The 57,061-nt window shown below is 34.2% G+C and carries 69 protein-coding genes and 1 pseudogene (1 of these 70 cut by a window edge); 60 read left to right on the top strand and 10 right to left on the bottom strand.

Annotated elements, in window-relative coordinates:
- The 3 genes in view from N4A45_10520 to N4A45_10510 are tightly spaced (at most 42 nt apart) and all read right to left on the bottom strand, a layout consistent with a single transcriptional unit that may run on beyond the window.
- Positions 1–139: the 5' end (the start) of a hypothetical protein gene (locus tag N4A45_10520; protein MCT4665656.1), read on the bottom strand. It extends 299 nt beyond the left edge of the window; 139 of the gene's 438 nt are visible here — the first part of the coding sequence; the start codon lies at positions 137–139; its stop codon lies beyond the left edge, outside the window.
- Positions 140–147: 8 nt separating this feature from the next.
- The gene (locus N4A45_10515) at positions 148–1,188 is read right to left on the bottom strand and encodes a type I restriction enzyme HsdR N-terminal domain-containing protein (GenBank protein ID MCT4665655.1); all 1,041 of its coding nucleotides are present in this window, start codon (positions 1,186–1,188) and stop codon (positions 148–150) included.
- A gap of 42 nt (positions 1,189–1,230) precedes the next feature.
- Positions 1,231–1,908, bottom strand: coding sequence for a helix-turn-helix domain-containing protein (locus tag N4A45_10510; protein MCT4665654.1), 678 nt, complete (start codon positions 1,906–1,908; stop codon positions 1,231–1,233).
- A 111-nt stretch (positions 1,909–2,019) separates the two neighbouring features.
- Here N4A45_10510 and N4A45_10505 point away from each other — a divergent pair, with 111 nt between their 5' ends.
- The 50 genes from N4A45_10505 (at position 2,020) to N4A45_10260 (ending at position 34,162) form a co-directional block, all read left to right on the top strand.
- A complete protein-coding gene (locus tag N4A45_10505; protein MCT4665653.1) occupies positions 2,020–2,349 on the top strand; it encodes a hypothetical protein in 330 nt (109 codons plus the stop codon).
- Positions 2,350–2,417: 68 nt separating this feature from the next.
- Positions 2,418–2,636, top strand: a complete 219-nt coding sequence (locus tag N4A45_10500) for a hypothetical protein (protein MCT4665652.1) — start codon at positions 2,418–2,420, stop codon at positions 2,634–2,636.
- Positions 2,637–2,650: 14 nt separating this feature from the next.
- Positions 2,651–3,343 (top strand): hypothetical protein, encoded by a 693-nt coding sequence (locus N4A45_10495; GenBank protein MCT4665651.1) that lies wholly within the window; start codon positions 2,651–2,653, stop codon positions 3,341–3,343.
- Positions 3,333–3,611: a hypothetical protein gene (locus N4A45_10490; protein ID MCT4665650.1), complete on the top strand. Its 279-nt coding sequence runs from the start codon at positions 3,333–3,335 to the stop codon at positions 3,609–3,611. The genes N4A45_10495 and N4A45_10490 overlap by 11 nt, the downstream gene beginning before the upstream one ends.
- On the top strand, positions 3,605–3,967 hold the full coding sequence (locus tag N4A45_10485; GenBank protein MCT4665649.1) for a LuxR family transcriptional regulator: 363 nt from the start codon (positions 3,605–3,607) through the stop codon (positions 3,965–3,967). The genes N4A45_10490 and N4A45_10485 overlap by 7 nt, the downstream gene beginning before the upstream one ends.
- Positions 3,960–4,094, top strand: a complete 135-nt coding sequence (locus tag N4A45_10480; protein ID MCT4665648.1) for a hypothetical protein — start codon at positions 3,960–3,962, stop codon at positions 4,092–4,094. Before N4A45_10485 ends, N4A45_10480 begins: the two co-directional genes overlap by 8 nt.
- A gap of 1 nt (position 4,095) precedes the next feature.
- Complete coding sequence (locus N4A45_10475; protein MCT4665647.1) at positions 4,096–4,440, top strand: hypothetical protein; 345 nt, start codon at positions 4,096–4,098, stop codon at positions 4,438–4,440.
- Between the two features lie 14 nt (positions 4,441–4,454).
- Positions 4,455–5,474, top strand: coding sequence for a hypothetical protein (locus N4A45_10470; protein MCT4665646.1), 1,020 nt, complete (start codon positions 4,455–4,457; stop codon positions 5,472–5,474).
- Positions 5,475–5,483: 9 nt separating this feature from the next.
- Entirely contained in the window at positions 5,484–6,353 is an 870-nt protein-coding gene (locus tag N4A45_10465) for a recombinase RecT (GenBank protein MCT4665645.1), read from the top strand.
- Entirely contained in the window at positions 6,353–7,297 is a 945-nt protein-coding gene (locus N4A45_10460) for a hypothetical protein (protein MCT4665644.1), read from the top strand. The genes N4A45_10465 and N4A45_10460 overlap by 1 nt, the downstream gene beginning before the upstream one ends.
- Before the next feature lie 39 nt (positions 7,298–7,336).
- Positions 7,337–7,645 (top strand): DUF3127 domain-containing protein, encoded by a 309-nt coding sequence (locus N4A45_10455; protein ID MCT4665643.1) that lies wholly within the window; start codon positions 7,337–7,339, stop codon positions 7,643–7,645.
- Positions 7,620–7,904, top strand: coding sequence for a hypothetical protein (locus N4A45_10450; protein MCT4665642.1), 285 nt, complete (start codon positions 7,620–7,622; stop codon positions 7,902–7,904). The genes N4A45_10455 and N4A45_10450 overlap by 26 nt, the downstream gene beginning before the upstream one ends.
- Positions 7,905–7,907: 3 nt before the next feature.
- On the top strand, positions 7,908–8,684 hold the full coding sequence (locus N4A45_10445) for a hypothetical protein (protein MCT4665641.1): 777 nt from the start codon (positions 7,908–7,910) through the stop codon (positions 8,682–8,684).
- Complete coding sequence (locus N4A45_10440) at positions 8,614–9,372, top strand: hypothetical protein (protein ID MCT4665640.1); 759 nt, start codon at positions 8,614–8,616, stop codon at positions 9,370–9,372. Before N4A45_10445 ends, N4A45_10440 begins: the two co-directional genes overlap by 71 nt.
- A gap of 14 nt (positions 9,373–9,386) precedes the next feature.
- Positions 9,387–10,202 (top strand): hypothetical protein, encoded by an 816-nt coding sequence (locus tag N4A45_10435; protein ID MCT4665639.1) that lies wholly within the window; start codon positions 9,387–9,389, stop codon positions 10,200–10,202.
- 12 nt (positions 10,203–10,214) lie between these two features.
- Entirely contained in the window at positions 10,215–10,829 is a 615-nt protein-coding gene (locus tag N4A45_10430; protein MCT4665638.1) for a hypothetical protein, read from the top strand.
- Positions 10,826–11,038 carry a hypothetical protein gene (locus tag N4A45_10425; protein MCT4665637.1) on the top strand — a complete coding sequence of 71 codons (213 nt, stop codon included), beginning with the start codon at positions 10,826–10,828 and terminating at the stop codon, positions 11,036–11,038. The genes N4A45_10430 and N4A45_10425 overlap by 4 nt, the downstream gene beginning before the upstream one ends.
- Before the next feature lie 9 nt (positions 11,039–11,047).
- Positions 11,048–11,641, top strand: a complete 594-nt coding sequence (locus N4A45_10420) for a hypothetical protein (GenBank protein MCT4665636.1) — start codon at positions 11,048–11,050, stop codon at positions 11,639–11,641.
- Positions 11,642–11,677: 36 nt separating this feature from the next.
- Positions 11,678–12,226, top strand: coding sequence for a hypothetical protein (locus N4A45_10415; protein MCT4665635.1), 549 nt, complete (start codon positions 11,678–11,680; stop codon positions 12,224–12,226).
- 11 nt (positions 12,227–12,237) lie between these two features.
- Positions 12,238–12,633 (top strand): hypothetical protein, encoded by a 396-nt coding sequence (locus tag N4A45_10410; GenBank protein ID MCT4665634.1) that lies wholly within the window; start codon positions 12,238–12,240, stop codon positions 12,631–12,633.
- 219 nt (positions 12,634–12,852) lie between these two features.
- Positions 12,853–13,161, top strand: a complete 309-nt coding sequence (locus N4A45_10405; GenBank protein ID MCT4665633.1) for a hypothetical protein — start codon at positions 12,853–12,855, stop codon at positions 13,159–13,161.
- Between the two features lie 64 nt (positions 13,162–13,225).
- On the top strand, positions 13,226–13,540 hold the full coding sequence (locus N4A45_10400; GenBank protein ID MCT4665632.1) for a hypothetical protein: 315 nt from the start codon (positions 13,226–13,228) through the stop codon (positions 13,538–13,540).
- Positions 13,541–13,580: 40 nt separating this feature from the next.
- A complete protein-coding gene (locus tag N4A45_10395; protein MCT4665631.1) occupies positions 13,581–14,126 on the top strand; it encodes a hypothetical protein in 546 nt (181 codons plus the stop codon).
- Positions 14,127–14,490: 364 nt separating this feature from the next.
- The gene (locus N4A45_10390; protein MCT4665630.1) at positions 14,491–15,108 is read left to right on the top strand and encodes a recombination protein NinG; all 618 of its coding nucleotides are present in this window, start codon (positions 14,491–14,493) and stop codon (positions 15,106–15,108) included.
- Between the two features lie 31 nt (positions 15,109–15,139).
- Positions 15,140–15,421, top strand: a complete 282-nt coding sequence (locus tag N4A45_10385; protein ID MCT4665629.1) for a hypothetical protein — start codon at positions 15,140–15,142, stop codon at positions 15,419–15,421.
- Complete coding sequence (locus tag N4A45_10380) at positions 15,418–15,849, top strand: hypothetical protein (protein MCT4665628.1); 432 nt, start codon at positions 15,418–15,420, stop codon at positions 15,847–15,849. The genes N4A45_10385 and N4A45_10380 overlap by 4 nt, the downstream gene beginning before the upstream one ends.
- Before the next feature lie 35 nt (positions 15,850–15,884).
- Positions 15,885–16,151 carry a hypothetical protein gene (locus N4A45_10375; protein ID MCT4665627.1) on the top strand — a complete coding sequence of 89 codons (267 nt, stop codon included), beginning with the start codon at positions 15,885–15,887 and terminating at the stop codon, positions 16,149–16,151.
- Between the two features lie 13 nt (positions 16,152–16,164).
- Positions 16,165–16,614: a DNA-packaging protein gene (locus N4A45_10370; protein ID MCT4665626.1), complete on the top strand. Its 450-nt coding sequence runs from the start codon at positions 16,165–16,167 to the stop codon at positions 16,612–16,614.
- Between the two features lie 38 nt (positions 16,615–16,652).
- Complete coding sequence (locus N4A45_10365) at positions 16,653–17,792, top strand: terminase large subunit (GenBank protein ID MCT4665625.1); 1,140 nt, start codon at positions 16,653–16,655, stop codon at positions 17,790–17,792.
- On the top strand, positions 17,785–18,345 hold the full coding sequence (locus tag N4A45_10360) for a hypothetical protein (protein MCT4665624.1): 561 nt from the start codon (positions 17,785–17,787) through the stop codon (positions 18,343–18,345). Before N4A45_10365 ends, N4A45_10360 begins: the two co-directional genes overlap by 8 nt.
- Complete coding sequence (locus tag N4A45_10355; protein ID MCT4665623.1) at positions 18,338–18,760, top strand: hypothetical protein; 423 nt, start codon at positions 18,338–18,340, stop codon at positions 18,758–18,760. The genes N4A45_10360 and N4A45_10355 overlap by 8 nt, the downstream gene beginning before the upstream one ends.
- Positions 18,744–19,202 carry a hypothetical protein gene (locus N4A45_10350; protein MCT4665622.1) on the top strand — a complete coding sequence of 153 codons (459 nt, stop codon included), beginning with the start codon at positions 18,744–18,746 and terminating at the stop codon, positions 19,200–19,202. Before N4A45_10355 ends, N4A45_10350 begins: the two co-directional genes overlap by 17 nt.
- Complete coding sequence (locus N4A45_10345; protein MCT4665621.1) at positions 19,202–20,248, top strand: hypothetical protein; 1,047 nt, start codon at positions 19,202–19,204, stop codon at positions 20,246–20,248. Before N4A45_10350 ends, N4A45_10345 begins: the two co-directional genes overlap by 1 nt.
- A complete protein-coding gene (locus N4A45_10340) occupies positions 20,241–21,854 on the top strand; it encodes a hypothetical protein (GenBank protein ID MCT4665620.1) in 1,614 nt (537 codons plus the stop codon). The genes N4A45_10345 and N4A45_10340 overlap by 8 nt, the downstream gene beginning before the upstream one ends.
- Positions 21,854–24,433, top strand: coding sequence for a hypothetical protein (locus tag N4A45_10335; protein MCT4665619.1), 2,580 nt, complete (start codon positions 21,854–21,856; stop codon positions 24,431–24,433). Before N4A45_10340 ends, N4A45_10335 begins: the two co-directional genes overlap by 1 nt.
- Positions 24,420–24,668: a hypothetical protein gene (locus tag N4A45_10330; protein ID MCT4665618.1), complete on the top strand. Its 249-nt coding sequence runs from the start codon at positions 24,420–24,422 to the stop codon at positions 24,666–24,668. The genes N4A45_10335 and N4A45_10330 overlap by 14 nt, the downstream gene beginning before the upstream one ends.
- Entirely contained in the window at positions 24,662–24,907 is a 246-nt protein-coding gene (locus N4A45_10325) for a hypothetical protein (GenBank protein ID MCT4665617.1), read from the top strand. Before N4A45_10330 ends, N4A45_10325 begins: the two co-directional genes overlap by 7 nt.
- A gap of 304 nt (positions 24,908–25,211) precedes the next feature.
- Positions 25,212–26,324: an ATP-dependent Clp protease proteolytic subunit gene (locus N4A45_10320; GenBank protein ID MCT4665616.1), complete on the top strand. Its 1,113-nt coding sequence runs from the start codon at positions 25,212–25,214 to the stop codon at positions 26,322–26,324.
- Between the two features lie 25 nt (positions 26,325–26,349).
- Positions 26,350–27,429, top strand: coding sequence for a hypothetical protein (locus tag N4A45_10315; protein ID MCT4665615.1), 1,080 nt, complete (start codon positions 26,350–26,352; stop codon positions 27,427–27,429).
- A gap of 12 nt (positions 27,430–27,441) precedes the next feature.
- Entirely contained in the window at positions 27,442–28,023 is a 582-nt protein-coding gene (locus tag N4A45_10310; protein ID MCT4665614.1) for a hypothetical protein, read from the top strand.
- 158 nt (positions 28,024–28,181) lie between these two features.
- The gene (locus N4A45_10305) at positions 28,182–28,724 is read left to right on the top strand and encodes a hypothetical protein (GenBank protein MCT4665613.1); all 543 of its coding nucleotides are present in this window, start codon (positions 28,182–28,184) and stop codon (positions 28,722–28,724) included.
- Between the two features lie 6 nt (positions 28,725–28,730).
- Positions 28,731–29,909: a hypothetical protein gene (locus N4A45_10300; protein ID MCT4665612.1), complete on the top strand. Its 1,179-nt coding sequence runs from the start codon at positions 28,731–28,733 to the stop codon at positions 29,907–29,909.
- On the top strand, positions 29,875–30,333 hold the full coding sequence (locus tag N4A45_10295) for a hypothetical protein (GenBank protein ID MCT4665611.1): 459 nt from the start codon (positions 29,875–29,877) through the stop codon (positions 30,331–30,333). The genes N4A45_10300 and N4A45_10295 overlap by 35 nt, the downstream gene beginning before the upstream one ends.
- Entirely contained in the window at positions 30,330–31,526 is a 1,197-nt protein-coding gene (locus tag N4A45_10290; GenBank protein MCT4665610.1) for a hypothetical protein, read from the top strand. Before N4A45_10295 ends, N4A45_10290 begins: the two co-directional genes overlap by 4 nt.
- Before the next feature lies 1 nt (position 31,527).
- Positions 31,528–32,262 (top strand): hypothetical protein, encoded by a 735-nt coding sequence (locus N4A45_10285; GenBank protein MCT4665609.1) that lies wholly within the window; start codon positions 31,528–31,530, stop codon positions 32,260–32,262.
- Positions 32,263–32,265: 3 nt separating this feature from the next.
- Positions 32,266–32,703 carry a hypothetical protein gene (locus N4A45_10280; protein ID MCT4665608.1) on the top strand — a complete coding sequence of 146 codons (438 nt, stop codon included), beginning with the start codon at positions 32,266–32,268 and terminating at the stop codon, positions 32,701–32,703.
- Positions 32,691–33,089, top strand: coding sequence for a DUF1353 domain-containing protein (locus N4A45_10275; protein MCT4665607.1), 399 nt, complete (start codon positions 32,691–32,693; stop codon positions 33,087–33,089). Before N4A45_10280 ends, N4A45_10275 begins: the two co-directional genes overlap by 13 nt.
- Positions 33,086–33,382, top strand: coding sequence for a hypothetical protein (locus N4A45_10270; GenBank protein ID MCT4665606.1), 297 nt, complete (start codon positions 33,086–33,088; stop codon positions 33,380–33,382). The genes N4A45_10275 and N4A45_10270 overlap by 4 nt, the downstream gene beginning before the upstream one ends.
- Positions 33,364–33,771, top strand: coding sequence for a D-Ala-D-Ala carboxypeptidase family metallohydrolase (locus tag N4A45_10265; protein ID MCT4665605.1), 408 nt, complete (start codon positions 33,364–33,366; stop codon positions 33,769–33,771). The genes N4A45_10270 and N4A45_10265 overlap by 19 nt, the downstream gene beginning before the upstream one ends.
- A gap of 1 nt (position 33,772) precedes the next feature.
- Entirely contained in the window at positions 33,773–34,162 is a 390-nt protein-coding gene (locus tag N4A45_10260; protein ID MCT4665604.1) for a hypothetical protein, read from the top strand.
- Positions 34,163–34,453: 291 nt separating this feature from the next.
- Here the strand turns inward: N4A45_10260 and N4A45_10255 are convergent, their stop codons facing one another.
- Complete coding sequence (locus N4A45_10255; GenBank protein ID MCT4665603.1) at positions 34,454–35,671, bottom strand: M43 family zinc metalloprotease; 1,218 nt, start codon at positions 35,669–35,671, stop codon at positions 34,454–34,456.
- 349 nt (positions 35,672–36,020) lie between these two features.
- Between N4A45_10255 and trkA the strand changes: the two genes are divergently transcribed.
- Genes trkA through N4A45_10240 form a run of 3 tightly spaced genes read left to right on the top strand, consistent with a single transcriptional unit; the run spans position 36,021 to position 39,466 of the window.
- Positions 36,021–37,370, top strand: coding sequence for a Trk system potassium transporter TrkA (gene trkA / locus N4A45_10250; protein ID MCT4665602.1), 1,350 nt, complete (start codon positions 36,021–36,023; stop codon positions 37,368–37,370).
- A 6-nt stretch (positions 37,371–37,376) separates the two neighbouring features.
- A complete protein-coding gene (locus N4A45_10245; protein ID MCT4665601.1) occupies positions 37,377–38,876 on the top strand; it encodes a TrkH family potassium uptake protein in 1,500 nt (499 codons plus the stop codon).
- An 11-nt stretch (positions 38,877–38,887) separates the two neighbouring features.
- Positions 38,888–39,466, top strand: coding sequence for a phosphatase PAP2 family protein (locus N4A45_10240; GenBank protein MCT4665600.1), 579 nt, complete (start codon positions 38,888–38,890; stop codon positions 39,464–39,466).
- A gap of 81 nt (positions 39,467–39,547) precedes the next feature.
- Here N4A45_10240 and N4A45_10235 read toward each other — a convergent pair whose 3' ends face one another.
- From N4A45_10235 to N4A45_10220, 4 genes and pseudogenes are all read right to left on the bottom strand, one after another.
- On the bottom strand, positions 39,548–40,177 hold the full coding sequence (locus tag N4A45_10235; protein ID MCT4665599.1) for a M15 family metallopeptidase: 630 nt from the start codon (positions 40,175–40,177) through the stop codon (positions 39,548–39,550).
- 24 nt (positions 40,178–40,201) lie between these two features.
- Positions 40,202–40,846 (bottom strand): annotated as a pseudogene (locus tag N4A45_10230) (YdcF family protein).
- Positions 40,847–40,987: 141 nt separating this feature from the next.
- Complete coding sequence (locus N4A45_10225) at positions 40,988–41,845, bottom strand: glycosyltransferase (GenBank protein MCT4665598.1); 858 nt, start codon at positions 41,843–41,845, stop codon at positions 40,988–40,990.
- Entirely contained in the window at positions 41,846–42,526 is a 681-nt protein-coding gene (locus tag N4A45_10220; GenBank protein MCT4665597.1) for an ATP-binding cassette domain-containing protein, read from the bottom strand.
- A gap of 83 nt (positions 42,527–42,609) precedes the next feature.
- Here N4A45_10220 and N4A45_10215 point away from each other — a divergent pair, with 83 nt between their 5' ends.
- The 3 genes from N4A45_10215 to gyrB all read left to right on the top strand — a co-directional run bounded on the left by N4A45_10215 (position 42,610) and on the right by gyrB (position 49,470).
- Complete coding sequence (locus tag N4A45_10215; protein MCT4665596.1) at positions 42,610–45,606, top strand: tetratricopeptide repeat protein; 2,997 nt, start codon at positions 42,610–42,612, stop codon at positions 45,604–45,606.
- 19 nt (positions 45,607–45,625) lie between these two features.
- Entirely contained in the window at positions 45,626–47,314 is a 1,689-nt protein-coding gene (locus N4A45_10210; protein ID MCT4665595.1) for a hypothetical protein, read from the top strand.
- A gap of 206 nt (positions 47,315–47,520) precedes the next feature.
- A complete protein-coding gene (gene gyrB / locus N4A45_10205) occupies positions 47,521–49,470 on the top strand; it encodes a DNA topoisomerase (ATP-hydrolyzing) subunit B (GenBank protein MCT4665594.1) in 1,950 nt (649 codons plus the stop codon).
- 283 nt (positions 49,471–49,753) lie between these two features.
- On the opposite strand, the gene N4A45_10200 is transcribed toward gyrB, so the two are convergent.
- The gene (locus N4A45_10200; protein ID MCT4665593.1) at positions 49,754–52,021 is read right to left on the bottom strand and encodes a T9SS type A sorting domain-containing protein; all 2,268 of its coding nucleotides are present in this window, start codon (positions 52,019–52,021) and stop codon (positions 49,754–49,756) included.
- 536 nt (positions 52,022–52,557) lie between these two features.
- On the opposite strand from N4A45_10200, the gene N4A45_10195 reads away from it, so the two are divergent.
- The 3 genes from N4A45_10195 to N4A45_10185 all read left to right on the top strand — a co-directional run bounded on the left by N4A45_10195 (position 52,558) and on the right by N4A45_10185 (position 55,125).
- Complete coding sequence (locus tag N4A45_10195; GenBank protein MCT4665592.1) at positions 52,558–53,703, top strand: ATP-binding protein; 1,146 nt, start codon at positions 52,558–52,560, stop codon at positions 53,701–53,703.
- 2 nt (positions 53,704–53,705) lie between these two features.
- Positions 53,706–54,239: a hypothetical protein gene (locus N4A45_10190; protein ID MCT4665591.1), complete on the top strand. Its 534-nt coding sequence runs from the start codon at positions 53,706–53,708 to the stop codon at positions 54,237–54,239.
- Between the two features lie 61 nt (positions 54,240–54,300).
- Positions 54,301–55,125, top strand: a complete 825-nt coding sequence (locus tag N4A45_10185) for an ion transporter (GenBank protein ID MCT4665590.1) — start codon at positions 54,301–54,303, stop codon at positions 55,123–55,125.
- A 7-nt stretch (positions 55,126–55,132) separates the two neighbouring features.
- Here the strand turns inward: N4A45_10185 and N4A45_10180 are convergent, their stop codons facing one another.
- The gene (locus N4A45_10180) at positions 55,133–55,765 is read right to left on the bottom strand and encodes a hypothetical protein (protein MCT4665589.1); all 633 of its coding nucleotides are present in this window, start codon (positions 55,763–55,765) and stop codon (positions 55,133–55,135) included.
- 477 nt (positions 55,766–56,242) lie between these two features.
- Here N4A45_10180 and N4A45_10175 point away from each other — a divergent pair, with 477 nt between their 5' ends.
- Positions 56,243–56,371: a hypothetical protein gene (locus N4A45_10175; protein ID MCT4665588.1), complete on the top strand. Its 129-nt coding sequence runs from the start codon at positions 56,243–56,245 to the stop codon at positions 56,369–56,371.
- Positions 56,372–57,061 lie beyond the last annotated feature (690 nt).

The raw sequence follows: 57,061 nt of genomic DNA, 5'->3' as shown, positions 1-57,061 counted from the left end.
AAAACCCTTTATCGTCAATAAATGTCATTGTAATATCACCCCATCCTTTGGCGTAAAATTTCAACTCTCCTTCTCCGATTTCTTTACTGCAAGAAATGAATAAAATGGGTAGTAATAGTAGTGTAAGTAGTTTTTTCATAGATGGATTTATTTTGTGTACATTTCAGTAGTAGCTAGCAGCAGTTCTGAGAACTTATAAATATCTTCTATTGAATCAATATCATGTTTAATTTCCTTCTTGTCTTCATCAAACAAACCAATACGCTTCCTTTCTCCTTCTACATATAGTCGGCAAATAGGCTTTCTATTATTGTCCTCAAAAAGAATTCCAAAATAAGACTGAGTATCTCGATGAGCTATTTGGTTTGATGATATTTTTTGTCTAAGTATTGCTTTTACTATTTGAAAGCCTTCAAGCTCTTCTTCAGTGGTGTTTATTTTACTATCTTCAATAGATATTTCTTCTTCCTTCTCTGCTTGTGTTGATAAAGCTTTATGAAGTCTGTTATTTATAGTGTCATTAATAGATGATTTTATTGCTGATGCTAAATATTCTTTAAAGTTTTCAAGCCTATTACTGTTTAGTTTCCCATCAAAAAATCGTTTTACAAGAATTTTTGTTAATTCATCTGATGGACTTTCCAGTTCTTTTTCAAATTCAACCCTAAGAGCTTTAATGTACTTTAACGAACTTGCTGAATTTAAGATATCGTTTTGATTATAGTTTTCTTTCTGAAACTTAATCAATTGTTTTACGTTATTGTCTTTTAATTTATCTAGGTTGATTTCTAAAAATGGCTTAGAATCCATTATGTTAGACTTTTCTAAGTCAGTGTAAAATTCATACTTAACTCCATTTGTTAGAATTGCAAACCTTGATTTAGTAACATTGAAATACCTATGTAATTGTGAGGCGTGAGAGTCTAGTTTCTCTTTCCAATGCTTGCACTCAATTATTATTATTGGTTGTCCATCTTTCATGATGGCATAATCAACCTTTTCGCCTTTTTTTGTTCCTAAATCTGCTGTAAACTCAGGCACGACCTCAATAGGATTAAAGATATCATAACCTAAAATTTGAAGAAAAGGCATTACGAATGCGTTTTTAGTTGCTTCTTCCGTTGTAATCTGTGCCTTTAAGTTGTCAACCCTTTCGTGAAGGTTGTTTAGTTTTTGTTTTAGTTCCATAATTATAATTTATTCGTTATTTATTGTCATCAAGCATTATTATCAGTATGTCCGCTTAATAACTTTAAAAATCTGTTTCACTTTGTTCAGCTCTAGTTCAAAATCTGAATATTCTGGAGACTTATTTCTGCTGTGGCACGTAATAGTACCTTTATCTTTATTAAGGTGGGTGATATCTTTATGAAAGATTCCTTGTTCGCAAATGATGATCCATCCATAATCGGATGAATTAAACCCATCTATCCAATGATGTTTGCCTAGCTCTCGACCAAGAACCATTGCACCATCAGGAGTGTCATTTAGCATTCCACCATTCATACTATCACCTTTAACTGTAAAGCCTAAATAGTTCCCTTTTCCAAACCTTTCTACTACAAAACCAATCTCTTCAAATTCTACTGGTTCTAATCCTTGTTCCAATGTTTCTAAATATGATGCGTGTGCGGAAAATGGTATAAGATTCACTTTTAATAAAAACCTGCCATTATCTAATTCCTTGAATTTATTTCCGTGATTGTTTGTTAAGTCAGTGTTCGTTTGTTGTTCGTGTTTTTGTTCATTTAATATCTGCTTTAATAATAATAAAGCATTTTTAGAAATAGAACGCGTTCCGTTTTCCCAATATTGAATACTCCTTGCACCGACACCAAGCCGCTCACCAAACTCAATCTGAGTGAGATTCATATCCTCTCTATGTTTTTTTATTTCCTTTGCATTCATAATCAGTTAGTTGTGGTTTTCACGAACAAAAACACGCAAAAATGTTCAATAATACTATTGTGTTACGAACAAATGTTCGTATATTTGTATCAAATACTAAACAACACAACAATGATACTACAAAATCCTACAACAACAAAAGAACTTACTACAGAAATAGTACAAGTTATTATAAGAGAAATCACAGAGTGGACTTTAGATAAGTTGATAACTGAAAGAGACTTAGATGAATCAAAAAGCGGGTTTTTCTTTGAAAAAGAATATTTAATCGAGCTTGAAGATTTTAGTTGCGAAGCTTCATTTGAAGTAGAGTTCACGGCAGATGATTACAAGTTATCTGATATTGAATTAAGATGGCACGAAAACGAAAATTGCGAAGCATTATCATTGAGCAATTCAAACAAAATAAAGTTACAAAATCAACTTAAAGAAGCAGTTTAATAGTAGCCAACCCTTGGAGGCCTAGTTGAGAGGCTAGGCTTCCTTTTTAAAAAACTAAAACAAACGTTATGGAGTTCACACAAAGACTAAAACAATACGAAACTGATTTTATTGAAACTAGCATCATCATCAGTAAAACAGAAGCCGAATTTAAAATGAAATCCCAAGAGTGGAAATCATCTGATGAAGCAGAAGGAGTTCAATATAAGCTAGAGTATCTACGAGATTTTGCCAGCCATTTAGAGTCGGCAATCATAGAGTTAAAATCTTTTCTACACAACAACTAAAAAACAACTAAATCATGTCAAAAAAAGAAAATATAACAATAAGCTATAAAGCATTTGATAAAGGTTATAAATGCCGAGATTATCAATTTGAAGAAGGTAAAACTCATGAAGTAGAAGGGGAAGTAATTCCTTGTGAAAACGGATTTCACGCTTGTGAAAATCCATTTGATGTATCTAACTATTACGGATTTAACAATAGTAATTACGCTGTTGTTGAACAGACTGGAATAGTTAAGAAAGAAGGCGACAAAACAGTTTCGTCTAAGTTAAGAATAAAAGCAAAACTTAGCTTGTTAGATTTTATAAAAATTAAAGTTCAATGGGCTAAAGACAACTTTTCCACTACTACTGGGTATAAAGCTCACGCCACTACTACTGGGGATTACGCTCACGCCACTACTACTGGGGATTACGCTCACGCCACTACTACTGGGGATGAAGCTCACGCCACTACTACTGGGGATGAAGCTCACGCCACTACTACTGGGGATGAGGCTATTGCATCAGCCTTAGGTGTTAAATCTAAAGCGATGGCAAAAAACGGTTGGATTGTGGTTGCAGATTGGCGATATATCAATCATAAATGGACTATAAACAACATTCATTCAGTCAAAGTAGGCGGTGAAATACTCGAAGTACAAATCAAGCCAAATACATTTTACTGGTTTGAAGATGGACAATTAAAATCAAGCGAAAATGAAAATTAATATAGATCAAGCTATACCAAGAGAGATAGCGTACACGCTAAGGGATCTTTTGACTACAAAAGATCGGGAAATCATAGCAAAAGAGTTTGAGGTAAGTGTTCCAACAATCAACATCTTATTGCGAGGTGTTGATGGAAAAAGAAAAGTTCGCGCCTATCATTTGGGCCTTGTGCAAGCTTTGATAGAGAAAGCTACAACGAACGCTGAAACTCTTGAAATCAGAGGTCGTAAGTATAAAAATTATCTCAAAAAAACAAAGGTATGTTAGAAAAGCTTACACCAAAAGAAATTGAAGTTTCACGATTAATCACAAAGGGTTTGCCTGAAAAACAAATTTGTGACAAGCTTGGGCAAAAAGCGAGTACCACTCATGTACACGCAAGAAATATCCGTAAAAAAATAGGCGGATACACAAAAGCCGACATTGTGAGATTCATCGCTATGGAGTTTATGAGCGAGGAAAACAAAGCAAAATTCAAGGAGTTTTTAAAAACTGGATTCTTACCAATAATATTCTTGATGATAGTTATCTCAACAATGTTCACGGAGATAGACCCTTTGCGAGTAAGAAGAAGCAGTAGAAGAGGAAGAAAACAAGAAACAGAACTTGTTATCAATGCTTAACGAACTATTTGAAGAATATCGCAAAAACCCTTTAAAAATGGGATTAAAAGCCTTGATGGTATCGATAGGCTATTTACTAATATTTCTATCCTTAAACTGGATAGGCGGACTGATTGAAAGACTTTAAAATGGAAATACTACAAGCAAGCGAAGAGAGAGAGCTTTTTAAAAGGCTACTAGATAGTCAAAAAGAGTGGATGGAAACTTTATCTAAGGAGTTGAACACTCTCAAAGAGGACACACAAGTTTTAAAAAGCATTCTATCCAAACAAGGCGAAACAAAAGAGTATTCACCTATTTCTTTAGCCAAAAAACTCGGAGTAACACCTTATACAGTAAATAGGTGGATAAGAGATGATGATATTTTTTTTAAAGTAAACCAAGTAAACGACACTATGGAGGTAACGGAAGTGAACAAGAAGAGTAAACCTTACCGCATAACCATATACCAAACTATTAATCATAAAAACTAAAATTACACAACGTTATGAATGAACTGAAACTACCACAAATATCAACTATTCAAGAGCTTCAAGAGTGGGAACAAAAGCAACATGAAACTGTTAATAAAAACCCTTTTATTGAAATTTCGGATACAAAAAGCCTTCAAGAAGCAAAGAAGAGAAGAACCGCATTAAGGACAGCGAGAACAGAAGTAGAAAAAGGCGATAAGGTTATTGCTAAAAAAATAAATGAATTCCGCAAAGGGGTTATTGCTTTCAAGGATAGTTTGATAGAAATAACAAAGCCACACGAAGCCAAACAACAAGAAGAAATCAATCGTTATGAAAAATTAAAACTAAAAGAGAAAGAGGAAAAGCTTAGAAAAGAGAAAGAAAGAGTTGATTTAATTAGAAATGAAATTGAATCAATTAAAATAAAAGTTGGTGAAGCTATTTCAAAATTATCATTCGGAGAAGTTTTAACTATTTCTGATTATTTCGTTTCAGATTTTGATTTTCAAGAGTTTAGTCCTTCATTATTAATTCTTAAAGAATCCCTTGAGAATGAATACAAAAACAAAATCACTCAACTTCAAGAGGAAGAAAATAGAAAGCTGGAAGCGGAGAAATTAAAACAAGAACGAGCGGAGTTTGAGGAGCAAAAAAAATTACAACTTGAAAAAGAGCGACGACTTAGAGTATTAGAAGAGGAGAGACAGCGAATTGAAAATGAAAAAATAGCGAAAGAAAAAAAAGCAATAGAGGAGGAAAAACGAAAGATTCAACTTGAAAAAGAGCGTTTAGAGAGCATTCGTTTAGCCAAAGAAAAAGCTGAAAAACTCGCCAAGGAAAGAGCTAGAAAAGAAAAAGAAGAGCAAGAGATTAAAGAGAGACTCAAAAAATTAATGCCCGAAAAAGAAAAAATACAAGAAGCCATTAACTCTATCAACATGGAGGGGCTAATCCTTCAAGATAGGGTTTTAAAAGCTTTTTACACTGAGTTAACAGAAAGTATCGAATCTTTAAAAGAACACTATTCTAAAGCATTAATTAACCTAAACTAAAACAACGTTATGAGCAACACAAACACAAACAAATTAGCATTAAAAGAAGCGTTTTCAAATGAAACGCTAAAAAAGAAATTTCAAGAGGTATTGGGGCAAAAATCGGCAGGTTTTATTGCGTCTGTACTTACCCTAACAAGCAATAACAAGTTATTAGCAACAGCGGATAAGAACTCAATCATAAGTTCAGCAATGGTTGCTGCAACTTTGGATTTGCCTATCAACCCGAATCTCGGATTTGCATACATAGTACCTTATGGAAAGCAAGCACAATTTCAATTGGGTTACAAAGGATTCATTCAGTTGGCTCAAAGGTCTGGAAAATTCAAAACAATAAATGTAACAGCTGTAAAAGAAGGTGAGTTGCAAATGGTGGACTACCTAACTGGTGAATACTCATTCAAATGGGAACAAAATTTCTCGGAGCGAAACAAAGCTAAAACTATTGGTTATGTAGCTTATTTCGAATTAATCAACGGATTTTCAAAGTCCCTTTTCATGAGTTTGGAAGATGTGGAAAACCACGCTTTAAAGTACTCGCAATCTTTCAAAAAAGGTGACGGAGTTTGGAAAGATAACTTTGAAGCCATGGCATCCAAGACGGTATTAAAACTTCTACTTTCAAAGTATGCTCCAATGAGCATTGAGATGGAGAAAGCTATGGTAACTGATCAAGCGGTTGTTAATGATTTGGACGGAAATGTTGATTACCCAGACAATACGGAAGAAGTAGAAGCAACTATTATCGAAAACGTGGAGGACGTAATTGCAAACGCTAAATCAAAAGAGGATTTAGATGCTATATGGTCAAGTCTTTCAGAAGAAGAACAAGCAGAGAATAGCGAGATATTCAATGCTAAACTAAAAGAGATAAAGTAATGGACTTTTCAAACTACAAATTCAGATCACACATGGTTGGGAAAATAATTTCCGTACCTAAACCATTGACCGCAAATCAAGTCAAAATTCTTGAAAAGTTAAAAAAATTAAGAGCTTCGGGAGACGGAAAAGCGTTGACCACAAAGCAAAAAGAAACACTTATTGAACTACAATTCAAAGAGATTAAAAGCCGAAAATACAAACTATCTGATGGTCAGAAAACCATCTTATCAGAACTTGTATATGCGGAGAAATTTGGAAGGTCAAAAGTTTTGTATGCCGATGCTTTAACAAAAGGAATTGAGCAAGAAAAAGAGTCAAGGGATTTACTTTCAAAAGTGGTGCAGAAATATTTGATTTATTCGACCGAAAGAAAGACAAATGATTGGGTTACTGGAGCCATTGACATCAAACCAGTGAACGATGTAATTATAGACTTAAAAACCGCCTATTCGTGGCAGTCTTTCACAAAGATACTCCAAGACAAGCCAAATGAAATTTATCTAAGACAATTAGATAGTTATATGGATTTATGGGGTTTAAAAGATTCGTTATTGGTTCATACTTTAGTTAATACACCTTTCGAAATTATCGAGAAAGAAATAAGAAGTGCAGATTATCGAATGAACCTTTTGAACATGGAAGGTAATGTAAGAGATGAAGCCATTCCCGAGGTCAAAAAAATTATCTACAACCATATTTTTGATGAAAAAGGATTGAATGCTTTTTGTGAATATTCATCACAAGCCGAAAAAACATGGTTTGACGACTTCAAAGAGATTCCCGAAAGTCAAAGAGTACACATGATCGCACACCCTTTTGACAAAGCGAGAATCGAGCAAAGAAACAAATGTATCTCTTTAGCAAGAGAGTTCATGAACACAGTAACAACGATCAATAATCTAAATCCACAGATTCTTGAACTGGAAAAAGAAATAAGCTAAGGGATTCCAAAAAATTATTAACCATTTTATTTATCAACTATGAGCTACACAGCAAAAGGAAAAGTCCTAAGAGTAGGCGAAATCATTCAAGTGAGTGACACGTTTAAGAAAAGAGAAATTGTAATTGAAACTGATGAACAATACCCTCAGATTCTTTCTTTTGAATTTAATCAAGACAAGGTCCATATTCTTAACGAATATATTAAAGATGATTTAGTTTCTATCGATTTTTCAATACGAGGTCGAGAGTGGCAGAAGGATCAAGAGTCTCCAAAACAAGTGTTTCACACACTTTCAGCATGGAAAATTAAAAAGCAATCTCATGAAGAAAGCCAATCTAATGAGTAACAATCTAAAAATAGAAGGCTTTGTGCAAGATATTACCCAGTTTCGAAAAGGTAATGCACAAATATTGATTTTGAACAGTCCGTCGGTAGGGATATCGGCGGTTTTACCAAAGAACTTAAACTTTGGATTGATAAGCGTGGGTGATAAGGTGGTGGCGGAGTTTATAACCAAACCACATCACCAAAGTAGAGTAGTAAATGTAGAAATCACAAAAATCGAAAAAATACCTTTTTCGGAGCAAGTGAAAGAATTGATGTAGTAGATGGCATTTGTAAAGCTAGATAGAGAGTATTTTAACAGTCCATTTTGGAACGAAGAGCGAGTATATTCGAAGGCAGAAGCTTGGCTTGATTTATTAGAACAAGCAAGATTTGAAGCATCGACAGAGCTAATAAACGGCAAAGCTATTGAGTTAGAAATAGGAGAAATACCAGTAAGCATCAGATACCTTGAAAAGCGTTGGAAATGGGGTAATACCAAAGTACGTAATTTCATGAAATTACTCATAAAACAAAGGTACGCAACACAGCGAACAACACAAGGACAATCGCTTTTAAGCGTCACTAAATCAGAAGTAAACAAGAAGCACAAAGAAGGTGATAACACACCAAACAACACATCGGCAACACACCGACAACACAACGACAACACAAAAGAAAAGAATATAAGAAGTAAAGAATTAAAGAAAGTAATAGTAGAGAAGGAGAAAAAGAAAAGGAAAACCTTTTCCCCCCCCTCCCTTTCTGAAATCGAAAATTACTTTTTTGAAAAATCTCAAAATACCGAGTTTTCAAAAACACAAGCTGAAAGATTCTTTCACTTCTACCAATCTAACAACTGGAAGGTCGGTAAAAACAAAATGGCAAACTGGAAATCTGCGGTGAGTAACTGGATTAATCGCCAAAAAGAGTGGGAAAAAAAAGAAAAAAGTTCCGCAAAAAAAGAAAAAGAAACTAAACAACAACGCTATGGAAGACAGACAATTGACACTATCGAAGCAAATGCCGACCCATCCAAATGGGGTTTGGGAGGTACTTGATAAAGCAAGTCAAATGACTGATAGAGAGTTTTTAAGTACTCCAAAGCAGATGATAAAAGATGCTCCAATAGAGACTTTAAGATCGATATTGCCATTGCTGATGACTCGGATTTGCGTTCTTTCGGGCATCAAGGAAGAAATCGACAACCTAAATGCTCAAGATATATCCAAAATGATTCTAAGTCGATATAAGACACTTTCAGTATTTGAGATAAACAAAGCCTTTGAATTAGAAAGATATTCCGCATACGATCGTAAAACCGACCATTTTCAGCTTTTCAACGCTGAATATGTTGGTGAAATTTTAAAGAAATACCAAAATTGGAAGAAAAGGCAGTATCGGGAGCAAAATATACCAATGCCTGACCAACTGGTAAAAGAAGCAAAAAAAGAGCTTCCAGTTACGCTTAAATCCGAAGAAGAATGGGCGGAGGAAATTAAGGAAGAATTTCTAAAAACCAATCAAATGCCTAGTGCTTGGTTTAAATATTGGCTTTCGACATGGAAATATTTTCATGGCAGAAAAGACGAAATGCAAAAACACAGAAGAAAAGCGGAAATCCTCGTAAAAGACGAATACCGAACTATGCGAAAATTCAACTTCGGCAAACCAAAACCAACTGAAAAAGAGATTAAAAGAAAAATGGCAGAGCTTAGTTTAATAGAGCTTTGGCGAAACGAAAACTAAACAAAAATTCAATTATGGAAACAAGAGCATCAAAAAAGAACATAAAAAAATATGAGTCAATCCTAAAAGTACTAAAATCAAGTATGGCTCTAAATGAAAACATTTCTATGTTTAAATTTAGTACAGATTTCAGTGTGTCAAAAGATTTAAGCGTTGTTTTACAATTAGCAGGAATAATAAAAAAAAATGAAAAAGGAGGGTGGAAATGGATCGGTGGAAATCCAAACGAAAACATGGCGGCATTAGTGCTTAAAACATTTTCATCACGAAATCCTAGAGAGAAAAATACTAGTGAATTACATGTGAGTATCTTGAGTCAATTAAAGGAACTCAAAAAAGATATAGATAGGAGGGGTGATAATTTTAGGATGAGCAACTTCATAAAAAAGCATAATCCTGCATCGTCTATTGGATTAATCTTATCTAAAAATGGAATAATAAAGAAAACTGGACATGGAAGAGCTGTAAAATGGGAATGGGTAGGAATAACGCCGAACATTAAAATGGCTGAGAAGCTGTACCAAGAAGTTGAAAAACACAATCCGAATCATGTTGTAAATTGGAGAAAATCAATAGAATGGGCTAAGTGTGAAAAAAGCAGTAAAAAAGAAAATAAAAACTATTTCATTGAAAATAGGCGAAAAAATCATAACAAAATAAAACAGGTTGAAAAATCTACACCAAATGCGGAGTTAAGAGCTTCCTCTTTTTCAAAAAAAGAAACAACGCAGATTTCAATGGATGAGTATGCTAAACTTATCGGTTATCAAAGAATAGCTAAGATATTTCTGCAGAGAAATAAGATAACAAGTGTGTTAATAGATAATTAAACAAAAACGATTATGGAATTAAACAACGAGAAAATAGCAATCAACTGCGAAACGGAAGAAGAAGCGAGAGTATTTATCAATGAATGCGGGTGTGAGTTTGAAAGCGGTATCGAAGGCATTTATTGGGGTGTATATGAATCACGCACTTGCTACAACGTTGAAGCGAGTAGTTTATTATACTCCCCAAAATCATTCTACGAAAAAGAAGGCTATCAAATAATCCCCTACAAATTCTGGAAACTAAAAGAGGGCGACAAAGTCTTTATTCGTGAGGACTTGAAGGATGGGGAGTGGTATGGAGATTTTTATTGGCATAAGAGTCAAATAAAAGGCTGCTTTATCGAAATTGAACACAAAAATTTATTAGATATATTTTATAAAGATCATCATTACACCCCCGAAATGATTGACTGGGAAAAGACGTTGCAAAATCAGATACCTAGAGAGGTTATTTATAAAGGCGATTGGTATGAATTAATCGGCTATTATGAGGGATCTAAAAACCCTTATGTATTGAAAGATAAAACCAATGTGCTTGTAGCTGTTTCAAAGATTGAAGAGATTGAAGAAATTGAAACGATGACAAAAGAAGAAGCTGAAAGGAAATTTAAAATAAAGATCGTATGACACTACAAGAAGCGAAAGAGAAAGGATTGTACATTCATACCTACGACCTTAATCGTTTTAAATACCGAGACGAAAACGACGTTGAACATCTAATCCACAACGGTAAAGAGGTTGCAAAAGGTTTATATGTTTATTCCTACGATGAAAACCGTTGGGAATACCGAGATGAAAAAGGTATATGGCACGAAGTAGACTTAACAAAAGACTAAAAACTAAAAATGGGATATAGAAATTACATAGCGTCAATTCCAAGAAAGGAGTATGATAAAATTAAAAACTTCACTAGAGAGGAGTTATACAAGTACAAGAACGAGCCAATGAATGGTCATGTTGGCGTGCATGATGTTGCTCAAACAACACTTTATGAATTAGGTAAATACGTTGATTCGTTCCCAAAACAACTATTCAAACCTGTTTTTTTAAATAAAGAGTTGCAGAGGAGTTTTACAGAAGAACATGACTTTTATTTAGTGGGCAGAAAGTTTTTAGAATCAGTTATGGATTTGTACGCAAACAAAGTAAAGGACTATTACAAAAAATTGTTAGAGCCTATAATAAGTAACGATAAGTTTCCGCGTCTTAAAGACCCAAAAGAATATGATTCAAAAGATGTTTTCAAATTGGCAGAACATATAAAAAGTATGGCTTTTGAGTGGAATCATCCTATGTATCAAAATCACCTACCATACAATCTAAATAATGGTGATGCAGTAACAACCAGTCATAAGTACGAGTATGCTCAATTTGAATTAGTAAGGATTTACAAAACATTTGATTGGAAGAACAATGTATTAATTTACTACGGACATTAGAGTTAATGCAACAACCCTACAAACAAACAAAAAAAAATGACTGAGAAACTAGAAATAAAGCATAAAGCATACGAGCTAAATTTAGACAAAATACACGAAGGACACCTCTATTCAGAATTTGTTGTTTTTGCAGAAACAAGAGGTCAAGCAAAGCAAAAAATAAGTGGAGAAATTGATATGTGTGATTATAAGCTTGAATTATCCGAAGATGAAATGACCTTCTTAAATATGCCGATACGTAGAGCAAAGCAATATGACAAGGTAGTTTATAAGGGTGTAGAGATGCAGAGACATGAAGTTAAATACAGGATTAGAGTTGAGGAATATAACGCAAAAATTGAAAAATATTTGCAAGACCCTAAGATAACGCATTGTTACATTAGAAAACGAGGGATGTATTACGGATGGAATAAGTGCGGTTATGTTTCTTATTCTACTCATGCGGGAGTTTATCCAAAAGAAGAAGCAGTACCATATTGCAAGGGTAATTTAGATTTAATTTGTGAACCCATTGATAATAACACACATAACGAACAGATAATTAATCAAATAGCAAGACTTAGAAAAGGTTTGATTACTGACTAACACACTAAAAAATGACAGAAAAAGAAGAAAAACTACTAAGCCAAGTACTACACATGGTACTTTCGGGGCAAATATTGATTGAGACATTGGAGAGCATGAAAAGTATGCCACCATTGGCTAAAGAGCTTAAACATAAAACCAAGCATCATTTTAACGGCTTATTGAAATCAGTTGAGGGCATCATAAAGCGAGATGAAGAAATGGTTTACAATTATGAACAAAGCTTCATAATTAACGGAGGTAATGCCTATACAGACTTCATTAAAAATATTGCTCAATCCAAAATTGATGAATTTGTTATTTACAGCTTATTTCGGGATTCGATGGAAAATGATGTAACCTTTAAAAATTACATGAAAACCAAGATAAAAGCTTTTGAAAAACAATGTGAAACTTTTGAGGTATGAGTATAGTAATATTAATCTCGGCTCTAATTATTTCACTTTTATGTTTGAATTTTCTTGATAAGAAAGATAAGCTAGAAGAGAAAATAGCGAGACAAAAAGCACGAATTAAGGAGCTGGAAGAACTAACAAAACCAAAGTGCAAGCACTCTACCTACGTAGGGGTTAAATCACAAAAACCCAAAATCAAAAAAAATCAAAGAAACTTTAAGAAAAATAGCGATGGCAAAAGTACGGTTCACGTGTGACGATAAAAACACAAAAATATTTAACCTAAGCAGCATAAAGGAATTAGAATATGTACCAATGGTGGGTGATGAAATTGTGACAAGCAACAAAGACTTCATGAGAGCAAGTTTCAGAATTAAACCTTGGAGCAAAGACAAGGGAGTAAAGGGTCGTAATAACTATACACTTTTAAATTTCGTAGTTAAAAGTAGAAAATATATACTAGGTAGAGATGAGTGGGAATTACTTTGCGAACCAACAGCTAGTAGCTTAACATATTTACTGGGTAAGGTTAAAGTTTAGCTGTGCGATAGCTTTAAATATACGACTACTACTACATTGCAACAAACCAAAAACTAAATAAACTATGTTAATAGGAACAACACACAAAAAAGATTTTTGGGGAGAATTACCCGAAGACTACTTAGATGACGTATATAAACGTATGTCAAAAAACCTAATCCTAAAAGCTATGGAGGAGGGTTTAATTAATACTAACTACACCGTAGAGAAAGAAAGCAATTACCCTTTCAGACCAACCATTGTTACTTTTGAAGTGAAAGCTCACGTTTTAAAAGACGACGATATGAAGCAGGCTTTTAGAAAGCTTGATTTATTAAGTATGAATTTCCCAGATGCGAATTTTTTGATTAATGATATTAAGGAGCTACTTAGAAACTAAAAACTATTATGAAAAACGAAATAACATTTAAAGACTAATTATGAGTGATAAATTAAAAGACAAATTATCAAAGCTCTATGAATTGACAAAAAGAGGTGTTGATGGTGAAAAGGTAAATGCTGAATTTATGTTAAATAGGTTATTGGAAAAGCACGATTTAACCATTGAGGATATTGATCAAGAAACGCCTAAAGAAAGATACTACCCTTATACTGGGTTGCTGAAGAAAAAAATAATACTTCAGATAATTTACAAGGTATCTAATAATGAAAGTATTTACGGAGTAAAAGGTTATAAAGAAATTGCAGCTAAAGTGACCGACTATCAACACGTACAAATATTAGAAATGATTGATTTTCATTTTGAGAACTTTGAAAAAGAAAGAAAACAATTTTTAAAAGACTTTACAGACGCTTATGTGCAGAAGCATCGATTATTTGGTGAGCCGTCTGAAGAATCTTTAAAAACCAAAAAACCTTTAACAGCAGAGGAAAAGCAAGCTATTTGGCGTATGATGAACATTAAAGAATGTTTAAGTAATAAAACTTATACTAAAAAATTAGTCAATAAAAAAGGCTATAATTAGGTTATAGCCTTTTTAAAGTTATATCCTACTTCTTTTCAAATACAAGATGTTTAGGATTAAATATTAAGTGAATTCAAAAATACTAAAAAAAGCATATCAACCAAAATATATCAATAGTATTTCTTATATTTGTACTCAGTTGTGCCGTTGTTAAGCATAACGTTGTATGCACTCATTGTAGTATCTGAGTGCAATTTAGTTTTAAAGGAACACTTCTTAAATTAAGAGGTGTTTTTTTGTGCCTAAAAAACTGATATTTAAAAGAATATTCGTAAATTTGAGTATCAAATACAACATTCGTTGCCATCCCGTAATAATCTAATTTACGGACATCCCTCGATAACTGTATCAATTTCCTATTTAGATGGCAGAGGGGGAGACGAAGCAGAAAGCACATATAAAGAGAAAGAAATGCCGTAATTGTGGCAAATTTTTCACACCAGTAAGATCAACAACTGAAACTGCGTGTGGGTTTACCTGTGCTTTAAAGTTAGCCAAAAAAGAATCCCAAAAAAGCAAAAAGAGAGCGTTGGAATTTCAAAAAGAAAGAATCCAACAACGAAAAGAGAAATCACTCAATCACGCTTTACATTCAACAAAGAAAACAGTACACGAATACATAAGACAACGAGATGTCGGGAAAACTTGTATTACGTGTAGCTCCATCCTAAGAGACGAACGCAACTTCGATGCGGGTCACTACTTTCATTTAGGAAACAATAACAACTATTCAGCAATAAGATTTGACTTTGATAATATTCACGGACAATGCCGTAAATGTAACCGCCGTAACGAGGGCGAACATCAAATCTATACCGAAAATTTACCCAAAAGAATTGGATATGAAAGGTATCATAACCTACTCGAAAGAGCCAAAGAAAGCAAACAAACAATCAAAAAGTGGACAAAGTCCGAACTCAAAGAAATCAGAGAGAGAGTTAAAAAGAAAATGCAAATGCTGGCTAAACGTAGGCTTGTGTAACTGTGCACCTGACATCGAAAATGTTTAAGCCATGAATAATTACAACCTACTAATCGGAAAACACGAAGCGATTTGTCAAACTATTGCAGAATGCTTCGCAAAGAAACACGGGATGTACCTAGAATACTGGGTAGGCGATGAAGTAGGAGGACTAGCTTGCTTCGGAGATCACTACTTTTTTAATGTAAACGACATGACGGAAGATTTAAAACACAACTACCCAAAAGGAGCGATCCTTGATTGGTTTGACGATAGGTTGGAGAACAAAGCAGAAATCAATTTAAGAACATATATCAAACTAAAACAACAATGAAAGTAATAAACGAAAATATCACCCTTATCGAAATGGAGATCATTCATCAAGTCGGAACGTATGAGCATTCAATCATTGTTGAAGAGCATATTGATAAAGCATGGGACACTGTACTCGATAACGAAAATGGAATTAGACTAGGAATAAAAGGGGAATACAACTTCATAGAATTTCCGAAACAAGTGCTAGACAACAGTGTTAAAAAGATAAAGCAAATCGCATTAAAAGAGGTTCGTTCAGATTGTGGTGAACATTGGTTTTTTATCCCCGAATGCCTTACTAAACTTGAGATGCTGGATAGTGAGTCGACCATTTACGACGAAGAACTGTTTTTGATGTTAAAAAACGAGAGAAAAGGGAAAAGAGAACATTGGACAATAGATGCTTACAACAGTACAATTAATCACATATTATGGAATCAACGCTAATAATTATCATAACAATAATAGCATTCGGAATAACAATGCTATGGAGAACACTACCAAAAACTGAAAAAAGAATAATCCCAACCATTCAAGAAAATGAATACCTAAAGCACATAACCACTCACCAAGATCCTTTCAATAGGAGAGAAAGAAGAAAGTGCCAAAGAGAGTTATTAAAGATCATTAGAAAACTGGAATCGATCAAAAGAATGATTACCAAAGGAATCAACATCTATTACCATAGAGTGAATAGCACTTATTGGAGATGTGACTACTGGGGGTTTGTTATGGAAGTGGAAGTTTAAAAGAAATAAAGATATGGGAGCACCTAAAGGAAATCAATTTTGGAAACAACGCAGTAAGCACGGAAGGGACAAATTATTCAGTTCTCCCGAAATGCTATGGGATGCATCATGTGAATACTTTGAGTGGTGCGATACAAACCCACTAAAAGAAGAAGAAATAGTAAAAGTAAAAGGTACTTGGGATATAGCGACAACGAATAAAATGAGAGCCTATACATTAACTGGCTTATGCTTGTTCTTAGGTTGCAGCACAGAATATCTAAGACATTTTGAAGAGAACAATAAAGACTCAAAAGATTTTATGCCAATCATTACACGCATACGGGAAGTTATTTATACTCAGAAATTTGAAGGAGCAAGTGCGGGACTATTAAACGCAAACATCATAGCACGAGATTTAGGATTAGCAGACAAGAGAGAGCAAAATGTAAAAGTTGAACAACCATTATTCCCTGATGAGTAATGTTTCAAAGAACTACGGCTATAAATAAAATCAAGAGAATGACGAAGCGAATCAAAGTCATTCAAGGAGGCACATCAGCGGGCAAGACTTATGGTGCTATTCCCGTACTTATTGACAGAGCTATCAAAACACCAAGATTAAAGATCACTATTGTAGCTGAGACCATACCAGCGGTAAAAGATGGATCGGTCGATATTTTCAAAGAAATTATGCAAGGCACAGGGAGATGGAGGGAAAAGGGGTGGATAGGAAACCCGATGGAATATACATTTAGTAATAAATCAAGAATTCAGTTCAAGGCGTTTGATACTGTTGGAAAAGCTAAAGCATCAGGGAAAAGAGATATTTTATTTCTAAATGAGGGGAATCATATAGCATACCCTATTGCAGATGCTTTAATGATTAGAAGCAAAGAGACCTACATTGATTTCAATCCCGATAATGAATTTTGGGTACATACCGAAGTTCTGACTGAATCAAATAGCGAATTCCTCCTACTCACTTATAAAGACAATGAAGCCTTACCGAAAGAAACTCTAGAGGACTTGATGATTAAGCAAGAAAAGGCAAAAATATCAAAATACTGGGCGAACTGGTGCAAGGTTTATATCGATGGGGAAGTAGGTCAATTAGAGGGGACAATATTTAATAACTGGAAACAGATTGATTCAATACCGAAAGAAGCAGAATTTTTAGGTTATGGAAAAGATTTTGGCTTTACAAACGATCCAACAACACTTATCGCTCTTTACAAATGGAATTCAAAATTAATATGGGACGAATTGATCTACGAGAAGGGATTAACTAATCCTCAGATTGCAAGAAGGCTAAAAGATTTAGGAGTGAATCCCAAAGACGATATAGTGGCAGATTCGTCAGAGCCAAAATCAATAAAAGAGATAAAGTCATACGGATTCGCCATAAAAGGAGCGGAAAAAGGGAAAGACTCTATTGTTTTTGGAATATCACTTCTTCAAGAGTATGAGATGTTGGTAACAGCTCGAAGTATTAATGTGATCACGGAATTTCGAAAGTACGCTTGGGACAAAGACAGGGAGGGCAATACTTTAAACAAACCTATTGATAACTACAACCATTGCATTGATGCGATGCGGTATATAGCTGTTGATAAGCTGGCAAAGGGAAAAAAGAAAAAGAAAACAAAATACTATGCTTAATCAAATAAATATCCATGAATTACTATCACTATCCGAAGAAGAGTTTGGGAACTATCACGCAGTATTGAAGTGGCAAAAACCATCCGCACATCTTGGCTACTTCCAAGCAAAGGAGTTCACGCAATTACCCTATGCCGTTGTTGGTGAAATTAGAGCATTAGCAAACAACCCAAGCGAGATGCCAAGACTATTTCATTTAGTCTTTGGAGTTTCAGAAGTCCAGTTTCTAAATCAGCAATGCCAAGACTTGTTTACTGGATTAAACTACATCAAAGAGCAACTATCCTTGATTGAAACAATAGAATCCAAAGCATTTGAAAGCGACAATATCGAGGACTCAGAGCTATGGAAACAAGCAGAAGGCGGTAGGCTTCAAAAGTATTCCTACTGGAACAACACGATCACATTAGCTGAGAAATTCGGGAAAACACCCCAAGAAATTGGACAGATGCCATACCACGAAGTCTTAACAGTACTAATGCAACTGAAGGACCATGGAGAAACAACCAAACGATTTTACGAACTAAAGCAAAAAACAACCAAAAATGCTTAATACAGAGACATATTTTCAAGGAATAGCCGAGCAGTTAGGATGGGGATTTGTTTACGGATCAAGAGACAAACAGAACCTACTGGCAAGTGCCATGGATGATATCAATGACCTTTTCACCAAAGATAGAGAGGTTGATTTTATGATGTTCTGCAGGCGTTACAGAAGCGTTGGCGATAAGGTGGAAATCGAACTAATCCTTGGCTTTTCACATGCCCCAAACTACGACAAATTCAAAATCAATCAAGACTTTGTTGTCCCATCGGAGCAGAACTATTACGAAAAGTTACTACCCATCCTAAGAGATAGCGGAGAGGTTACGACCAAGACCGTTTACGACATGATCAACGAACATGACAAGAATGTATCGGGCGTATTTGTTTCACTTGAAATAGACCACTATGACATTAAGTGTTAGTAAACTGATTCTTAAAAACGAATTTGAAACCTTGCGAGTGGACTTGATTCAAAAGCATGACGAATTAAAAATGCGTGCATCTGGACGATGGGCAAAAGGGTTGGAAGTGGAAGTACAGAGGGATTCAGCTACGCTTTGGGGATTGGATTACACCAATAAATTAATACATGGCCAAGCCCCTGGTATTATGCCATCACCAAAGAAGATTGAGCAATGGATGAAAGACAAGGGGATTCAAGCGAGAAATCCAAGTATGCTCGCTTATATCATTGCTAAAAAGATTGAAAGAGAGGGAACAAGGTATTTTCGAAAGGGAGGAACTGATTTGGTCGATTCAGTCATCACACCTCAAAGAATTCAACAAATATTAGACAAAGTGAGCCACGCAAACGTGGATGAGTTCGTGCATTTATCAAAACAAATATTCAAAGAAATAGCATAATGGCAGTAGTTAACAAGACATCAAAGCTAAAACGTAGCGGAATATTCTTATCGGGTCACAATGACCAGATTTGGGAATTCCAAGGTAATACAGCCAACAATAAAGGCTATATGTTACATTGGGAGATCACGGCACCAACATCAGGACTATTCGCCAGTAAGCAAATGGTGAGGAGGTTTCACGCAAATCTAAAAGATAACATAAAGCAGTTTGTTTCAATTCCAAATCCAACAGAAGAGGACGACAATAACTACATGGCTATTCCAAAGATAGATTTAGACTTCTTTGAAGTCTTGGCAAACGGAAACAATCAGCAAGACTATTCAGAAAGTGAAAGCTATCACATTTTAGATTCGGTGGTAAATTTTGGAGAAAATGTCAATTCCTCAATAGGTTTTATGACAGATTTTGGGATTAATCATTATCACAGCTTCCCAACAACTATTCCCCTAAGAATAGCAAGTAATATTAACCAATCGATAAGTACGCAGTTAAAATTGGCATCAGATTCAGGAGTAGTGACTATTGATAATTTAGGAACGAACACACAGCCGTGCTACTATCATTGGTTTTATCATGAAGATTTAAGCCAGTATTTGAACGGAAAAAAAAATACACGATTACAGCTACATATAAATGGATCATTAGTCCAAGAGCTGCCTATATCTTTTGATGTTAATCCCTGCCTAGATGGGGTATTCCTAAGATGGAAGAATAAGTACGGAGGTTTTGAGTCTCATTTGTTCTCAAATATTTACGAAACTTCATTAAAGCCAAAATCAAAAACGTTCAGCACTATCGAGGGCGAGACTTTAGCCAGTAAGCATTTTGATTCTGAAATCAGAATAGTAGCCAACGGATTAAATCATAATGATTACGCCAAACTTTCGGATCTTGAGAAGTCAGCAGAAATATACAGATGGCATCGAGATACTAACGAATGGGAAGAAGTTTTTGTAAAGCAAATTTCCAAACGAAATACAAAGATTACAAGCGGTGATTTAGCATTCAAGGTGACGACTCAAAAGTTTTACACGAATGATTAGATTGCTACTAAACCATCAAGAAGTTGATGTTTACAATACATCAATCAAATACGTTGCTCAAAGCTTCCTTGTGGGTGATATTGAGAAGCGACAAGCATCTTTTGCACCAAAGATTAAGATTGTCCGAAACGCTAAAAGTACCAACGCTTTAAACAACGTTGGCTTTAGCGGTCATACATCCACGGCTTACAATCAAATCATTCGTGCCGACCTTTGGGAAAATGGAGTATTGAGAATCACCAACGGAGTATTCAAGCTCACAGACTCTTTGAATTTGGAGGGTGTGATTTACACTAAAGAAAAAACGTTCTTTGAGTGGATAAAAGGGAAGACTATTTCCGAATTAGATTTCTCATTTATACCAACGGAAATAAATAATTCAGTTAGTCAAACTAATTGGATGGGAGCTCTAAATAAAAGGGCGGTAGATTTCTGTTTTCCTATTCAAGAGTTTATTGCCCCAAAAGACCCTGATTATTCGGGAGGTGCTTTTATTGGAACTTCACCACACATGGACGACGGTTATATTTTAAGTTCCCAACCTAAATACCCAATAGAATTACTTCCTATCGTCTTATATGTAAAAGGTATTGTGACGAAAATATTCAACGAATCGGGTTTTGAAGTTCGTTTTCCAGTAAGTTCTGATATTGACAACGAAGTTATAAACACTAAGTTATATCAAAACTATTTACACGGATCTTTTGGATACAATGATAAAGCATACCATGACATAAGTCAAGAGAAGTTTTTAAAGGCTTTTTTAGTGCGATTTGGCTTGGTGCTAAAGCAAATGGCGGGAGATGGATTTGAACTTGTATTTGTCAAGGATATATTGAACGCTTCTTTCGGTATTACTGATTGGTCTGCAAAATTTAGTGAAGTAACTTCTATTCAGCATAATTTACAAGGATATGGGAAAGAAAACAAAGTTAAAGCTAAAATCAAAAGGCACTTTGTACCCTACGTAACTACCAATGCTTCTACTGGGGAACTGGAAGAAACAACTCTATTAGATTATGGATTTGCACACCCTAATCGGAACACATGGCAAGACGATTATCTTTTCAATCTAAGCAACGAACATTTAATCGAATCTAAAGGCATTTGGAATTGGCTCTTTGAGAATTATGCCGATGAATTATTTCAAGACTCAACCAGTCCTTTCAATATGGCTTTTAATGTATATGGTCATATAAAGTATATCAGCCCCACAGTAGATAATGAAATTAAGTTCTTAGACGAGGAGCAACCGATAAGGCTTTACAATATCAAAAGGGTATCGAATGGGGATAATGACTACAAGCCTTTGAAGTTATACACTGGAAATTTAAGCGGAATAAATCAACCCGAATACAATGTACTAAGGCAAGATAAGACTATGCCAAAGTACTACATAGATACCTATTGGCAAGAATGGATAGCAATGTTGGATAATCATCAGTTGCATACCGTTATGCTAAATCTAACGAGGGAGGACGTTATTAATTTCGACATCAAAAAGCCTATTCATATCAAGCAATTAGGAGGTTTATTTTATGTGAATAAAATCCACGGATATAACCCGAGAGCATTAACCAAAGTTGAATTAATCAAAATTAAATAATGGCAAAAGAAATTGAAATAGCAAAGTTGGACATTGACACAAAGTCAATGAATGCAAAGTTGTTGGAACTTCAAAAGAGCAAGATTGATTTATCTACGCAAATCAAGGATTTAAAGAAAGCGACAAACAATTTAACAACAGCTACTGACGAGGAACTAAAAGCATATACTGAACTTGATAAGGAGCTAAAGAATATTAGTACCGAATACAACACTCAAAGAAAAGCGGTGACACTTGTTGAGCAAGCTAACAAATTAGCGATAACATCAGCCAATAATGAAATCAAGTCAAGAAGACAATTAAGGTCTGAACTAAAGATCTTAAGAACGCAAAGAGATGAAATAACAGCATCTGACGAACGATCTATTGCCTTACGCAAAAAACTTAGTGAGACTATTGATGAGCATACAGAAGCGTTAAAAGATAGCGGTAGCGAAGAAGATAAACGAATAGCAGGCATTGGGCAGTATGAAGATGCTATAACATCAGCTTTAAACAAAATGGGTCCATTTGGGCAAACTATCTCAAACACCTATCAACAGATCAATGTATTCACGCAAGAACTTTCAACTAAAAAAACCGCCTTACTTGAGTCAACTAAAGCAACAGTAGGGGCAAGTAGAGGACTGAAACTATTTCGAATAGCACTTATCAGTACTGGAATAGGGGCTATAGTGGTGGCTATCGGATTACTTGTGCAAGGATTCTTATCCACTCAGAGAGGAATGGATGCGGTAACGAGAGTAACTAAACCATTATCTGTATTCATGCAAAAGCTTTGGGGGATAGTTCAAAACTTAGGAACTGAATTAATAGATTCATTTGAAAATCCTCAAAAAGCTATTAAAGACTTAGGGCAATTGATAATCGACAATATTTTAAACAGATTTAAAGCCGTTGGAGTAGCGGGTAAAGCCATCACAAAAATACTAAGCGGTAAAGTTACAGAAGGATTTAAAGAGTTAGCAGATGCGAGCATACAGATGGCGACAGGAGTTACAAATGCTACTGATAAATTAATAGAAGGCGGAAAAGCAGTTAAAAAACTGGCAGAAGAATCCATAAAAGAAGGTAATAAAGAAGTTGATTTAAGGATCGCGATCGAACAAGCGGAAATTAGACTTGTTAAAAAGAAAAGCGAACTAAATAAGCTAGCTAGAGAGCAAAAGAAAATTTCAGAAGACACTACCAAATCTACCTCAGAAAGAATTTCCGCAGCAGAAAAAGCGACAGACTTTGCTAAACAACTTGTTAATGAGGAGCAAAAGGTTGTTGATTTAAAAATAAGAGAAGCAGAGCTTCAAGCAACTTATAACGATACTGACAGGGAGACACAAAAACAGATAGCTCAACTTTACGCAGAAAAAAACGAGATTGAAGCAAGAGGTATTGAGTTTTCAACAACTCTACAAAATCAAAAAAACACAATTACAAAACAAGGAATACAAGCATCAATAAAAAATGCGGAAGCTGAATTGGATATTTATATTCTGAATAATAAGGAAAAATTAAAATCAGACAAAAAGCTATCAAAAGATTTAATTAACACTCGAATTGCTATTTACAGAAATGTAGCAAATATGCAAAAAGCAATTGAGGACGATAGGTTAGCAGGAAATGAAATATCCAAGAAAGAACATGAGAAAAGGTTACTAGAGATTGAGCAAGAGTTTTTAGACAAGAAAAACAATCTGAAAACACAATTTGATCAACAAAATTTAGCTAACGAACAAAAAGAAAACGGCAGAAAAAGGCAGCTAAAAGAGTTCGAGCATGAACAAAAATTACTTGATGCTGAGAGCGATTACGAAAGACGACAAATAGAGCTTGATCGAGAGCGAGAACAAAAAATCGCTCATGCAGAAAAATTAGGACAAGACACTACCAATATCAAAGAGCATTATGCTGAACTGGAGAAGCAAATCAATAGAGATAAGGTACAAGCTGAACTAATTGCAACTACGCAATTAATGGGACAATTATCATCACTATTAGGAAGAGAAACAAAAATTGGTAAAACCTTAGCAATAGCACAAGCAACTATTAACACTTATGTTGGAGCAACCAAAGCTTTAGCACAAGGTGGTCTTGCAGGAGCTCTTCAAATGGCAGGAGTAATTACAGCGGGATTTGCTCAAGTAAGCAAAATCGTTTCGACCAAAGTTGATGCCCCAAAGTTTTATAAAGGTGGTCAAGTCGGAAGAACTTCAACAGGCATCATAAACAACCCCCAAAACGTACCAACGCAGAAAGGCGGGGATAATGTATTGATTTACGCTAAACGTGGCGAAATGGTGCTAAATGCAGACCAACAACGTAGAGCGAGTTTATTGTACGGAAATAATGTTTTTGGAGCTATTGGAGTTCCTGGTTTTTATAATGGCGGATTAGTCGGAAATACCTCATACACACATATCATAAACCAAACTAGAACTCCAAGAATCGCACACTTTGATCCAAGAGTAATGACCGAAGCGGTGAAAGAGGGATTACGAGAAACCGTATTAGTTACCCCAGTAGATACAATCACGGATATACAAACAACAACCAACCAAACAGAAGCCGATGCCGAACTTTAAACACATATTGGAGGGGTGGAAAAATTACGCATTTGAAAACCCCGAAATTGAAGAATTAGCAAAAAAAAGAGCGGAAATATGTCACACATGTGACTTAAAGAAGAAAACGCTAATCGATGTGTTGGAAGATTATCGAATCATTAAAGCTAAAGGGTACGTGTGTGGTCAATGCAACTGCCCTTTATCATCAAAATTGCGAGTTAAAAACGAAAAATGCCCTGAAAATAAATGGTAAAAACGAGTAAATACAATTTTCTAAAACAGTTGGAAGACGACGGAACACTACAATTAGCGGTTAATTGCGGAGTGATTTCAATGAATCTTTACAATCAGTATTTAGCATACAAACGTTATATGGAGATCCTTCCCCGATGCAAAACGAAAACAGAAGCTCATTCAGAAATAGCGGTAGAACATGGGTATGCAAGTGCTAATTCTGTTAAAATTATGCTTCATAAGTTTAGTAAAGAGTAACAACTATTTATAAATTATAGTCTTCTCTTCCTTAGTTGGGTGGATGTTCTTTGTAATGTGATAGGTATTAGTCACCTTAGTTTCTTTAGGCTTCCAAGATTCGTATTCTTTACGAAATTTCTTGGAGGCTTTTTTTATGTCTTTTCTCGAATCTTGAACCAAATACAATATTCCCCTCCCTATCAAGAAGCAGACCCCAAGAAATAGCATAATCAAAATTAAAACATAAACCATATTCCAAAGGTACGCAAACGTTAGCAAATACGCTAACAAGTGCTGATTATCAGGTTCATAATTTTACATTATGAAACGTATAACGATCAACAATATAATCGGAAAAGTAGGTGAGAAAAGTGGAATTTTCTTAACAGATGTTATTAGTCAATACGAAGCATTAGGAAGACCAAAAGAGCTTGAAATTTTCATTCAAACCTTCGGAGGCAGCACTCGTGTAGGAGATAGCATTTGTAAGTATTTCGAAGATTTGAAAGAACAAGGAGTAAAAATAAACACAGTTGCTGGCGAGTATGTAGCGAGTATGGGTGTTAAAATTTTCCTTCTTGGAGAAAATAGAGATGCTACAAAGTGTTCCTTTTTTATGATTCACAACCCTTGGGCGAAACCCAAAGGAGACGCAGATTTCCTCCGATTGTTTGCTGATAAATTAAAGGAAGAAGAGTATGAAATAGCAGAGCATTACGCATCTAGAACAGGAGCTAGTGTTGAGAGTATGAAGGCTTTAATGAAAATTGAAAGCGAATTAACACCTATACAAGTTTATCAACTTGGATTCAGCACTATTAAGCCACAAGAAGCCGACTTAGAACAAGTGGTGGCTTTTCTCGATTTGAATAAAAATCAATCAAAAACAAATAACCATAAACAAATGACAAAGGAAGAATTTGAAGCTAAAACAGATTCTTTTCTCGCTCGTGTATTGAACGTTTTTAAAAGTAATGGAGAGATCCATAATCTTATAGTTCAGGATGCTAACGGAAAGGAAATCGATTTTACCGAATTGAACGATGGAGATACTCCAAAAGTTGGAGATAAAGCCACAATTGATGGGAAATCAGCTTCGGGAGAATATGTAATGCCAAGCGGTGATACTTACTCGTTCGAAAATGGAGCATTAAGCAAAATCACTCCAAAAGAAGCTGACACTGACAGCGAGGAAGTGGCAAATCTTAAAGCCAAAATTGCTGAAAAGGAAAGTGAAATTGAGACTTTGAAAAACTCGAAAGAAACAGAAATCAACAATCTGAAAGAAACTCACAAAGAAGCTATGAATACTCTTAAAACAGAGGTTGAAACACAGTTCAATGAGTTTAAATCGACTTTCAATTTTGTAGAAACAAAACCCAATCAAAAGCCGAACACAAAGAAAAGATTTGGTTCGAAAATTAAGCCTGAATAGCAATCAATAATCAAGAAAATACACAATGGAAATTAATGTAGAAGATTTTCACATCAATGATGTGACAGAGCAAGAAGATTTAAACAAAGCGGTTTTTGAAACTGTTGTAACTGGCGGAGATATTGAGAAAAATTACTCCGTTGAATATGGTATCACCACAGGAACACAAGTAGCATTCATTGGAGCAATGGATGATGTTGGTTCTGCCAAGAGTGGTTGTGGTGGAGAAGAAGAAGATGCTGTAATCAAGTTTACAGATAAGAAATGGGAAGTAAACAAAGTAGGCTTCTTGCTTTCTTATTGTGAGGACGAATTACCACAAATGCTCAAAATCCTTAAAAGGAAGATTCACGAATCACCAGAGCGTTACAATGTCATTGAAGATGATGTTGAAAAACTTATCACCGCTCAAATCGAACTAGCCGTGAAGAAGTTAATTAACAGAATGGCTTGGATTGGAGACAAAACAGCCGACCATGTAAGCAATGGAGGGTCGTTTACAAACGGGGCAGCATTGAAGCGAATCAATGTTATCGATGGTCTTTTAAAAAGACTTGACTCAGAAGTTCCTGCGGAAAACAAAGTAACCATTCCCGAAAATGCAGAAGCGACAAAGAACGCTCAATTGACATTGGCAGACGATAGAGCTTTGAAGGTTTTCCGAGAAATGTACAATAAAATCACGCCCGAAATGTGGACGGATTTTGAAGAAAATGGAGGGTTTAGCGATTTGATGTATCGAGTGTCGCCCGAGCTTGTAAGAAACTGGGAGAATTTTATGGAAGATAAAGCACTTGCAACGTCTTTGCTTACCAAGGCAGAGGACGGAGTGACAAAGCACTCTTACCGTGGTATTCCAATCAAAGCTAAACATGATGTCTCAGTAAACTTGAAGAAATGGAAAGACAATGGAACCAAATGGGATAGACCATTGTTTGCAATCCTCGGAGCAAAAGACAATATGCCTATTGCATTTGGAGAAAAAGAAGCTTTCAAGAAACTGAAAATTTGGTTTGATAACAAGGAAGAGAAGGTTTATTTCCGCTGCTCGTTCGACATCGGAGCGATGATCATTGAAGAAGACAAAGTTATTTACGCACGCTAAAATATTATCACTATGAGTTGTGTATCACAATTATTAACAGCGGACTTGTTGGAGTCCGCTAATGTATTAGCCAATAAGGAAGGTCTTGGAGGTTGTAAGCTAGTTTTAATCAATCGGCAGCATATTCTAGGGTTTGCCTCCGATGGTTCAAACAAAATGGTCATAACAGACATTGACCAACGAGTAGGCACAAGCGGATTTGCTTTATCCAACATCAAGCAGTTAAATGACACGGGAACGGAATTCGTATCATCTGACGATGACGAGGATGGACATAAGCATACCTTGAACTTTGTGATCCGAAAGCCGACAAGAGAGGTTTTGTTACAGCTTTCGAACATGAAACGAAACTACGACGGATTTGTAGCAATAGTTAAACACAAATTTCAAGGCGAAGGAGGACAAGATCAGTTGAGGATTTACGGACTTGAAGCAGGAATGAAAGTAACTGCTTACACTTCCAATTCTAAGGAGTACACCAAGGTAACCTTGTCAACGAAGGATAACAATTTGGAAACTGAATCTTACCGAATTTACGACGAAGGAGTGGTAGCGGACAATTTAGCCAAATTCGAAAACAACTTCCCTGCCTAGTGGAGAAGTGGATTATCATACCAAAAGATATAATCTTTCAGGAACACAAAGCGGAGTTTTTGAAAGATTATTCTATTCATTTTCAAGATAATAACATCTGTGCTTCTTGTAAAAGCAAGCTCGATGACTATTACAAAAATTTCAAAGAAGTATTTATTATGAAAACTAAGAATTTGAACAAAGAGTACAAAGTAGCTGATGCTTACAATGGTGTTCAGCTTGAATTTGGTTCAAATGTCATTCTTTCTAATCAAAATTTCACCGAAGAAATTGGATTGATGTTTTTAGCGAAAAGAAAAAATGGAAAGAAACTTTTTGAGAAACTTCCAGACGATATTGATGAGCGGTTAAAAAAGTTTACCGAAGATAAAGTATTTGACATTTTCGACACAGAAGGCAATGTTATAGGGACTAAAACTCTCTCTTGGGAAGGGGATTTCAAAGGTTACAATTACGACCAAATGAAATATGATTTAGTTGTAGTAGAGGGCAAGGATACTTTCGTGGCGATTTCAGGACAGCAGAATGAATTAACACTAGAAAGCGACTCAGAGGAGAACGACCAAGAGGAGAATCAAGAAAATGACTCAGACACCAAAAATGACGAAGATCTCACTTTAACAGAGCTTAAAGAGAAATATCCTGACATCACATCAAATTCCAAGCAAGGATTTTTAGAGAAATTAAATAGTCAAAATTAATATAATTTGAGAGCTAATATCAATATTGAAAGTAGGCGAAAGCAACTCCAAGGATTTAACAAGAACCTTGGGGTTTTTGCCTATGGTACCAACAATGATTATCCTGAAAGAATGGAGCTTGCTATCGCTTCTTCATCGACGGCTAAGAGATGCGTTGATAAGTTGAGAAAATTCATTCTCGGAAAAGGTGTTGGCGACTTGAATTTAAAACAAATTGGCTCAAATAATGAAAAAATTTATGAGCTGATCAAAGGTATTTCAATAGACATAGCTCAACACAATGGGTTTGTAATTCATGTGAACTATGAGGGGGATTCTTCGGGAAAAATACACCCATCATCAGTTACTCATATTCCCTTAATATTCGCCCGAAAAGGAGCGAAAGACGATAAAGACCATATCGGCAAAATATGTCTTCATAGTAATTGGTATGAAGCCAAGAAAGACGATTTAAAGGTAATTAATTCCTATAACCCAATCAAAAAAGTGATCCTTTCCCAAATAGAAAAGTCAGGCGGATGGGACAATTACAATGGGCAAGTACTCTATTACTCTTTTGATACGAATAGAATATATCCAATATCCCCAATGGAAGTTGTTGAGGACGCTGGATTTAGTCAAAAAGCTATCCAAAGACTAAATAGAACATCACTTGAAAAGGGAAGATTTGGGACAACGTTAGTCATTACCGAATCGATGATTGATTCCGATTTAGACCTTGAGACAGAAGAAGGTCAAATCGAATTTAGAAACCAAAAAAAGGATCGTGATAATTTCCGAGAAGGTTTAAAAAAATCCAGAGGTGTAAACTCGGCTGAAACTATCATGCATATTGATGTAGATACGGAACAAGACGACTTGAACAAAGCTATTAAAGTAGTTCAATTGGACTCGAATATCAATGATAAGATGTTTGCCGAAAGTCGCAAAGCATCCAAAGAAGATATATGCGAAGCGTTTGGAGTTCCTATCGAACTAATTACTCCTAAAGCTTCATTGTTCGGGCAAAGTGGAGAAGCAATGAAGCAATTGAAATTAGAGCTTCAAGAAGACACAGAGGAGCAGAGAACTACAATTGAAAACATTTTGAACGACATCTTTAAAAGGATGAAGGATCCGTTTGAAATTAAAATCGAAAAACTAATAGAAGATGTTAATAACGGAAGCGGAAATAGCGAGTCATAAAGAAATACCAAGACATATCAATGGAATTGATGATGCTATTTTGTATGCAGAAAATCAAATGAAAGTGCTTTTTGGAAGTGCTTTTGTTTTGGCTTTAGAAACTGAAAGTTACAAGGATATTCTTTTTGGAAATAAAGATATTATGAGCATCAAGAAGTTTATTTCAGAGCTTGTTTATATCGGTCTATTAAGAAATGAAAATGTTTTCCTTGACAATGTGGGATTTGTTCAAAAAGAAACTAAAGATAGTGTTCTGATTAATTCTAAAACAAGGTATCGTTTAATCAACAAATCAAACAAAATGGCTTTTGGTTTATTCAAAGATTTATATGTGTATCTGAAAAGAAATAATGCCAAATATCCCGATTTTGACCCTGAAAATCTTGTGAACATATTTTCCACCACCAAAATTGAACTAATATGATAAAAGTCAATTTAGATAAGTCTAACGAAATACATATTCTAACGCCACAATTTCAAAATGAGGTGATAAGCTTGAATTTACCCGATGCTAACTTGAATGTTGGGTCCAAGTTGTCTTTCACTATTTCCCGAAGTCCTAAAGATTACAGGATGGAGCGAGTGCTGACAACTGGGAGCGGTTTAAATATAGTTGGAGATTCAGTACAAATTACTTTTGAAGGCGGTGGACTTCAAGATGGTAAATATTACTTTGAGCTATACAACACCGATACAACAGAGCTATTGGTAAAAGGTCTATTGGAAATTATACCAAACATTAATCACCTCCAAATACAAGCGGTTAAAAATCCATTCAAAGGCGGTGCATCTGCCTATGAACTTTGGAGACTTCAAAGTGGAAATGAAAACAAGACTTTAGAGGAGTTCTTTCAGATTAATATCCCAAGTCATTCATGGGATGGGACTAAATTAAAGTTCAAAAATCCCGATGGTAGCGATGGGCAGGAAGTTGATTTGAAAGGTGAAGTAGGAAAAAGCCCTTATCAAAACTGGCTAGAGCTAGGTAATACAGGTTCAGTAGCAGCATTTATTGACGATTTAAGACTTAAGTTCTCAGACCTAACAGAATCAGAAAAATTATCCTTAAAAGGAGATAAATTAAAGTTTTCAGACCTCACCCAAGCGGAGAAAGACTCTTTGAAAGTTAAAGGAGATGCTTTCACCTATTCAGATTTCACACCCCAACAAATCGAAGATCTGAAGGTTAAGGGAGAACAAGGTGAAAAGGGCGACCAAGGAGAGCAAGGAGACCAAGGCGAAAAACTCCAATTTTCAGATTTAACAACGACTGAAAAGGAATCCTTAAAGCAGCAAAGAATCCTTGATATAACAGAAATAACAGCTAACAAACAGTTTTCAAGCACTGATAATGCAGATGTTTATTGGCGCGTAAACAATGGTACAACAACAGCTATCAACATATCTTTTAATAACAACATACCCGTAGGCTTTCATGGAGCTATTCGACAGGTAAATACTGGAAGCGTAAACTTTACAGGAGCTACGTATATCCATAGGGATGGCTTCTTAACTCAAACTAAAAACAAAATGGATTTTGTGCATTTTGTGATCATTGGGCATGAAGACGACGGAACACCTATTGTTGAACTCGACGGAGACTTAAAGCCCCAATAGGATGAGAAATAGAAGTGTATTAATGAATTTGGCTCAAAGAATAGAGAGTAAAGCAATTCCTTTTGAGTATATGCAAAACTTGACTAATGGCTATTCGTTTAGAAAATTAAAAGAAAACTCCAACGACAATGCTATTCAGTTAGATATCGATGGAAGTATTCAAGACTTACCGTTAAACTCAAATTATTATACAAATCTGAACAGTCTGGGATCATCTGTCAAGTTAACAAAGCTATACGATCAAATAGGCAATGCGGAATTGATAGCAAATAGTCCCATATCATTAAACCAAAACGGCAAGTATCATTTGATGGATTTATCAAATAGAAATCTATCAAATAGTGGGATAGAGGGAGAATGTTTGTCCGTTGTGCTGAAAACAAACGACACTAATGCTATTTTGTTTAATAAATCTTGGACACGATTAATGTATATGTCGCAAACATCAGGAGCCATTTTACAGCAAGGCACAGGATCGAATAATGAATACTATGTGAATGGTAATCTGATAGCTAATGATAGACAAGAAATGATAGATAATGTTATTAATAAAGGTGTTGTGGTTATTACTATCAAAAATGTTAATACTTCAGTCTTTAACGGAGATTTCAATATAAATGGTTTTTATAATCAAAGTTACGGCTTTAGTGGCGAAATATTAGAGCTCATAACAGCTCCTAATTCGGAAGCTGAAAATATTATGGCAAATCAAAAAACGTACTATCAAATCTCTTAACTCATGAAACAAAAAATAATACTAAAAAGAAAGACCGATGCTCCTATTTTCAAAAGCGTAGCAAAAGGACTTTACCCAAATGCCGTACTCAAAGCAACGGTAAAGGAAATTGACAGACCAAATGTCTTGAGATTGCACTTTCAACTATTTGCTCATGCGGTATTGGAGAAAGTCCCGATATCAATGCAACTATCATTAGATAAAAGTAATATTGATGCAGATTTAGAAAATGGAGAGCTTGGATTTCCTTCTTGTAACCACGCTTTGGAATTTTATGTTGAAGTAGATAATAATGGCGTATATGTAACAGGTGATCATGGCAAATACTGGCTTACGCATCAGGACAGAGTAACATTACCAAACGGACTAGGTGAAATAAATCTATCCAACTGGGAATTCATGACGAATGAAGAAATTGAATCTTTAGAATGGAAGCAATAGTAATACCTTTTGGAACAAATCCAACCTTCATTCCTTTGGATTACTACCCAACATCAAGAGAAAGTAAGTTCTTTGAGCTGTACGCACCGCTTGAAGTTACTTTGAGTAATGGTGATGTGATTGTGATCCCGAAAGGTTTTAAAACAGATTTAAGCTCAACGCCCCGTTGGTTGTGGTCTTTTTTACCGCCTTATGGAGTTGATTTGATTGCTTATATCATTCATGACTATTTATTTGTAACCAAAATTTATAGCAGAAAATTTACAGATACTGAAATGTATCTATGGGCAAAAATATTAAGAAAAGACAATACAGATCCATGGCTTAGATACCAAGGAGTAAGACTCTTTGGCTGGGCGGTGTGGCACAAAATAATAAAATTATGAAGCATTGGATAATTGAAAATAAAGAATGGATAGCGGGGTCAATAGCAACTTTGTCCGCTTGGTTTGGTGGGAGAAAATTAAAGAAAACAAATGAAAAATCTGCCGAGCTTGAAAATTTAAAAACTCTTAGAGAAATCGAAAAAGAGGTAGTAACCGAAACAAGAAACTACGTCGATGAACTCATGGAGATCATCAAAAACAAGGATAAAATAATTGAAGAACAAAAGAAGATTATTTCTCGCCAAAGGGAGCAACTTCAAAAATGTAAAGTATCATGCAACATAGACAGTTAACACCTCATTTTAATCTAATAGAATTTCATTCAAAAGATGGTGCCGAAATGCCTGTTGAAGTTTTTAAGAACGTCAAGAAAATGGCGAATATTTTGGAAATAGTGAGAAGCTACTTCAATCAACCTATTCGAATAAACTCAGCTTATAGAAGTCCAGAGCATAACAGAAAAATTGGAGGAGTTCGAAATTCATTTCACACCAAAGGAATGGCGGTGGATATTACTATTAAAAACAAAACGCCAAAGCAAGTTACTAAAGGCATTAAGCATTTAATAAGATTAGGTGCTATTCCTCAAGGCGGAATAGGCTTGTATAATGGCTTTGTTCATTATGACTTTAGAGGATATAAAGCACGTTGGGATAAATCATCTTGGTATAATTTCTTTTAAAATGAAAACACTACTTTACATATTACTTGTATTTTCCTTTACTTCTTGCTCAATTCTAAAGAAAAAAGAATCAAAATTGGTCCACCTTAAACAAATCGAGGTGGTGAAATCTGATAGTTTGGATATTCAACTGGATTTAGGTAAGATCATGACGGATTTTCGAGAGCATAAATTATCCCTTGGCGATGTGGACATAGAGTTCAAAAACGTAAAAGGAAAAGCGAAAGCGAAAATCAGAAGGAAGCCAAAAATTGTTCAGAAAAAGGAAAAGGAAATTTTTATCCACAAAGAAAAAGAAGTTCGAACTAAAAGTGACTGGAAATCACAATTACAATTTTGGTTACTGATCATTGCTGTTTTGATGATGCTTTATTTTAAAATTCGAAAGTAAAATTAGCATATTTACAAATTGTTTATCTTTGAGGTTGTAAACAGACCAAAAACGCCCCGAAATAACCTTATTGTTACTATTTTTGTTACTATACTTTTGGAAAAGTGTTAGTAATCAATATTTTAAATGTTGCATTCAAGTCCCGTCTCAGGTACAAGAAAAGAACATACGATTTATTTGTATGTTCTTTTTTTATGTCTAATATTTTTAGAATAAGTCCATTAAAAAAAATCAAAAAAAAGCGATTTCAGAGAATTGAAACCGCTTTTTGTAGATCCTTTTTTCAAAAGTTTATTTCATTACCACAAATTTGTTAATCATTTGCCCTCTAAAAAGAAGGAAATATATACCGTTTTCCATAGATCCAATTGGGTAAGAGATATGATTTTTATTAACCGAAATATTGCCAACAATTTTCCCAGAAATGTCTGTAATCTGAATACTTTGATCAAGATAAATATCTTGTAACTCAATATTCAGCGTGTGATTTACAGGATTTGGGTAAACAGTCGCTTTTGGGTATTTTACTTCATGAACACCTACATATCCCCCCGAAGTAAGAAGGCTTTTTCTTGTAGTGTTTAGAATATTGTGCATATAGGTAACTTGTTGTTTGGTAAACATCAAAAGGACTTTGTCATCAGAGTAATCCATAAAGTTTACATACATATCATTACTCCCGCAAGATTGCGGAATGCTAGAGGGAACCCCATAAGTTTCAGAAGCCTGAGCAGGTGTGTCTGAGAAACCATCATCACTGGTACAACCTCCACCGCCCCATGTATGATCGAGTCCTAGATAATGTCCTGTTTCATGTACGCCTGTTCTTCCTAAATTAAAAGGAGCACCACTTGAGAATCCTACATGACGATAATGTAGTACCATTCCATCGTTTGGACTTCCGTGTGCTGGTGGTTGGGTGGCAAATCCAAGGGTGTTGTCACCAATTCTACAGACCCAAATATTCATATATTTTTTGGTGTCCCATGCGTTTGCCCCGCCAGTAGAAGTTTTTTTCATTTTATTATCTACAATAAATTCATCTACTGTTGTTGAATACCGGTTAATTCCTGTAGTGTAGTTTCCATTGGGATCTCTATCTGCAAGTGCAAAATGAATCTTTGAATAACCCTTTGCGGATTTAAAAACATTAGGAATATCTACAGAATCAGCATTAAGAGCTCGATAATCTTGGTTCATAATCGCTATTTGCTCATGGACTCTGGCATCGGGAATATTTTGTGCATTTGTTTTATAAAGAATATGAAAAACCACAGGAATGGTATCAGAATTAAAGTTATTTCTCATTTGAGGTTCACTCACAAAACGATGAACTCTAGACTCCTCAAGGTTTTGAAGATATCCCGGTATTTCTTTCTCCATTATATGGCTAAATGCATCGTGTGCACAGCGTTTATCCTGCGCTAATCCATTTGTCCAGAGTAGAATTGCAGAAAATAAAAATAGATTTTTGAACATATAGTTTGATTCTTTGTTTCCAAGGTTCATTTTGAATGTATTTGTCTTTTGGTAAATAGGAAGTTCTTAATAAATGCAGTAAAAAAGAGTAAAAATTTAGTTGCAAGTTAAATAATTTTCAAAATTATCTCTTCTGATAATTAATTTTACTCCTTAAAATTAAGGAAATAATACCATTTCTGTTTATTTATCGATAGAATGCCAACAGATAACTAAGTATCAATTTGAACGAGGAGAAGCAGTGATTGTTACCAGCTAATACCGGTATGGTGTTAATTATTTCAACGATATTTTAAGACAAAAATTGACTGGATTATCGATCATTTTTCTTGGGATTTCAGGGAGTTGTATATATTTGTTAAATATTTGAAGAATTACAATGAAAATCATCATAGCTGGCGCTGGAGAAGTAGGGTTTCATCTAGCAAAATTACTATCCTTTGAGGCTCAGGATATCACTTTAATAGACCTCAACCAAGAGAAATTAGAATACGCTGATAGTCATTTGGATATTATTACAATCTGTGATGATGCCACAGCACCAAGAGTCCTGAAGGAAGCACAAATAGAAGACGCTGATCTACTGATTGCCGTAACGGCATCTGATACCAGTAATTTTATGATTGCTGTTTTGGGGAAACGTTTTGGAGCTAAGAAGACGATCGCTAGAATGGGTTCTTATGCCTTTCAAAATTCTGAACAAAAGGAAGATCTTCGAGTTCTGGGTATCGATGAAGTCATCTCTCCCGAAAAATTAGCCGCTGATGAAATATTCAGTCTAATAGGTCAATCTTGTTTTAACGAATCTTTTGATTTTGATCATGGATTACTCCATTTGGTGGGGGCTGTGATTAAAGAAAATTCACCAGTTGCTGGGCTGACCATGGCAGAGGCAAGTATACGTTTTCATAATATCCCCTTTAATACCATTTCGGTTCAAAGAGATCGTAACCAAGAAACGATTGTGCCACGAGGAGAAACTGTTTTTATGCCTGGAGATCAAGTATATTTTGTAACTAATGAAGCCGGTTATAGAGATCTATATAAGCTGGTTGATCAAGAAAACAAGAAGATAGAAAAAATAATGATTCTAGGAGGGAGTAGGATCGGGGTTAATTCTGCTAAATTGCTTTGTGACGATAAATATCGAGTAAAATTATTTGAAAAAGATAAAGATAAATCTTTCAAGATTGCCGATAAATTTCCAGGAATGATGGTAATTAATGGAGATGGAAGAAATGTAGAGCTGTTACAAGAAGAAAATATTGATGATGTAGATGCCTTTGTAGCACTCACAGGAGATTCTGAAACCAATATTATGTCATGTTTGGTTGCAAAAGGACGAGGTGTTAAAAAAACCATAGCTTTGGTAGAAAACATGGATTATCTTCATTTATCTCAGTCCATAGGAATAGATTCATTGATCAATAAAAAATTCTTGGCAGCCAGCCAAATTGTAAGATATATCCGTTCTGGTGAAGTTTTGGCACTTACAAATATCAATAATAGCAATGCAGAAGTATTGGAATATGAAGTAAAAGAGCATTGCAAAATCAGAGGAAAAGAATTACGTGATTTACGTTTGCCAAGACAATCCATTGTAGGAGGAATTGTAAGAGGAGAGGATGGTATTTTACCAAAAGGTAACTTCAAAATAGAAGAAGGTGATCATATTTTGATTTTCTGTTTACCAGAGGCTATTTCGGACGTTGAAAAATTATTTAAATAAACCAAAATGGGTAAACTAAACTATGCAATGGTGATGCAAATCATTGCAGTGATTGTAAGATTTAGTGGAGGTTTTATTCTCCTGAGTTCCTTTGTGAGTTGGTTTTATGAAGAAAAAGTATTTGTAGATATCTTGTTAACTGGTTTGCTGTTAATCGGATTATCTTTTATTGGGAAATTCTTCCCAAAAACCCAAGATAAAGAACTTAGCAAGAGAGACGGTTATCTAGTAGTGGCTTTAGGATGGATTTTTCTGACTATTTCTGGTGCTTTACCTTATTGGTTTTCTGGAGCAATCCCCAATTTTACGGATGCTGCTTTTGAATCTATCTCTGGATTTACCACAACAGGTTCTTCCATTCTTACGGATATCGAATCTATGCCCAAAGGATTACTTTTTTGGAGGTCGATGACGCATTGGCTTGGAGGAATGGGGATCATCGTTTTGGCTGTGGCTATTTTACCTCTTCTTGGTGTTGGAGGAATGCAGTTGTTTGTAGCCGAAGCTCCTGGACCTTCTGCGGATAAATTAAGACCTAGGATTGCCGATACTGCAAAAAGGCTTTGGATACTCTATGTGGCACTCACTGGAATTCAGTCTATTCTATTGAGAATCGCTGGAATGAACTGGTTTGACTCTGTCAATCATGCACTTTGTACGCTTTCTACAGGTGGTTTTTCCACCAAAAATGCTTCTTTGGCTCATTGGAATGACAATCCATGGATTCAGTATATCGTAATTATTTTTATGTTTATCGCTGGAGCGAACTTTGTACTTACCTATTTTGCTCTAAACGGAAAAGTGAAAAAACTTACAGGAAATGAGGAGTTTCGTTACTATTTCGGAATAGTAGCATTGTTTACCATTGTTTCTACTCTTTTTATATACTTTCAGGCAGATGTATCTCAAAGCTCAATTGCTCATCCAATGGTTTGGGGAGCTTTAGAAAGTGCTTTCCGCCATGCACTTTTTCAAGTATTAGCGGTAATCACCACAACGGGTTTTGTTACAGCTGATTTTACCATGTGGACTCCCATTTTAACAGTACTCTTCTTTGGGATGATGTTCTTGGGTGGATCTGCGGGTTCTACAAGTGGTGGGGTTAAATTTGTAAGACATATTATCATGATAAAAAATGGTTTTATGGAGTTTAAAAGACAATTACATCCCAAGGCGATTATACCCGTTCGTTTCAACGGAAAAGCAGTTCACATGAAGATTGTTTATAATATTCTGGCGTTTTTTGTAATTTATATGTCCTTTTTTATCATTGGAGCTTTGGCTTTGGCACTTACAGGACTCGATTTTCTTACTGCCATAGGTGGTTCTGCCACGGCTTTAGGGAATGTAGGACCTGGTCTTGGAGATGTAAGCCCAGTAGATAATTTTGCACATTTACCCGCTGCTGCAAAATGGATTACTTCTTTTTTAATGATTATTGGACGTTTAGAATTGTTTACATTTTTAATTATCTTAACTCCATATTTTTGGTCTGAAAGATTTTAATTGTTTCCCATATGCTAGAAGAACTTTTATCGATAGACAAAGAAATTTTCATTTATCTTAATAACCTTGGGACAGAGACTTGGGATGGCTTTTGGTTATTTATCACAAATAAATATACCATGATAGGCTTCTATGTCTTGATGATGTATTTTATGTACAAAAAGTTTGGAAAGAAATTTTGGATTCCCTTACTTTTTACAATTCTTTGTGCCGCTTTAAGTGATCGTATTTCAGTGGATCTTTTTAAAGAAGTTTTTAAAAGACTTCGTCCTACCCATGATCCATCAATGGACGGTTTATTCCGAGCTTTACAAGGGAAAGGTGGTCCATATACATTTGTGTCTTCTCATGCTACCAATGTTTTTGCAATGTCTTTTTGGTTATATCATTTGCTCAAAAAAGATTTCCCTTTTCTCAAATGGTTGTTTCTAGGGGCAACTATTGTGGCTTATAGTCGCATTTATGTGGGAAAACATTACCCTTTGGATCTAATTGGCGGAGCTTTATTAGGTTTAATAATCGGAAAAATGGTCTTGGAATTATTTCGTTTTCTATCTAAGAAATGGTTTGGGAATTACCTGTTAAAATAAAGGTGAAAAATAGGTAAATGAACACTGTTATTTGGTTAAGTGGAAGGATTCAGCGGTAAGAAAACCTTAAAAAAATGAAGCCTATTTCTTCAAAATTCCTTGATATTCCAAAATATTTTGAGCAACTCCATTCACATAGTTTTTTCTCATATCTAGAGTTTTGGCAAGTTCTGCTCCTTCAAACCCAGAAATGTTTTGATTGCTAATGTGTTGGTTAAAAAAGGTTAGATAATCATGAGCCAAAGGCAGATAAGACCAATGCCATTTCTCCTCTGAATAGCCTGTTCTACCGTTTTCGGCTGTATATACTTGATAAAACCCAAATTTGTGTGCATTTTGCACTAACCATTCATATTCTTTTTTCCCCTTTCCATGATCAAAATATTCATTATTTAAGTTGTTGATGTCTATGTCTGTTCCCCAATGATGGCGAGAAGTAGAGGGCATAGAAGAATACTCCAATATTTTTTTTGCTCGATCTAGCGGTGTGAGCTCCTCATATCTTTTCCATTTGCGTTCCCAGATTGCTTTTTGTTCCCAAAAACTGCGTGTTCCCGAAAGTATTTTTAGTGAAATATCGGCTTTTTGTGCGGCTTTTGCCATGGCAACAAACTGTTGTAGCGTTTCTTTTTGGATATAGATTTTCTTGGTAGAAAGATGAGTAGGCACCACTTTGAAATTGGCGTGTTTTCGATAATTGAATTTTCCCATTACAAAAGTTTTATCAAGATCTAATAGAGCGATTTTTTCTCCCAAAAACTTGGGTTTTTTCTTGGTTATAAGGTCTATAAAGACTTTTGTTTTCGCAAGATATTCTCTCAAAACCGTTTTCCAACCATAACGATTACTCACACTTTGTGCATTAAACCCAATGGCTTTTATAGAGAATCTTGAAGCCAAAAATACGGCTCTTTGGTTATGAAACTCTTGAGAAATAATTGTAAATCGTTTTTGACCAAATACTTCCTTTGCTCTTACAACAGAATCTAATGTTCGGAAACCCGCATAATCCAAATAAATTTTATGGGCAGGAATTCCTCTTTTAATCAGTTCGTTTTTTATTTCCCTTGGCTCATTATAATAAATTGTTCCATTATCCCCACTCACAAGGATAATATCTATTTTTTTTGCCTCAAAAAGGGAAACAGCAGCATCAATTCTGTATTGAAAATAAAGATTGATAAAATTGTTTTTTACATATTTAGAAGTTCCTAAAAGTAGTCCTACTTTATTATGAGGTATTTCTTTTGTTGAGGTATAAAGATAGGGCTTACTGTTTTTGATGATTTTAGAATTGGCAATAAACACCATGAAAACTACTAGGACTAGACTAATAGAAGCGAAAAAAAACAATCGTTTTAAGATTTTAGAAATATTCATAATTCTATGAATTTGTAGGGGTGGAAATTATATATATCTTCATCAAAAAGAGACCTTATGTCATTACTAAAGGATTATTTAATTCATTCATAATAGTTACGATATTATGAAACACGTGGGGAAAACACTAGAAATGGTATATTATCTTCTATCTTGAGCAAACCAATACCATTTGATAAAATCTAAAAGTACTAAATTTTTAGTTTGAATGCAAATCCATTTTATTATCGGGTGAAATAAATGCATAACAAATAGAAAGACTGGCTTCCATTTTCCAATCTTTCTATCAAAAGCAATGAGTTTACTATCTTTAGATTGAATTTTGCCTAATGCGTAGAGTTTTCTAAGGTTTAAAGATCCTTCAATGGATTTGTTTACAAAATCTTTATTTTCATTGAGTCCTAAATGCAATAATCTATTTTCTATTCTTTGGATTTTGATTCCCTTTTCTAGGGCTTGAATACCAAAAATAAGGTCCTCATAGCCATAGTCCTTAATGTTTTCGTCAAATTTCACTTTATTGAAAGCTAATTTGTTAAGAAAAAAATTATTAGACTTAAAGCCTAATTCATCTTTTATTTCCTTTTCGATACCATATTTCCAATGAAACTCACAACGTGTATCTTTACAAGAAATTTCATAAGCCGTTCCTCCACAAAAAATGGTGTTTTGTTCATTCAGAAGTGCTAAATCCCAATATTTTTTTAGAAAATCTTCCTTTAGGGTCATTGAGTCACCGTCCAAAAATAGCAACCAATCATACCGAGCCTTTTCAGCTAAGAGATTTCTGTTTTTAGCACGTCCCACATTTTCCATCAAAACGGAATAAAAAGTGTTGGGAAGCTTATTGATGTCTTCTTTTTGAGGGAAATGGGAAGCATCATCAAAGCCAATGATTTCAAATGGAATATTTAAAGAAAGAACCTGTTGATGAAGCTGCTTTACAAAGTCTGTAATATCCCAATGATAATTTGCAATGAGTATCGATAATCCTTGCATTTACGAAGGAATTTGATCTATTTCTTGAATTTTCCCTTGAATACATTGATACATCTTGCTGGGATAGGCCTTAACGATATTATAATCATGTGTCACCATCACTACAGCCTGTCCTTTTTCTTGAATTTCTTTGAGTAGTTTCATGATTTCCATAGAAGTATTCGGGTCTAAGTTACCTGTAGGTTCATCGGCAAGAATTAATTGAGGATCGTTGAGCAAAGCTCTTGCAATAGCGATTCTTTGTTTTTCACCACCCGAAAGTTCATGAATTTTCTTAAATCGTTTATTTTGCATTCCTACTAAAAGAAGTAATTCATCGATTCTTTGATCAATTTTCTTTTTATCTTTCCAATCGGTAGCTTTTAGAACAAAAGCTAAATTTCCTTCTACATTTTCATCTGGAAGGAGTTGAAAATCTTGGAAAACAATCCCAATTTTTCTTCTTAATAGATGATTTTTCTTCTTTTTTAAGGTTTTAAGATCCATATTGCAGACTGTTAAAGTCCCTTTTTCAAAAGGAATGTCGGCATAAATGGCTTTTAGTAAGCTACTTTTACCAGATCCTGTTTTCCCTAAAAGATAGACCCATTCTCCTTTTTCTACGGTAAAATCTACCTCTGAAAGGATTAAATGATCTTCTTGAATTATATCAATATTTTTTGCTGCTATCAGTGTGTTCATTCTTTTTAACGAAAATATGCTACTAAACTAAAAAAAATCTTTTTACTATTCTTAATTTAGCAGAAACAAGTAAAGATTATTTTATGAATAACTATTTTAAAGCATTAATATTCACCAGTGCTATTTCTTATAATCTTATGGCACAACATCAGTTGCCCATAAGTGATCAAAATAGTTTATTAACAAAAGCTTCTCAATTAATAAATGATGAACAATTTGCTTTAGCAAAAGAAGAACTGTCAGATTATTTACTCATTAATGAATCTGTGGCTGAGAAAAAAACTCGGAAACATGCAGAGATGCTCATGGCATATTGTTCTATAAAAATGGATGAAGAGAACTCTGTGGAAGTTGCCGAGAAGTTTATCGATGAAAATCCAGAAGATATTGATAAAAATCTTTTGTATTTTGAACTTGCCAATAAAGCTTTTCAGAAAAGAAATTATAACAAAGCTTTGCATTATATAGATGCATGCGATGCAAATTTTCTTTCAAAAGAAAAGAGAGAAAAATACAGTCTTTATGAAGGATATTCTTTCTATAAAGCAGGTAAAATAGACAAAGCCTTAGAGGTCTTTTCTCGACTTGCAAATAGTTCCAAAAAATATCAATATGAAGCACACTGGTATAAGGCATTAATTCATTTTGAAAAAGAAAACTGGCAAAATTGTATTAATGAAATACAAACGGTAAAAAATCATATTCCAGCAAATCAATGGAGTATATATGAGGTGAAATCCCTCTATAATCTTGGTAGATTTAATGAGGTTGTTGATAAAAAATACTCGAATTCTAACCAAGGAAAAGCCAAGTGGGAAATTTTGGAAATAGAAGGACTAAGTCAGTTTCATCTTAAAAATAAGCAAGAAACGGCAAAAATTCTTGGCGAATTATATCAAAAGAAGCAAAGCATGAGTGCCGAGTCTCGTTATGCTTTGGCATTTACCCATTATCACCTTGGAGATAAGAAAATGGCAGAGAAAGTGGCAAAATCTGTTAAGAGAGATCACGAATCTTTAGATTATCAGAATGCTCAGTTTCTTTTGGCAAAAATTTATTTAGAAAATAAGGACAAAGAGAAGGCAGCTTTTGCTTTAGAGCAGGTTCTTAAAAATAAAAACGAACTGGGTTCTCAAGAATTATCACATTATCAATTGATCAAATTATCTTTTGAGCAAAAAATATCTTTTGTAGATACAGAGGAATTTATTTATTCCTTTATGGAAAAGTATCCAAACTCAGTTTACAAAGAAGAATTGTTTGGTCTTTTGGTTCAAAATTTCATTAAAAATAAAGAATACGAAAAAGGCGTTGGACTTTTAGAAAGTGTTGAACTTAGAGATATCCGTTTAAGAAAATTGTATCAAGAAATCTGTTTGTATAGAGGGATTCAATACTATAATCTAAAAGATTACCCTAAAGCCATAAGCTTCTTTGATAAGTCAATGACCCAAAAGGTGAATCCAAGATACACTGCAAAAGCTAGTCTTTGGAAAGCCGAGGCGTTGAATCAGCAAAAGGATTATGCAAAGGCTTATCAAGAATACAAAAAATTTGATCAGCTTTATGCTTCAAGATCTGCGAGTACAGAACGAAATATCTATAAATATCATTTTGGATATACCGCATTTAAACAGCAGAAATACAGTCAGGCTGTAAAACAATGGGAACGATTTGTGAACTCACCAGGGATTGATCAAGCACAAAAAGTAGATGCTTACCTTCGTTTAGGAGATGCTTATATGTTGATGCGTTCTTTTGATAAAGCTAAGGATAATTTTAGAATGGCAGCAGATATGGAAGGTGATCATATGGATTATGCAACCTATCTAGAAGCCATTTGTGAAGATGTTTTAGGAAATAAAGAAAATGTAATTCAAATTTTAACAAATTATGGATTGAGTTATCCAAACAGTATTTATGCAGATGATGCCTTGTTTTACCTTGGAGATACACATTTTAAAAGAGGAAATCAAGGAAAAGCTTACAGTCTCTTTAATAAATTTGTAAAGAAATATCCAAATAGTAAGCTATTACCCAATGCCGAAATAAGTATTGCGAATATTAACTATAATAACCGTTACTATGATTTGGCTTTACAAAACAATAAAGACATTGTAAGTAAATATCCAAATACAGAATTTGAAAAACAAGCCATTGAGAATATCAAAAACATTTACTATTCTCAAGGAAATGCCCAATCTTATTTAGATTATATTGCGGCACTAGGGAAATCAGATGAATCTCAGGAAAGCTTGGATAATTATACATATAACTCAGCTTTTAAACTTTTTAAAGAAGCAAATTTTACAGAGGCTGCAAAAAGTTTTGAGTTTTATCTCCAGAAATTTCCAAAAGGAATTCATTTAAAAGAATCTCAATTTTATTTAGCACACGCATATTTAAAAACAAACCAAGAAGACAAAGCAGCAAGTAGCTTAGAGAAAGTAGTAGCAGAAGAAAATTATAATGAGTTTTCTGAAGAAAGTTATTTGCGATTAGCAAATTTGAATTACAACAAAAAGAACTTTGCTAAAGCTAAAAAATATTATCAGAAACTAAAAGACAAAGCGAATACTGATAATTACTTAAAGAAATCTATGATTGGTTTAATGAGAACATCGAAGGAGCTCAAACAGTTTGAAACAGTAATGACCATGTCCTCTTCTTTACTATCCAGAACAGACATTAGCGAAGCACAGAGAACAGAAGCTTCTTATTTGCTTGGAGTTTCAGCATTTGAAAACGGGTCTTATAAAGTGGCACAAGAACAATTACAGCCTTTTGCGAACAATGTAGGATCGCCACATTTATCTCAAGCAAATTATTATCTTCTGTCTATCTTAAGTAAGAAAGGAAACTATAAAGGTGTTTTGAAATATTTTTATAATAATAACGCCAATTTTAGATCTGATAAAGAAATTTACGGAAAAAGTATGATGCTTTATGCACAAGCTTATCAAGAACAAAAAGATTTTGAAAACGCTAAACTTGTCTATCAGAAAGTAATAGACATTAATCCAAATGAGCACATTGTTTCTCAAGCAAAAGAAGCATTAAGTCAATTGGAAAGTAAATAAGAAGATGAAAATATTTAGCATGAAAAAAAGATATATAGCAAGTTTCTTGTTTTTAGGAACTGTTACCAGCCTTTTGGCACAAGTAGATTCTGTTCAAAATAATCAGTCGGATTTTAAAAAATCTTACGAACTCTATAAAAATTACCAGCATATTGTTAAAAATGTCAATAGGCTGGAAAATAGACCTCATTTTTCGGATACTAATTTTATTCCACGAACCTTTACTTATGATCTTCCCGTATTAGTAAATGATCAGCCAAGTATTCAAAAAGGAAATATAGAAAGACAATTATTTAACCCTGTTTCTTCTGATGGTGTAGGGATGCTTTATAATAATTATGCATTGGTAGGCTATGAAACAAAACACGCTCCCTTTGCCGAAGTTTCTTTTTATAAAAAAGTAGATGATTTTGGAATAGGAGCTGTAGGTTTTTATAAAACTGATAATCAACAAAACAACCAAATTCCCTATTTAGGATACCGCAAGGGAGGATTAAAGGTTTATACCGATTATCATGGACAAGATCTAAATTCCAAGGCACATATTTCTTACCAAAGTAGGACACACTATTTGGCAGATTTGATTGCAGGATCAGATTTTTATGCAAGAGATAAAGTAGGATATGATTTTTTCTCCTTTGAGGGACAATTATCACCTGTTTCAAAAAAATCTTTTCTAAAAAATATAAGTATAGCTTATGATTATGCAGGATTAGAAAAACATGCAGCCAACAACAGAATTGACTTAAAAGCTTCGCTTGCCCAATATTTAATTTTGGATAAAATGAAATGGCATGTTGATGGTTCTTTCACTTTCTCAGAAAATTCTTTTGAGAACGCTTCATTTTCCTCAAATAATATGAACCTTTTTGTTTTGAGACCTGGGATTTCTGGTTATCTAAATAAGCTTCATTATCGTTTGGGTATAAAATATCTCAGAAAAAGTCAATCAATAAATCAAACAGGCGAAACAGACTCATATTATCCAGAATTAAGCGTGCAATACACTTCTAAGTACCATACTTTTTTTGGAGGTTTTGAAGTAGATCATCGTATAAATGACTATCACCAACTCGTAAGAACGAATCCGTTCTTAACAAGAGGTGTACAAACAGTAAACACAAGAATTTCACCTTTCTTTTTTGGAGGGATAAAAGGAGTGTATAAAGATTTCGATTATCAATTATCAGGGCGTTATTTTATAGGAGGAGAATTTTTATTCTTTGATAAAATGCAAACGACAGTAAACGGTTACCTAAAAAATAGTTACACAGCCACCCATTTAGAGGGAGATAAATTCGAAGTTTCGGCAAAAATAAAATATCCATTTAGTTCCAAGCTGAGCTTGAATGCCGAGGGGCTTTTTCAGGTTTTTAATTTAGCGAATAATCAAATTACTCGTCATACACCTGTATTGACACTTATGGCAGCTACAGAGTACCGCTTTACTGATGATTTTACAGCCTATGGATCTGCTAAAATTAGTTCAGAGCAAGAATTTGTTATCATAGATCCTTTAGCAGATATTTCGGGATCGAAATCTACTACCGCCATTTTTGATTTATCAGTGGGTGCTAAATATGATTTTGATGACCAATGGAGAGGATTTCTAGAAGTAAATAATTTGTTAAATAGAGAATATGAAATATGGCAAAACTATGGACAGAAAGGAATATTCTTGAGAGGAGGAATAAGATTTAAGTTCTAAGGAAAATATTCTTTTTTTAATAGAAAAAAGGCTATATTTGTTAGGAAGATGAAAAGTGTGTACCCACACAAGTTTTCTACAAAAGTTTAGTTGTTATAGTAGTGAACCTTTGGATTTTTTCAAAGGCTCACTTTTTTACGCTAGAAACTATCGATTTGTAGAACAAGCAAATTCATTCAATAAAATTTTAATCAAGAACATTATAAATGTCTGAAGAAAATAAAAACCCAGAATACTCAGCAGGGAGTATTCAAGTACTAGAGGGATTAGAGGCCGTAAGAAAAAGACCGGCAATGTATATCGGAGACATTGGGGTGAAAGGACTACATCATTTGGTTTATGAAGTAGTAGATAACTCTATTGATGAAGCATTGGCAGGTCATTGTGATACTATTTCTATTTGGATTAACGAAAATAACTCCATTACCGTTCAAGATAATGGGCGTGGAATTCCTACAGCCATGCACCCAAAGGAGAAAAAATCTGCCCTAGAAGTAGTAATGACCGTACTACACGCTGGAGGTAAATTCTCAAAAGATTCTTACAAAGTTTCTGGAGGGCTTCACGGAGTAGGGGTTTCTTGTGTAAATGCACTTTCTACAGATTTGAAGGTAAATGTACACCGTGGTGGTAAAATTTTCCAACAAGAATACAAAATTGGAGTTCCACAGTATGATGTAAAAGAAGTAGGAGTTACGGATATTACAGGAACTGTTGTAACATTCCAGCCAGATATGAGCATCTTTACAGAAGGTGTATATCACTATGAGATTCTTGCTAATAGAATGCGAGAATTGGCATACTTAAATAAAGGAATAACGATTCATCTTATAGATAAAAGAAACAAAGATGAAAAAGGGGAGTATATTCAAGATACTTTTATTTCAGAAAATGGACTAGAAGATTTTATCAAATTCTTGGACGAATCTCGTGAAGTTCTTACCAAAAATGTGATCCACATGGAAGGGGAGAAAAACGATGTTCCGGTAGAGGTAGCAATGCAATATAATACTTCTTATACAGAGAATTTGTATTCTTATGTTAACAATATTAATACCCATGAAGGAGGAACTCACTTAGCAGGTTTCCGTAGAGCACTTACAAGGACGTTAAAATCCTATGCCGAAAAATCGGGTATGTTGGCAAAAGAGAAAATCACCGTTAGTGGAGATGATTTCAGAGAAGGACTTACAGCAGTTATCTCTGTAAAGGTAATGGAGCCTCAATTTGAAGGTCAAACCAAAACTAAACTAGGTAATAAAGAAGTTTCTGGAGCTGTAGATCAATTGGTAGGAGAGATGCTTTCCAATTTCTTGGAAGAAAACCCTGTAGAAGCCAAGGATATTATCCAAAAGGTAATTATTGCAGCAAAAGCCCGTCATGCAGCCAGAAAGGCAAGAGAGATGGTGCAGAGAAAAACTGTAATGTCTTTAGGTTCGCTTCCTGGTAAATTATCTGATTGTTCAGAAAAAGATCCTGCCCTTAGTGAAATATTCCTTGTAGAGGGAGACTCTGCAGGAGGTACAGCTAAGCAAGGTAGAGATAGAATGTTTCAAGCCATTTTGCCTTTAAGAGGAAAAATATTGAACGTTGAAAAAGCACTTCCATATAAAGTTTTTGAAAACGAAGAAATCAAAAATATGTTTACCGCTTTGGGAATCACTATAGGAACCGAAGAGGATAGCAAAGCTTTAAATTTGTCAAAACTGAGATATCATAAAATAGTTATCATGTGTGATGCCGATGTCGATGGATCTCATATTGCTACATTGATTCTTACATTTTTCTTCCGTTATATGAGAGAATTGGTAGAGCAAGGATATGTGTATATAGCAACACCTCCACTTTATCTCGTGAAAAAAGGAAGTAAACATCGTTATGCATGGGATGATAATCAGCGAGATATGCTCGTTAGAGAACTAGGAGGAGAAGAAGGTAAAGGTGTAAATATCCAAAGATATAAGGGTCTTGGAGAAATGAATGCTGAACAACTTTGGGATACTACTATGAACCCAGAACACAGAACTCTTAGGCAAGTTTCTATTGATAACCCAGTGTTAGCAGATCATACTTTTTCAATGCTTATGGGAGACGAAGTTCCACCACGTAGAGAGTTTATTGAGAAAAATGCAACCTATGCAAATATTGATGCTTAATAGTTGTTATTGTTTCTGATTTTTTAAATAAGTCATATATAAAACCACTTAAAACAATGCTTTTAAGTGGTTTTTTTATTTTTAATACAATAGAAAAAGAAGTGAGACCTTTTACTGGTATGATATGAGGTAATGATTAAAACTTGTTGAAATCAGTGATATAAGCGAGAATTGAACAAGTAATCACTGCGATACTAGTATAAACCAAAAAAAGTCCTTTACAATAAAAAATTGCAAAGGACCTCTAGAAACTATTGAAACAATAGATAAAATTGTGTAATAGTTATTTTACAAACTTGATTGATTTGTTTTCTGTTTGGATCAAATAAGTTCCTTTTGAGAGTGTAGGAAGTTCTACTATATTTGATTCGTTTACTGTAGAGCTAGAAACCAATTTTCCGTTTATATCAAAGATATTGATCAATCCAGAGTATGCTTTTGAGAAAACTAATTCATTATTATGAATAAAGATATCTTCTTTTTTGTTCAATTCTTCTACGCCAATTCCTAGAGTTTCAAAAGTGAAAATACTAATTGTACCACTCACTTCATTTGAAGTAATCAAGAGATTTTTGTTTGCAGGACTTTCACTTGCAGGAATAAACAAAATTCCTTCAGGAGCTAAATCTTTTGCTTGAGCTGATTCTGCGTCTACAGAAAAATTACGATTGTTTAAGTATTGGACGAACTCTGGTGACGATGGGTTGGAAACATCATAAATCATAACACCACCTATTCTTTCAAGACCTATAAAAGCGTAAGTTTTACCATCTACCACTCCAATGGTTACTGCTTCGGGCTCAGTTCCCTTGTTGTCTGATCTTTTATCAAAAGAATCATTATCGTCGTTGTCAGCATTGAAGTAGCTAGGTAATGAGTCTTTTATTGTTTGAGCAAAGTCATCTCCAGAATCATAAACTAGGTTGAGGTTTTCATCAAAGATAGAAAAAGAACGAGCACCGTAAGTATAAAGTGTTTCATATTGTCCATCATAATTAGAATCTCCCATAGAAACGGTAGCTTTCATTCTCCCTATTTTTTCATCTTCTTGAAGTGATGCTGCATTTGGGAAGGCAATTGTATCAAGATCCATTTTAGATATTTTAGACTCATCTTCGTATTCATCATATTCTTTTCCGTCTCCTTCGTTTGCGGTAGCAATATAAGTAGTTCCACTAATTTCAAAAGAAGCAATGGCATCTGGTTGATACATTCCCATTATTGGGTAGTTTGAAATATTAATTGCTCCATCTTTGTCGGAACCATCAAGTCCATTTCCGGCAGCATTATGGTCTTTAAATCCAAGACTTTTTAGCATGCTGATAGAGTTATCGGCAAGTTTTATTTTTGCCATTGCATTGTTCTCTTGGAAAACAACATAAGCATATTCAGAGTTTTTGTCTACAGTAATATATTCTGGTTCTAGTTCAGATTGTACAGTATGACTAACTTTGTCTTCAAAAACATTAATACGATCATCAATAAAACGCAGCTCTACTTTATCAAAAGCAGCAAAGTCACTTCCACCATTCTGTTTAGCCATTAGTCTAAGTCTCACGTGCGAAGTCCCAGCAGGAATAGCAATATTGGTTCTTTGCCAAGCATCAGTATTTTTATTTAAAGCAACGTAATTTGACATTTCCCAATCTGTACCATTGTTAAAATTAAGAATATATCCTATAGAGTCAGTACCATCATAACCAATTGCATTGTGATAAAAAGAAACATGGCCACCACTAACTTTACTTGAGATATCTTTAGTGTCAAAAGTGATTGTGTGCCATCCATCATGATTTGGGTTATCAAGATCCAAAAGACCGAATATAGAATCCCCTTGAACTGGCTTAATTTCGTTATTTGTTTTATTAAACTTATTGATGACACCCCATACATCTCCATATAAGATTACATTGGTATCTTGGTCATTATAGGTTGTAGGGTTAAGTGCATAATCCCAGTCTCCTTGACCATCGAATGAGTTTCGAATAGTTTCGAAATTTGCAAAATTGATTTCTTGCGAAACTGCTGAAGCAATTCCTCCGGAAATATCTATGATATGAATAGTACCATTTGGATTCTTAGAATAATCATCATTAGGCTCTCCTTCACAAGCAACAATAACCTTTTTACCATCTGGGGTAACTGTTACCATATCAGGAAGTGCACCCACTGTAATTTCTTTTTCAAATGTACCGTTCATATCAAAGAAAACTACTTTTCCGTTTTCTTGTTTGTCTGAATTTTCTACAGCGGCAATAATTTTACCATTTTTGATCACTACAGAATTTGCTCCAGCTCCATAAGAACTAAGTGAGATACTATCAATTTTGGTTGGGTTTTGGATATTTGAAAGATCCAAAATATCCAAAGTTCCTTGATGAGCATTAACAAAGACTAGTTTCTTAGTAGTTGGGTCGAAAGCTGAAATTTCGGCAGCTCCATCATCAAAGATTCCAGAATGATAGGTAGATACGTGTTCTAATACTGGATAGTTTTGTGCATTTGCCATTAATACACAGGCGAATAACGCAGAGAATAATGTTTTCTTCATGTTTCTATATATTTAGCTACGAAGTAAAGCTTCTGGTGTTATTCTAATTTTAGAAGGAAGAAAAGAAAATAATATTTTCAAGTAAGATTAATGTTAAATGTGAACTTTGTTTTAAGTTTTGTTTTTATCATTAAGTGTTAATGAAAATAGTTGTATTAAATAGAATTAATTTGTTGAGGAATTTTTGTTAAATTTTGTCAGATTTCTGACGGAATTATTATGAAATTGTAAATAATTAAGACTGTATTTTTATATTTAGTGTCAATCTTTTGACGTAATTAAACTAAATACAGTCATTAGTATGACGGAATTTCTATAAAATTATAAATCATTGAAACTGTATTTTTAATAATTGCGTCAATCATTTGACGGAATTTAGAAAAATACAGTCATTATAATGACGTAATATCTTTAAAATTATGAATTATTGAGACTGTATTTTTCGTATTTGCGGTAATATATCGACGGAATTTTATTAAATTGCATTAATTAACTGACGGAATTACTGTAAATTCCGTCGATAATATGATGGAATTATGAAAAAAATAATTCGAGATTTAACAAACTTAGTTCTGAGAAAACTACAACCGAACAAAGTGATAATCATCTTCGGAGCAAGAAGAGTAGGAAAAACTGTGCTCGTAAAAAAAGTATTATCCCAAGTGAAAGAACCTGTACTGTATCTAAATGGGGAAGATATCAATGTGCATTTTCGATTAGAAACACGAAGTATAGAAAATTACAAACAAGTGATAGGGTCATATAGGTTACTTTATATAGATGAAGCCCAAAAAATTCCTGACATTGGACAAAAACTTAAATTGATGATAGATGAAATAGAGGGATTAAAAATAATCATCTCAGGTTCGTCAGCTTTTGATATTCTAAAAAACACTGGAGAACCCTTAACAGGGCGGAAGTATTCTTTCCATCTCTATGCTTTTTCTGAAAACGAATTTCTTCAAACAGAAAACAGCATCGAAAAAATGGAAAGAATGAAAGAACGTTTGGTTTTTGGGAATTACCCAGAGCTTATTCATCTTACCGATCGTGAAGACAAAATAGATTACCTTAATGAAATGGTCAGCTCTTATCTATTAAAAGATATTTTAATATATGATCACTTAAAAAATGCCCAAAAAATATACAATCTTCTTAGATTAATAGCTTTTCAGATAGGAAAAGAAGTTTCACTTCAGGAACTTGGAAAGCAATTGGGAATTAGTAAAAATACAGTAGAAAAATACCTGGATTTACTGTGTAAAGTTTTTGTGCTTCATAAAGTGGAAGGATTTAGTAGAAATATGAGAAAAGAGATTACTAAAAGCTCCCGTTGGTATTTTTTGGATAACGGCATTCTTAATGCAGTCATTGCTAATTTTAACACCGTAGAGCAGAGGAATGATGTAGGAGCTTTATGGGAGAACTATATGATTGGTGAGCGATTGAAGTTTCAAGAGTATAATAGACTTTCCTCTAATAACTACTTTTGGCGAACCTATCAACAGCAAGAAATAGATTGGGTTGAAGAAAGAGAAGGAAAACTTTTTGGATATGAATTCAAATGGAAGGAATCCAAAGTGAAAATACCAACCCAATGGAAAAAGGCTTATCCCGATGCTTCTTTTGAGGTGATTAATAAGGATAATTATACGGATTGGATCATTAGGGAGGATAAATAATTATGGGTATTGGAGCAAAAATAAAAATTGCCGAATCAGAGTTGTCTTTAGGAGCAAAAGGAAAAGCATTTAGACGATTAGAGAATTTAACGCAGTACCATCCAAATAATATGGAACTCAGAAACCAAGTGGCGGAAATCTATTATGAAAGTGGATTCTATGATCTAGCAGGTAAATTCTGGATTTTTCATGATCCAAAAGAACCGCGTATTTCAAAATGTGTGAGCATTTATGAAAAATCAATGAATAACTCAGGTTTTAGAATCCTGAACGATTTAGTTTTTAGAGGGAATAAGAAGGATCTTCCTATTTACGGTCAAAAGAAATTAGAAGAATTGGAGGAGAATAGTTTAGCATTTTATCATTCCATCCCAGAATTTGTATCGAAATTAAAAACCGTTGAAAATAAATCTACAAAATTTGAAAAACAAACATGGAAAGAACAACTGTCTCAAATAATCTTATTCTCTACAATCATTTATTATTCTTTTTCTTGTAGGCTTGATAAGTACTATTATGTGGCTGTTTTAATGTAAGTATTTTCATTTTCTAGAACTCAAAAAATATCACTACATTTACCTCAATAAATTAAAGGTTATGAACTTGAAAACCAAATCGAAATCTTGGAGAGAACGTTGGCATGAGATTATTTATGAAGCAGATACAAAAGAAGGAAAGCTGTTTGATATCATATTACTCATACTCATACTGTCCAGTATTGGTGTGGTAATGTTAGAAAGTGTGGAAAGCTATAGAGAAACACATTCCAATTTGTTGAATTATGCAGAGTGGGTGATTACTATATTTTTCTCCATAGAGTACATTATGCGTATTTTGGTAATCAATAAACCTTGGCGTTATATATTTAGTTTTTATGGAATTATTGATCTACTTTCTACAATTCCTAAATATTTGAGTTTATTCTTTGTGGGAACACATGTTTTTGTTGCTGTTCGTGCTTTAAGATTGCTAAGAGTTTTTAGAGTACTCAAGTTAGTGAGATATGTTGGAGAAGCAAATCTTTTGATGAAATCTCTAAAGGCCAGTAAAGCAAGAATCTTGGTTTTTTTGATGGCAGTTTTTAGTTTATCAATAATTTTAGGAACAATAATGTATCTAATAGAAGGACCTGAAAATGGATTTACAAGTATTCCCAGAAGTTTTTATTGGGCAATAGTTACATTAACTACCGTGGGTTACGGAGATATTTCTCCACACACTGCATTGGGGCAATTTATTGCGACCATTGTTATGATTATGGGATATGGAATTATTGCTGTCCCTACGGGGATTGTAACAGTAGAAATGAGCAAGCAAGCCCAGAAAGACATAGATCTCAATACCCAATCTTGTAGATCATGTTCGGCAGAGGGGCATTTGGACGAAGCAGAGTATTGTTACTCTTGTGGCGAGTTTTTGTAAATTAAGGTTAGCTTAGCTTTTTCATTTTTTTGTTGAGTAATAATATCTCATTTTGCAGATTATTTTTTGCTCGTTTTTCATAGATATTTCTAAAGTAAGCCGTTTTGAAGATAGTATCTGAGCTCAATAAATTTTGCAATACCAGAATTCTTCCATGGTAATACTGTCTATTTGAGTACATTTTGTATTCATTTCGAATTTGATTACAATAATTTTCATAAACAGATTCATTTTCACCTAATATAGCTAAATCTATATCTAATAGATAGTTAGTGTCTAGGTGACTACTTTTTTCATGCCTTTTTGTCGCTTCTATCTGTTCTGAGCATTTCTGTATATTGGTGAAACTTGTTTTAGACAAATGCTTTTGCATCAAAATTGCACTCTGCTTTTCATTGTCATTGGCGGTAGCATCATAAATGATATCATGATAGAAGACGGAAAGCTTGAAAGAATCTAAATCGTCAATATCATTTTTGACGTTTTCTAATTCCTCAAACATCAGGGTTAGGTGGCGTAAATTATGGTAATGCCTTGAATGATCATTGTAAGCATTTTCAATTTCGGACCAACATTTTTTTATATACTGTACATCATTAGAGTATTTGGAGAGTAGGTTGATGTATAAATTATTAAGCATATTGTTTTAGTATCTAGAGATTTAAATTTAGGCTTTTTTCTGTTAGTAAGAAAGGTATTGTGTTTTAATTACTAAGGTGGTGAATAATTTTATTCATCTACTGTTGTGTCTTTTAAAGAATATCGGGGAGTATGAAAAGAATTGTCAGATATTTTTTTCTAGTGCTGATAACTCCTGAAATTGGAATATGTTTTTTAATAATCGGAAATCAGTTGTTTTTCAGTGAGGTAGAAATTGGAGAGATTTAGATAGTAATTGGTATTAATCTTTTTAGCTGTAATCTACTGTTATTTAGTGTTTTGATAGTTGTGTGTTACGTGTTATTTTCTTGTATATTTTATAAATTATCCTAAATCCAAAATTACGCACTATTTGTTTGTTCTTGTTGGTTAATCAGCTTTTATCGGTGTAGTATTTAACATAATATCATAAACTAAATTTGAGTGTAATATTTTCTTAAAGAAAAACAATGTTTATATGGAGACAAATCTACCTATTTACAAATGCTGTGGAGGATATTTCGTTTTGGATATTCGTGTGGAATTAACAGAGGGGGGAGAAGACTTAATACAATTGGTGAAATTTATTTGGATGAAGACTGAGTAAATAAGTTCCAATTTTTACTTTGGTCACACAGCGGATTTATGAATGATGATTCTAATGGAAGATAAATACTAAAATCATAAATATGATTCTCTCTTTTGATAGTTAAATTACAAAAAAAGGTAATTGTTTGTCGTCAATATTACCAAGTGAGTTTAATAAAACAAGTAGTTTTAAAGTATTCTTTAGTTAAAAATTCAAGGTCAGCTTTGAATTTGGATGGTTAATAATATGGTTAAATAAGAAAATAGGATTAATATTTTGATGAAATGCAATGAAAAGTGCCACCTATTTTTCTACTTAGGAATGTAGAAAAGATATTTATTTGTGATACTTTATGTATAAATAGGAATTGGAGGTTTTAAAATAATACTGTTTTAGTAAGGTATAGTATATATATTAACTGCTTCTTTCATGTGCTTATCAAGAGGGGAGTCTTCTCCATAAGGGTCGTGTTTTGTCTTTATACAAGAACTTCTATCTTTTGTTGAAGATTCCTTTCGAATAAATATTAACTATAAATCCCTTAAATATCAACGCATAGCAAAAAACCTTCAAAAAAACTTAACAAAAGGCATACGTTTAATTAAAAAGATTTCTACTTTTGCCCTCGCAATTGAGACAAGGCACAGCGTTGCTTCGATGAATTGCAAAGATCATTGATAAGATGAGAGCGGAACTCTTACTGGATTT

Source organism: Flavobacteriales bacterium, assembly GCA_025210805.1.
Taxonomy (GTDB): Bacteria; Bacteroidota; Bacteroidia; order Flavobacteriales; family CAJXXR01; genus JAOAQX01.
This window is presented reverse-complemented; position numbering and strand designations above follow the sequence as displayed.

Bases quoted from the DNA above. Each gene is read 5' to 3' on its own strand.
- N4A45_10515 (MCT4665655.1), bottom strand. From the start codon at position 1,188: ATGGAACTAAAACAAAAACTAAACAACCTTCACGAAAGGGTTGACAAC.
- N4A45_10510 (MCT4665654.1), bottom strand. From the start codon at position 1,908: ATGAATGCAAAGGAAATAAAAAAACATAGAGAGGATATGAATCTCACT.
- N4A45_10505 (MCT4665653.1), top strand. From the start codon at position 2,020: ATGATACTACAAAATCCTACAACAACAAAAGAACTTACTACAGAAATA.
- N4A45_10500 (MCT4665652.1), top strand. From the start codon at position 2,418: ATGGAGTTCACACAAAGACTAAAACAATACGAAACTGATTTTATTGAA.
- N4A45_10495 (MCT4665651.1), top strand. From the start codon at position 2,651: ATGTCAAAAAAAGAAAATATAACAATAAGCTATAAAGCATTTGATAAA.
- N4A45_10490 (MCT4665650.1), top strand. From the start codon at position 3,333: ATGAAAATTAATATAGATCAAGCTATACCAAGAGAGATAGCGTACACG.
- N4A45_10485 (MCT4665649.1), top strand. From the start codon at position 3,605: ATGTTAGAAAAGCTTACACCAAAAGAAATTGAAGTTTCACGATTAATC.
- N4A45_10480 (MCT4665648.1), top strand. From the start codon at position 3,960: ATGCTTAACGAACTATTTGAAGAATATCGCAAAAACCCTTTAAAAATG.
- N4A45_10475 (MCT4665647.1), top strand. From the start codon at position 4,096: ATGGAAATACTACAAGCAAGCGAAGAGAGAGAGCTTTTTAAAAGGCTA.
- N4A45_10470 (MCT4665646.1), top strand. From the start codon at position 4,455: ATGAATGAACTGAAACTACCACAAATATCAACTATTCAAGAGCTTCAA.
- N4A45_10465 (MCT4665645.1), top strand. From the start codon at position 5,484: ATGAGCAACACAAACACAAACAAATTAGCATTAAAAGAAGCGTTTTCA.
- N4A45_10460 (MCT4665644.1), top strand. From the start codon at position 6,353: ATGGACTTTTCAAACTACAAATTCAGATCACACATGGTTGGGAAAATA.
- N4A45_10455 (MCT4665643.1), top strand. From the start codon at position 7,337: ATGAGCTACACAGCAAAAGGAAAAGTCCTAAGAGTAGGCGAAATCATT.
- N4A45_10450 (MCT4665642.1), top strand. From the start codon at position 7,620: ATGAAGAAAGCCAATCTAATGAGTAACAATCTAAAAATAGAAGGCTTT.
- N4A45_10445 (MCT4665641.1), top strand. From the start codon at position 7,908: ATGGCATTTGTAAAGCTAGATAGAGAGTATTTTAACAGTCCATTTTGG.
- N4A45_10440 (MCT4665640.1), top strand. From the start codon at position 8,614: ATGGAAGACAGACAATTGACACTATCGAAGCAAATGCCGACCCATCCA.
- N4A45_10435 (MCT4665639.1), top strand. From the start codon at position 9,387: ATGGAAACAAGAGCATCAAAAAAGAACATAAAAAAATATGAGTCAATC.
- N4A45_10430 (MCT4665638.1), top strand. From the start codon at position 10,215: ATGGAATTAAACAACGAGAAAATAGCAATCAACTGCGAAACGGAAGAA.
- N4A45_10425 (MCT4665637.1), top strand. From the start codon at position 10,826: ATGACACTACAAGAAGCGAAAGAGAAAGGATTGTACATTCATACCTAC.
- N4A45_10420 (MCT4665636.1), top strand. From the start codon at position 11,048: ATGGGATATAGAAATTACATAGCGTCAATTCCAAGAAAGGAGTATGAT.
- N4A45_10415 (MCT4665635.1), top strand. From the start codon at position 11,678: ATGACTGAGAAACTAGAAATAAAGCATAAAGCATACGAGCTAAATTTA.
- N4A45_10410 (MCT4665634.1), top strand. From the start codon at position 12,238: ATGACAGAAAAAGAAGAAAAACTACTAAGCCAAGTACTACACATGGTA.
- N4A45_10405 (MCT4665633.1), top strand. From the start codon at position 12,853: ATGGCAAAAGTACGGTTCACGTGTGACGATAAAAACACAAAAATATTT.
- N4A45_10400 (MCT4665632.1), top strand. From the start codon at position 13,226: ATGTTAATAGGAACAACACACAAAAAAGATTTTTGGGGAGAATTACCC.
- N4A45_10395 (MCT4665631.1), top strand. From the start codon at position 13,581: ATGAGTGATAAATTAAAAGACAAATTATCAAAGCTCTATGAATTGACA.
- N4A45_10390 (MCT4665630.1), top strand. From the start codon at position 14,491: ATGGCAGAGGGGGAGACGAAGCAGAAAGCACATATAAAGAGAAAGAAA.
- N4A45_10385 (MCT4665629.1), top strand. From the start codon at position 15,140: ATGAATAATTACAACCTACTAATCGGAAAACACGAAGCGATTTGTCAA.
- N4A45_10380 (MCT4665628.1), top strand. From the start codon at position 15,418: ATGAAAGTAATAAACGAAAATATCACCCTTATCGAAATGGAGATCATT.
- N4A45_10375 (MCT4665627.1), top strand. From the start codon at position 15,885: ATGCTATGGAGAACACTACCAAAAACTGAAAAAAGAATAATCCCAACC.
- N4A45_10370 (MCT4665626.1), top strand. From the start codon at position 16,165: ATGGGAGCACCTAAAGGAAATCAATTTTGGAAACAACGCAGTAAGCAC.
- N4A45_10365 (MCT4665625.1), top strand. From the start codon at position 16,653: ATGACGAAGCGAATCAAAGTCATTCAAGGAGGCACATCAGCGGGCAAG.
- N4A45_10360 (MCT4665624.1), top strand. From the start codon at position 17,785: ATGCTTAATCAAATAAATATCCATGAATTACTATCACTATCCGAAGAA.
- N4A45_10355 (MCT4665623.1), top strand. From the start codon at position 18,338: ATGCTTAATACAGAGACATATTTTCAAGGAATAGCCGAGCAGTTAGGA.
- N4A45_10350 (MCT4665622.1), top strand. From the start codon at position 18,744: ATGACATTAAGTGTTAGTAAACTGATTCTTAAAAACGAATTTGAAACC.
- N4A45_10345 (MCT4665621.1), top strand. From the start codon at position 19,202: ATGGCAGTAGTTAACAAGACATCAAAGCTAAAACGTAGCGGAATATTC.
- N4A45_10340 (MCT4665620.1), top strand. From the start codon at position 20,241: ATGATTAGATTGCTACTAAACCATCAAGAAGTTGATGTTTACAATACA.
- N4A45_10335 (MCT4665619.1), top strand. From the start codon at position 21,854: ATGGCAAAAGAAATTGAAATAGCAAAGTTGGACATTGACACAAAGTCA.
- N4A45_10330 (MCT4665618.1), top strand. From the start codon at position 24,420: ATGCCGAACTTTAAACACATATTGGAGGGGTGGAAAAATTACGCATTT.
- N4A45_10325 (MCT4665617.1), top strand. From the start codon at position 24,662: ATGGTAAAAACGAGTAAATACAATTTTCTAAAACAGTTGGAAGACGAC.
- N4A45_10320 (MCT4665616.1), top strand. From the start codon at position 25,212: ATGAAACGTATAACGATCAACAATATAATCGGAAAAGTAGGTGAGAAA.
- N4A45_10315 (MCT4665615.1), top strand. From the start codon at position 26,350: ATGGAAATTAATGTAGAAGATTTTCACATCAATGATGTGACAGAGCAA.
- N4A45_10310 (MCT4665614.1), top strand. From the start codon at position 27,442: ATGAGTTGTGTATCACAATTATTAACAGCGGACTTGTTGGAGTCCGCT.
- N4A45_10305 (MCT4665613.1), top strand. From the start codon at position 28,182: ATGAAAACTAAGAATTTGAACAAAGAGTACAAAGTAGCTGATGCTTAC.
- N4A45_10295 (MCT4665611.1), top strand. From the start codon at position 29,875: ATGTTAATAACGGAAGCGGAAATAGCGAGTCATAAAGAAATACCAAGA.
- N4A45_10290 (MCT4665610.1), top strand. From the start codon at position 30,330: ATGATAAAAGTCAATTTAGATAAGTCTAACGAAATACATATTCTAACG.
- N4A45_10285 (MCT4665609.1), top strand. From the start codon at position 31,528: ATGAGAAATAGAAGTGTATTAATGAATTTGGCTCAAAGAATAGAGAGT.
- N4A45_10280 (MCT4665608.1), top strand. From the start codon at position 32,266: ATGAAACAAAAAATAATACTAAAAAGAAAGACCGATGCTCCTATTTTC.
- N4A45_10275 (MCT4665607.1), top strand. From the start codon at position 32,691: ATGGAAGCAATAGTAATACCTTTTGGAACAAATCCAACCTTCATTCCT.
- N4A45_10270 (MCT4665606.1), top strand. From the start codon at position 33,086: ATGAAGCATTGGATAATTGAAAATAAAGAATGGATAGCGGGGTCAATA.
- N4A45_10265 (MCT4665605.1), top strand. From the start codon at position 33,364: ATGCAACATAGACAGTTAACACCTCATTTTAATCTAATAGAATTTCAT.
- N4A45_10260 (MCT4665604.1), top strand. From the start codon at position 33,773: ATGAAAACACTACTTTACATATTACTTGTATTTTCCTTTACTTCTTGC.
- N4A45_10255 (MCT4665603.1), bottom strand. From the start codon at position 35,671: ATGAACCTTGGAAACAAAGAATCAAACTATATGTTCAAAAATCTATTT.
- trkA (MCT4665602.1), top strand. From the start codon at position 36,021: ATGAAAATCATCATAGCTGGCGCTGGAGAAGTAGGGTTTCATCTAGCA.
- N4A45_10245 (MCT4665601.1), top strand. From the start codon at position 37,377: ATGGGTAAACTAAACTATGCAATGGTGATGCAAATCATTGCAGTGATT.
- N4A45_10240 (MCT4665600.1), top strand. From the start codon at position 38,888: ATGCTAGAAGAACTTTTATCGATAGACAAAGAAATTTTCATTTATCTT.
- N4A45_10235 (MCT4665599.1), bottom strand. From the start codon at position 40,177: ATGGGAAAATTCAATTATCGAAAACACGCCAATTTCAAAGTGGTGCCT.
- N4A45_10225 (MCT4665598.1), bottom strand. From the start codon at position 41,845: ATGCAAGGATTATCGATACTCATTGCAAATTATCATTGGGATATTACA.
- N4A45_10220 (MCT4665597.1), bottom strand. From the start codon at position 42,526: ATGAACACACTGATAGCAGCAAAAAATATTGATATAATTCAAGAAGAT.
- N4A45_10215 (MCT4665596.1), top strand. From the start codon at position 42,610: ATGAATAACTATTTTAAAGCATTAATATTCACCAGTGCTATTTCTTAT.
- N4A45_10210 (MCT4665595.1), top strand. From the start codon at position 45,626: ATGAAAAAAAGATATATAGCAAGTTTCTTGTTTTTAGGAACTGTTACC.
- gyrB (MCT4665594.1), top strand. From the start codon at position 47,521: ATGTCTGAAGAAAATAAAAACCCAGAATACTCAGCAGGGAGTATTCAA.
- N4A45_10200 (MCT4665593.1), bottom strand. From the start codon at position 52,021: ATGAAGAAAACATTATTCTCTGCGTTATTCGCCTGTGTATTAATGGCA.
- N4A45_10195 (MCT4665592.1), top strand. From the start codon at position 52,558: ATGAAAAAAATAATTCGAGATTTAACAAACTTAGTTCTGAGAAAACTA.
- N4A45_10190 (MCT4665591.1), top strand. From the start codon at position 53,706: ATGGGTATTGGAGCAAAAATAAAAATTGCCGAATCAGAGTTGTCTTTA.
- N4A45_10185 (MCT4665590.1), top strand. From the start codon at position 54,301: ATGAACTTGAAAACCAAATCGAAATCTTGGAGAGAACGTTGGCATGAG.
- N4A45_10180 (MCT4665589.1), bottom strand. From the start codon at position 55,765: ATGCTTAATAATTTATACATCAACCTACTCTCCAAATACTCTAATGAT.
- N4A45_10175 (MCT4665588.1), top strand. From the start codon at position 56,243: ATGGAGACAAATCTACCTATTTACAAATGCTGTGGAGGATATTTCGTT.